General features: G+C 70.6%; 47 protein-coding genes and 1 pseudogene. 20 read left to right on the forward strand and 28 right to left on the reverse strand.

The features are described 5' to 3' along the window. Nucleotides 1-36 precede the first annotated feature (36 nt). From ACFC3F_RS03095 to ACFC3F_RS03120, 6 genes are all read right to left on the reverse strand, one after another. Nucleotides 37-393 (reverse strand): Fe-S protein, encoded by a 357-nt coding sequence (locus ACFC3F_RS03095; protein ID WP_376126531.1) that lies wholly within the window; start codon nt 391-393, stop codon nt 37-39. Nucleotides 394-508: 115 nt separating this feature from the next. After that, nucleotides 509-991, reverse strand: a complete 483-nt coding sequence (gene ribH, locus ACFC3F_RS03100) for a 6,7-dimethyl-8-ribityllumazine synthase (RefSeq protein WP_376126534.1) — start codon at nt 989-991, stop codon at nt 509-511. Further along, complete coding sequence (gene ribA / locus ACFC3F_RS03105; protein WP_376126537.1) at nt 988-2,265, reverse strand: GTP cyclohydrolase II; 1,278 nt, start codon at nt 2,263-2,265, stop codon at nt 988-990. Before ribA ends, ribH begins: the two co-directional genes overlap by 4 nt. Beyond that, nucleotides 2,262-2,972, reverse strand: a complete 711-nt coding sequence (locus ACFC3F_RS03110; RefSeq protein ID WP_376126540.1) for a riboflavin synthase — start codon at nt 2,970-2,972, stop codon at nt 2,262-2,264. Before ACFC3F_RS03110 ends, ribA begins: the two co-directional genes overlap by 4 nt. Continuing rightward, complete coding sequence (ribD, locus tag ACFC3F_RS03115) at nt 2,972-4,033, reverse strand: bifunctional diaminohydroxyphosphoribosylaminopyrimidine deaminase/5-amino-6-(5-phosphoribosylamino)uracil reductase RibD (protein ID WP_376126542.1); 1,062 nt, start codon at nt 4,031-4,033, stop codon at nt 2,972-2,974. Before ribD ends, ACFC3F_RS03110 begins: the two co-directional genes overlap by 1 nt. Before the next feature lie 295 nt (nt 4,034-4,328). Further along, on the reverse strand, nt 4,329-5,288 hold the full coding sequence (locus tag ACFC3F_RS03120; protein WP_376126544.1) for a sugar-binding transcriptional regulator: 960 nt from the start codon (nt 5,286-5,288) through the stop codon (nt 4,329-4,331). Between the two features lie 56 nt (nt 5,289-5,344). Here ACFC3F_RS03120 and ACFC3F_RS03125 point away from each other — a divergent pair, with 56 nt between their 5' ends. Together ACFC3F_RS03125 and glpK are read left to right on the forward strand one after the other, a co-directional pair. Continuing rightward, complete coding sequence (locus tag ACFC3F_RS03125) at nt 5,345-7,087, forward strand: glycerol-3-phosphate dehydrogenase/oxidase (protein ID WP_376126547.1); 1,743 nt, start codon at nt 5,345-5,347, stop codon at nt 7,085-7,087. Nucleotides 7,088-7,150: 63 nt separating this feature from the next. Continuing rightward, the gene (gene glpK, locus ACFC3F_RS03130; protein ID WP_376126550.1) at nt 7,151-8,683 is read left to right on the forward strand and encodes a glycerol kinase GlpK; all 1,533 of its coding nucleotides are present in this window, start codon (nt 7,151-7,153) and stop codon (nt 8,681-8,683) included. A 539-nt stretch (nt 8,684-9,222) separates the two neighbouring features. On the opposite strand, the gene ACFC3F_RS03135 is transcribed toward glpK, so the two are convergent. Beyond that, nucleotides 9,223-10,083 (reverse strand): Fpg/Nei family DNA glycosylase, encoded by an 861-nt coding sequence (locus tag ACFC3F_RS03135; RefSeq protein ID WP_376126553.1) that lies wholly within the window; start codon nt 10,081-10,083, stop codon nt 9,223-9,225. A gap of 12 nt (nt 10,084-10,095) precedes the next feature. Next, on the reverse strand, nt 10,096-10,674 hold the full coding sequence (locus ACFC3F_RS03140) for a GNAT family N-acetyltransferase (RefSeq protein ID WP_376126556.1): 579 nt from the start codon (nt 10,672-10,674) through the stop codon (nt 10,096-10,098). Nucleotides 10,675-11,078: 404 nt separating this feature from the next. Between ACFC3F_RS03140 and ACFC3F_RS03145 the strand changes: the two genes are divergently transcribed. Continuing rightward, the gene (locus ACFC3F_RS03145; protein ID WP_376126559.1) at nt 11,079-11,933 is read left to right on the forward strand and encodes a hypothetical protein; all 855 of its coding nucleotides are present in this window, start codon (nt 11,079-11,081) and stop codon (nt 11,931-11,933) included. Nucleotides 11,934-12,000: 67 nt separating this feature from the next. Here ACFC3F_RS03145 and trpS read toward each other — a convergent pair whose 3' ends face one another. Then, on the reverse strand, nt 12,001-13,005 hold the full coding sequence (gene trpS, locus ACFC3F_RS03150) for a tryptophan--tRNA ligase (RefSeq protein ID WP_376126561.1): 1,005 nt from the start codon (nt 13,003-13,005) through the stop codon (nt 12,001-12,003). A 574-nt stretch (nt 13,006-13,579) separates the two neighbouring features. Here trpS and ACFC3F_RS03155 point away from each other — a divergent pair. Beyond that, nucleotides 13,580-14,455: a pyruvate, water dikinase regulatory protein gene (locus tag ACFC3F_RS03155; RefSeq protein ID WP_376126563.1), complete on the forward strand. Its 876-nt coding sequence runs from the start codon at nt 13,580-13,582 to the stop codon at nt 14,453-14,455. Between the two features lie 21 nt (nt 14,456-14,476). Then, complete coding sequence (gene ppsA / locus ACFC3F_RS03160) at nt 14,477-16,858, forward strand: phosphoenolpyruvate synthase (RefSeq protein ID WP_376126566.1); 2,382 nt, start codon at nt 14,477-14,479, stop codon at nt 16,856-16,858. Here the strand turns inward: ppsA and ACFC3F_RS03165 are convergent. From ACFC3F_RS03165 to sdhC, 6 genes are all read right to left on the reverse strand, one after another. Then, nucleotides 16,840-17,691 carry an exodeoxyribonuclease III gene (locus ACFC3F_RS03165; protein ID WP_376126569.1) on the reverse strand — a complete coding sequence of 284 codons (852 nt, stop codon included), beginning with the start codon at nt 17,689-17,691 and terminating at the stop codon, nt 16,840-16,842. The genes ppsA and ACFC3F_RS03165 overlap by 19 nt on opposite strands. A gap of 35 nt (nt 17,692-17,726) precedes the next feature. Next, nucleotides 17,727-18,953: a YihY/virulence factor BrkB family protein gene (locus ACFC3F_RS03170; protein WP_376126571.1), complete on the reverse strand. Its 1,227-nt coding sequence runs from the start codon at nt 18,951-18,953 to the stop codon at nt 17,727-17,729. Nucleotides 18,954-19,022: 69 nt separating this feature from the next. Continuing rightward, nucleotides 19,023-19,769, reverse strand: a complete 747-nt coding sequence (locus tag ACFC3F_RS03175; protein WP_376126819.1) for a succinate dehydrogenase iron-sulfur subunit — start codon at nt 19,767-19,769, stop codon at nt 19,023-19,025. A 52-nt stretch (nt 19,770-19,821) separates the two neighbouring features. Then, entirely contained in the window at nt 19,822-21,627 is a 1,806-nt protein-coding gene (sdhA, locus tag ACFC3F_RS03180) for a succinate dehydrogenase flavoprotein subunit (RefSeq protein ID WP_376126573.1), read from the reverse strand. Between the two features lie 50 nt (nt 21,628-21,677). After that, on the reverse strand, nt 21,678-22,133 hold the full coding sequence (locus tag ACFC3F_RS03185) for a succinate dehydrogenase hydrophobic membrane anchor subunit (protein WP_376126576.1): 456 nt from the start codon (nt 22,131-22,133) through the stop codon (nt 21,678-21,680). Further along, on the reverse strand, nt 22,133-22,558 hold the full coding sequence (gene sdhC, locus ACFC3F_RS03190; protein ID WP_376126579.1) for a succinate dehydrogenase, cytochrome b556 subunit: 426 nt from the start codon (nt 22,556-22,558) through the stop codon (nt 22,133-22,135). Before sdhC ends, ACFC3F_RS03185 begins: the two co-directional genes overlap by 1 nt. Before the next feature lie 173 nt (nt 22,559-22,731). Here sdhC and ACFC3F_RS03195 point away from each other — a divergent pair, with 173 nt between their 5' ends. From ACFC3F_RS03195 to ACFC3F_RS03235, 9 genes are all read left to right on the forward strand, one after another. Then, a complete protein-coding gene (locus ACFC3F_RS03195) occupies nt 22,732-23,847 on the forward strand; it encodes a mannose-1-phosphate guanylyltransferase (RefSeq protein ID WP_376126582.1) in 1,116 nt (371 codons plus the stop codon). Nucleotides 23,848-23,975: 128 nt separating this feature from the next. Beyond that, nucleotides 23,976-25,100: a BMP family protein gene (locus tag ACFC3F_RS03200; protein ID WP_376126585.1), complete on the forward strand. Its 1,125-nt coding sequence runs from the start codon at nt 23,976-23,978 to the stop codon at nt 25,098-25,100. 109 nt (nt 25,101-25,209) lie between these two features. Next, nucleotides 25,210-26,724 (forward strand): ABC transporter ATP-binding protein, encoded by a 1,515-nt coding sequence (locus tag ACFC3F_RS03205; protein WP_376126588.1) that lies wholly within the window; start codon nt 25,210-25,212, stop codon nt 26,722-26,724. Beyond that, nucleotides 26,721-28,043, forward strand: coding sequence for an ABC transporter permease (locus ACFC3F_RS03210; RefSeq protein WP_376126591.1), 1,323 nt, complete (start codon nt 26,721-26,723; stop codon nt 28,041-28,043). The genes ACFC3F_RS03205 and ACFC3F_RS03210 overlap by 4 nt, the downstream gene beginning before the upstream one ends. Continuing rightward, on the forward strand, nt 28,040-29,323 hold the full coding sequence (locus ACFC3F_RS03215; protein WP_376126593.1) for an ABC transporter permease: 1,284 nt from the start codon (nt 28,040-28,042) through the stop codon (nt 29,321-29,323). The genes ACFC3F_RS03210 and ACFC3F_RS03215 overlap by 4 nt, the downstream gene beginning before the upstream one ends. A gap of 7 nt (nt 29,324-29,330) precedes the next feature. After that, nucleotides 29,331-29,732: a cytidine deaminase gene (locus ACFC3F_RS03220; protein ID WP_376126596.1), complete on the forward strand. Its 402-nt coding sequence runs from the start codon at nt 29,331-29,333 to the stop codon at nt 29,730-29,732. Then, nucleotides 29,729-31,105, forward strand: a complete 1,377-nt coding sequence (locus ACFC3F_RS03225) for a thymidine phosphorylase (RefSeq protein WP_376126598.1) — start codon at nt 29,729-29,731, stop codon at nt 31,103-31,105. Before ACFC3F_RS03220 ends, ACFC3F_RS03225 begins: the two co-directional genes overlap by 4 nt. A 56-nt stretch (nt 31,106-31,161) precedes the next feature. Then, a complete protein-coding gene (locus ACFC3F_RS03230; protein ID WP_376126600.1) occupies nt 31,162-32,277 on the forward strand; it encodes an adenosine deaminase in 1,116 nt (371 codons plus the stop codon). Nucleotides 32,278-32,389: 112 nt separating this feature from the next. Beyond that, on the forward strand, nt 32,390-33,175 hold the full coding sequence (locus ACFC3F_RS03235; protein ID WP_376126603.1) for a glucosamine-6-phosphate deaminase: 786 nt from the start codon (nt 32,390-32,392) through the stop codon (nt 33,173-33,175). A gap of 430 nt (nt 33,176-33,605) precedes the next feature. On the opposite strand, the gene ACFC3F_RS03240 is transcribed toward ACFC3F_RS03235, so the two are convergent. The 7 genes and pseudogenes from ACFC3F_RS03240 to ACFC3F_RS03270 all read right to left on the reverse strand — a co-directional run. Continuing rightward, nucleotides 33,606-34,340 carry a TSUP family transporter gene (locus tag ACFC3F_RS03240; protein ID WP_376126606.1) on the reverse strand — a complete coding sequence of 245 codons (735 nt, stop codon included), beginning with the start codon at nt 34,338-34,340 and terminating at the stop codon, nt 33,606-33,608. A gap of 472 nt (nt 34,341-34,812) precedes the next feature. Beyond that, entirely contained in the window at nt 34,813-35,964 is a 1,152-nt protein-coding gene (locus ACFC3F_RS03245; protein ID WP_376126821.1) for a mannitol-1-phosphate 5-dehydrogenase, read from the reverse strand. Further along, complete coding sequence (locus tag ACFC3F_RS03250; protein WP_376126608.1) at nt 35,964-36,401, reverse strand: PTS sugar transporter subunit IIA; 438 nt, start codon at nt 36,399-36,401, stop codon at nt 35,964-35,966. Before ACFC3F_RS03250 ends, ACFC3F_RS03245 begins: the two co-directional genes overlap by 1 nt. A gap of 93 nt (nt 36,402-36,494) precedes the next feature. Then, entirely contained in the window at nt 36,495-38,108 is a 1,614-nt protein-coding gene (locus ACFC3F_RS03255) for a PTS mannitol transporter subunit IICB (RefSeq protein WP_376126610.1), read from the reverse strand. After that, nucleotides 38,105-39,778: a phosphoenolpyruvate--protein phosphotransferase gene (gene ptsP / locus ACFC3F_RS03260; RefSeq protein ID WP_376126613.1), complete on the reverse strand. Its 1,674-nt coding sequence runs from the start codon at nt 39,776-39,778 to the stop codon at nt 38,105-38,107. Before ptsP ends, ACFC3F_RS03255 begins: the two co-directional genes overlap by 4 nt. 4 nt (nt 39,779-39,782) lie before the next feature. Then, on the reverse strand, nt 39,783-40,058 hold the full coding sequence (locus ACFC3F_RS03265; protein ID WP_376126824.1) for an HPr family phosphocarrier protein: 276 nt from the start codon (nt 40,056-40,058) through the stop codon (nt 39,783-39,785). 195 nt (nt 40,059-40,253) lie between these two features. Then, nucleotides 40,254-40,436: pseudogene (locus ACFC3F_RS03270) on the reverse strand (PTS sugar transporter subunit IIB); the annotation flags it as partial. Nucleotides 40,437-40,567: 131 nt separating this feature from the next. Here ACFC3F_RS03270 and ACFC3F_RS03275 point away from each other — a divergent pair. Then, complete coding sequence (locus ACFC3F_RS03275) at nt 40,568-42,484, forward strand: BglG family transcription antiterminator (RefSeq protein ID WP_376126616.1); 1,917 nt, start codon at nt 40,568-40,570, stop codon at nt 42,482-42,484. Between the two features lie 349 nt (nt 42,485-42,833). On the opposite strand, the gene ACFC3F_RS03280 is transcribed toward ACFC3F_RS03275, so the two are convergent. The 4 genes from ACFC3F_RS03280 to ACFC3F_RS03295 all read right to left on the reverse strand — a co-directional run bounded on the left by ACFC3F_RS03280 (nt 42,834) and on the right by ACFC3F_RS03295 (nt 48,323). After that, nucleotides 42,834-43,778: a hypothetical protein gene (locus ACFC3F_RS03280; RefSeq protein ID WP_376126618.1), complete on the reverse strand. Its 945-nt coding sequence runs from the start codon at nt 43,776-43,778 to the stop codon at nt 42,834-42,836. 170 nt (nt 43,779-43,948) lie between these two features. Beyond that, on the reverse strand, nt 43,949-45,310 hold the full coding sequence (locus tag ACFC3F_RS03285; protein WP_376126620.1) for an MFS transporter: 1,362 nt from the start codon (nt 45,308-45,310) through the stop codon (nt 43,949-43,951). Between the two features lie 446 nt (nt 45,311-45,756). Next, entirely contained in the window at nt 45,757-47,472 is a 1,716-nt protein-coding gene (locus tag ACFC3F_RS03290; protein WP_376126826.1) for a phospho-sugar mutase, read from the reverse strand. A 17-nt stretch (nt 47,473-47,489) separates the two neighbouring features. Continuing rightward, complete coding sequence (locus ACFC3F_RS03295) at nt 47,490-48,323, reverse strand: purine-nucleoside phosphorylase (RefSeq protein WP_376126623.1); 834 nt, start codon at nt 48,321-48,323, stop codon at nt 47,490-47,492. Between the two features lie 101 nt (nt 48,324-48,424). On the opposite strand from ACFC3F_RS03295, the gene ACFC3F_RS03300 reads away from it, so the two are divergent. Continuing rightward, a complete protein-coding gene (locus ACFC3F_RS03300; protein WP_376126626.1) occupies nt 48,425-49,873 on the forward strand; it encodes an NAD(P)H-quinone dehydrogenase in 1,449 nt (482 codons plus the stop codon). A 748-nt stretch (nt 49,874-50,621) separates the two neighbouring features. Here the strand turns inward: ACFC3F_RS03300 and ACFC3F_RS03305 are convergent. Then, the gene (locus tag ACFC3F_RS03305) at nt 50,622-52,400 is read right to left on the reverse strand and encodes a biotin carboxylase N-terminal domain-containing protein (RefSeq protein WP_376126629.1); all 1,779 of its coding nucleotides are present in this window, start codon (nt 52,398-52,400) and stop codon (nt 50,622-50,624) included. A gap of 75 nt (nt 52,401-52,475) precedes the next feature. Further along, nucleotides 52,476-53,144 (reverse strand): Maf family protein, encoded by a 669-nt coding sequence (locus ACFC3F_RS03310; RefSeq protein ID WP_376126631.1) that lies wholly within the window; start codon nt 53,142-53,144, stop codon nt 52,476-52,478. A 74-nt stretch (nt 53,145-53,218) separates the two neighbouring features. Here ACFC3F_RS03310 and ACFC3F_RS03315 point away from each other — a divergent pair, with 74 nt between their 5' ends. From ACFC3F_RS03315 to ACFC3F_RS03330, 4 genes are all read left to right on the forward strand, one after another. Next, nucleotides 53,219-54,529, forward strand: coding sequence for a class I SAM-dependent RNA methyltransferase (locus tag ACFC3F_RS03315; protein WP_376126634.1), 1,311 nt, complete (start codon nt 53,219-53,221; stop codon nt 54,527-54,529). Nucleotides 54,530-54,592: 63 nt separating this feature from the next. Beyond that, nucleotides 54,593-55,279: a response regulator gene (locus tag ACFC3F_RS03320; protein ID WP_376126637.1), complete on the forward strand. Its 687-nt coding sequence runs from the start codon at nt 54,593-54,595 to the stop codon at nt 55,277-55,279. Next, nucleotides 55,276-56,565 carry a sensor histidine kinase gene (locus ACFC3F_RS03325; RefSeq protein ID WP_376126639.1) on the forward strand — a complete coding sequence of 430 codons (1,290 nt, stop codon included), beginning with the start codon at nt 55,276-55,278 and terminating at the stop codon, nt 56,563-56,565. Before ACFC3F_RS03320 ends, ACFC3F_RS03325 begins: the two co-directional genes overlap by 4 nt. Beyond that, nucleotides 56,562-57,596, forward strand: a complete 1,035-nt coding sequence (locus tag ACFC3F_RS03330; protein ID WP_376126642.1) for a hypothetical protein — start codon at nt 56,562-56,564, stop codon at nt 57,594-57,596. Before ACFC3F_RS03325 ends, ACFC3F_RS03330 begins: the two co-directional genes overlap by 4 nt. The last annotated feature ends 75 nt before the right edge of the window (nt 57,597-57,671 follow it).

Here is a 57,671-nt window from a genome sequence, read left to right on the forward strand (position 1 = left end):
GGCTCGAGCCCGCGGCATCCGAAATCGTCCGGTGTGTCAGCGCCAGATGACGGCGATGGCGGCGTTCGCGAGAGTGAGGATGCCGATCGCCCAGAACAGGCCGGGCGCAACCGAGCCCTTGCCCTTGCGCGCCCGGGCGCCACCGATGCCCATGAGCGCTCCGACGACGAGGAGCACGACCAGCTTGATGCCGATCTTCGTGTAGTTCAGGTCGTACGAGAGGCCCCACGGGGCGGCGAGGGCGAGGCCCGCGAGGGCGGCCAGGATCAGACCGATGTTCATGACCCGGTTGATCTGGAAACGTCGCGAGAACGCTTCGACGGCCCACCCTCCGAAGATCAGGGCGAAGCCGGTGATGTGCAGGAACAAGACGATGAGGCGGAGGGTCTCCATGCCGACACGCTAGGGCTCCCGGGCGTGTCGCGCCAGCAAGGACGGCCTCACTTCGTGGCGGTCGCCGAGCCGCTTCCGGTCACTGCGTGGCTGTCGGTCGCCGTGCCGCTTCCGGTCACTGAGTCTGTCGAAGTGCGCGCAGCACGAGCGCCGTGCGCAGGGCCGCGTCGGCCGCTTCGTGGCCCTTGTCCTCTCGCGAGCCCTCGAGCCCCGCGCGATCCAGGCCCTGCTGCTCGTCGTCGAGGGTCAGCAGCCCGAACCCGACGGGCTTTCCCGTGTCCAGCGCGACGCGCGTCAGCCCGTCGGTCGCCGCAGCCGAGACGTACTCGAAGTGGGGCGTGCCCCCGCGGATGATCACACCGAGCGCGACGACGGCGTCGGCGCCGGCGTCCAGAGCGGCCTTCGCCGTGACGGGCAGTTCGAACGAGCCCGGCACCCGCACGAGTCGCCACGTCGCACCGGATGCCTCGAGCAGACGCTGCGCACCGGCGATGAGTCCCTCGCTGATGACCTCATGCCACGTTCCCGCGACGACGACGACCTCGAGCCCGCGCGCGTCGATCGGCTCGCTCGTCTGCGGGGCGCCCTCGCGGCTCATCGGTCGGACCCGTCGTGCAGGTCGGCGAGCGCCTCTCGCAGTTCGGTGTCGTCGATGATGTGACCCATGCGGTCTCGTTTCGTCTCGAGGTACTGGTGGTTGTTCGGTCCGACGCCGACGATGAGCGGCACCTGCTCGACGACGTCGAGGCCGAGCGCGCGCAGCTGCGCGGTCTTGTCGATGTTGTTCGTCAGCAGGCGGACCTTGTCGACCCCCAGGTCGGCCAGGATGCCGGCGGCCGCGGCGTAGTCGCGCGCATCGGCGGGCAGACCCAGGGCCAGATTGGCGTCGACGGTGTCCATGCCGCCCTCCTGCAGGCTGTAGGCGCGCAGCTTGTTGATGAGGCCGATGCCGCGACCCTCATGCCCGCGCATGTAGACGACGACGCCGCCGTCCTTCGCGATCATGCCGAGAGCGGCCGACAGCTGGGGGCCGCATTCGCACTTGAGCGAGCCGAACGCCTCACCGGTCAGGCATTCGGAGTGCACGCGCACGAGCGGTGCGGCTTCGGTCAGGTCGCCCGAGACGACCGCGATGTGGTCGGTGCCGGTCGTCCGGTCCTTGTATGCGAGGAAGCGCAGGTCGCCGTGCGAGGTCGGCACGTGCGACTCGGCACGCAGGCTGACCCGGCGGCGGTGGACGACCGGCGCCTCGGGATCGAGCGGTTCGTGCTCGTTCAGATAGTCGATGAGCTGCTCGATCGTGACGACCGGCACGTCGTCGCGCGCGCCGAGCTCGATGAGCTCCGGAAGGCGCATCATGCTGCCGTCTTCGGCGACGACCTCGCCGATCGCTCCGACCGGCTGCAGACCGGCGAGCCGCATGAGCTCGACGGCCGCTTCGGTGTGTCCCGCGCGCTCGCGGACTCCGCCGTCCACGGCGCGCAGCGGCAGGATGTGCCCCGGCCGGATGACGCTCGAGGGCTGAGACTCCGGATCGGCGAGCACATTGAGGGTGTGCGCGCGGTCGGTGGCGCTGATCCCGGTGGATACGCGATCGGCGGCGTCGACGCTCACGGTGTAGGCCGTGGAGCGCGAGTCCTCGTTCACGGCGACCATGGGCGGCAGGTCGAGCCGGTCGGCCCACTCGGTGGGCATCGGCGCGCAGATGAACCCGCTCGACCAGCGCACCGTCCAGGCGAGCCATTCGGGGGTGGCCAGTTCGGCCGACAGTACGATGTCGCCCTCGTTCTCGCGATTCTCATCGTCGGCGACGATGACGGGGCGGCCCTTCGCGAGAGCGGCGAGGGCGTCGGGGATCGTGGACAGGCTCACAGCGAGCCTCCTTCCGTCGGAGCGGCGCCGGGAGTCGGAGCGGCGAAAGCGAGTAGGCGCTGCACGTGGCGGGCCAGGATGTCGGTCTCGAGGTTGACGCGGTCGCCCGCGACGCGCTCGCCGAGCGTCGTCGCCGCGAGCGTCTCGGGAATGAGCGACACCTCGAACCAGTGCCCGGTCCCTGAGCCCGCACCGGTCCCTGAGCCCGCACCGGTCCCTGAGCCCGCACCGGTCCCTGAGCCTGCCGAAGGGTCGGACGCCCCGCTCACCGTGAGCGAGATGCCGTCGACCGCGATCGACCCCTTGTCGACGACGAGCGCAGCGAGATGGGCAGGCAGCCCGATCCGCACGACGCGCCACTGCTCGCCCGGCCGCACCTCGAGCACGTCGCCCGTGCCGTCGATGTGACCCTGCACGATGTGGCCGCCCAGTCGGCCGCCCGCGGCGGTCGCGCGCTCGAGGTTGACGGTCCTGCCCGGGGCGACGCCGTCGAGCGTGGACATGTCGAGCGTCTGCTTCATGACGTCCGCCGTGAACCAGTCCTCACCCTGGTCGATGACCGTGAGGCATACGCCGCTCACCGCGATCGAGTCGCCGTGCTCGGCATCCGACACGCTCTGGGGACCGCGGACCGTGAGGCGCACGCCGTCTCCCGAGGGCGTGACCGCCGTGACCTCGCCGATCTCTTCGACGATTCCCGTGAACATCAGCTGTCTCCTTCTTCGTGCTTTCCTGTCGGGGTGGGCCCCGGAACCTGCCGGAGGGCCGCGACGACGAGCAGATCGTCGCCGAGGGTCTCGACCGAGTGGACCGTGAGTCGTCGCGCGTCGGCGATCGTCGCAACGCCGATGTCGCCGAGCGCGAGTCGCCCGCCGCCCAGCAGCACCGGCGCGATGTAGGCGAGGATCTCGTCGGCCAGGCCCGCCCGCACGAAGGCGCTCGCGAGTGTGGGGCCGCCCTCGACGAAGACACGGTGCACGCCGAGTTCGCGCAGTTCGGCGAGCACGTCGCCGAGGTCGCGGCCGTCGCGCTGCAGGACCGGGAGCGGATGCCGGTGCACGGCCGCCTGCGCCGGGATGGCGCGCGTGCCGAGCACGACGGGACGCGGCTGGTGTTCGTAGAGGGAACCGTCACGCCGCCGGGCGGTGAGTGCGGGGTCGTCGGCGAGGGCCGTGCCGGTTCCGACGACGATCGCGTCGGCGTGGGACCGGCGCGCGTGCACGTCGGCGCGTGCGTCCGGGCCCGTGATCCACTGGCTCGTGCCGTCGTCGGCCGCCGCGCGGCCGTCGAGGCTCTGCGCCCACTTCACCGTCACGTGCGGGCGGCCGAGACGCTGCGTCGTCAGCCACGACTCGAGCAGCCGCGTCGCCTCGTCGGCGAGCAGCCCCGCGCCGACGTCGACGCCCGCCGCGCGCAGCCGTTCGGCGCCGCCCCCGGACATCTCGCCCGGATCGGCGACGGCGTAGACGACGCGTGAGACACCGGCGTCGATGAGGGCCTGCGCGCACGGTCCGGTGCGTCCGGTGTGATTGCACGGCTCGAGGGTCACGACGGCGGTCGCACCGCTCGCGGCACCGGGAGCGAGCGCGGCGAGCGCGTCGACTTCGGCGTGACGCGTACCGGCCCCGTCGTGGAATCCCTCCGAGAGCACATCGCCCACCGGCGACAGGATCACGGCCCCCACCTGCGGGTTGATCCCGCGGGGGCCGCGCAGCGCGAGCTCGAGGGCCCGCCTCATGGCCGCGCGCTCCGCGTCGTTCGCCGTCATCCGTCCCACCGCTCGTCAGGGTTTCTGATCGACGGGTCCCAGATAGACGGGTAGGCGAGGCGTACCGGATACCGGTTCACCTCACGTGCTGCCTCCCATCCGGACTAGCGGGTTTCCCCGCATCACCGTCGGTTCCGGATTTCCACCGGATCGGCCGTGGCGCGGCATCCTCACGGATGCGAGCCACGACTCGCGGACTGTCACCGCCGGTTCGGATTCTCACCGACCCCGGAGCACGTCGATGCTCACGAGTGTAGTCAACGCCACGGGCACCCATCCATTCCCGGTGCCTCCATCAGCCCGCGAGCGCCCGTGCCGTCGCCTCGTCGATCACGAGGTCCGTCACGAGGTGCGCGGCGAGCGCACCACGGATGCTGGCGAGCTTGGACTCGCCCGACGCGACGCACAGGCGCCGCTTGATGCGCCGCAGCACGTCGAGGGGCGGCCCCGTCGCCCGGTCGTTGAGCGCGATGCGGTCGCTCGAGCCGTCGGCACGGAAGAACACCGTGGCGACGTCGCCGGCCACCCGCTCCGTCTCGAGCTCGGTCAGATCGTCGGGCTCGAGATAGCCGCCCGAGTACACGTGACTCGGCACGCGCGAGTCGGCTGACCCGGTGCTGAAGACGATGAGGTCCATGGCGGCTTGGATCGCGAGGATGCGGCGGGTGCTGCGCTCTCGCCACATGGCGCGCTTCGTCGCGGCTTCGTCGAAGAACGCCGGCACGGGGAACTGCTGGGCGTTGCCGCCGTAGGCCGCCGCGAACCGGCTGAGGATCTCGCTCGCGTACAGCAGGCCGGTCGTGTGGGTGTTGCCCGACCCGTTCAGCTGGACGAACGTCGTGCCGTGCACGCCCTTGCGCACGAGCCGGCGGCTCATCGCCGCCGTCGTCGCACCCCACGCGACCCCGATCGTCATATCGGGCTGGACGAGCTCGCCGACCAGGTGCGCGCCGGCGACCGCGACCCGCTCGAGCCGCTCGACGTCGCTCGCGTCATCGGGAACCGGCACGACGTGGGCGACGATGCCGTAGCGCTCGGCGAGGTGCTCTTCGAGCAGCCTCGGCGCGGCGAAGGGGGAGCGGATGCGGATGTCGACGATGCCCGTCGCGCGCGCGTGCGAGAGCAGACGCGACACCGTGGAGCGCGAGGTCGCCAGCTCCGTGGCGATGGCCTCCATGGTGCGGTGCTGCACGTAGTAGAGGTGCGCGGCGGTGAGCGCGCGCTGCGCCGTACGAGAGTCGGCGGGATCGTCCATCCCCCGATTGTGCACGTGTGTGCAATCCGGATGCAACAACGCTCAGCGGTGGGAGGATGGAGGCCACACAGGGCACGGGAGGGATCATGCAGCAGCGCGGATTCGACGAGCTGGCCGAGCGGCCGTACGCCGACGTCCTCATCATCGGCGGCGGCGTGAACGGGATCGCGACGTTCCGAGACCTCGCGCTGCAGGGGGTCGATGTCGCCCTCGTCGACCGCGGCGATTTCGTCAGCGGCGCCTCCGCGGCCTCGTCGCACATGATCCACGGCGGCATCCGGTACCTCGAGAACGGCGAGTTCCGGCTCGTGCACGAAGCCGTCACCGAGCGCAACGCCCTCCTGCGCATTGCGCCGCACTACGTCCGACCGCTGCAGACCACGATCCCGATCTACTCGACGTTCTCCGGCATCCTGAGCGCGCCGCTGCGATTCCTGCGGCACGGCGCCGGCAAGGCGAGCGAGCGCGGAGCCGTGCTCATCAAGATCGGACTCGTCATCTACGACTCGTTCTCGCGCAGCGGCGGACGCGTCCCGCGTCACACCTTCCGGGGCCGGAAGCGCTCGCTGGCCGAACTGCCGCAGCTCAATCCCGACGTGCGCTACACGGCGACCTACTGGGACGCGTCGCTGCACGACCCCGAGCGGCTCGCCCTCGACCTGCTCCGCGACGGACGCGACGCCGGGGGCGACCGGGCCCGCTCCGCGAACTACACCGCGGCCGTCGGCGCCGACGGTGAGCGGGTCGTGTTGCGCGACGTCGAATCCGGCGACGAGGTCGCGTTCGCGGCATCCGTCATCGTGAACGCGTCCGGACCGTGGACCGACATCACCAACCTCGCGCTGGGCGACCCGACGACCTACATGGGCGGCACGAAGGGCTCGCACATCGTGATCGACGACCCGGAGCTGCTCGCCGCGACCGGTGGGCGCGAACTCTTCTTCGAGCACAGCGACGGCCGGATCGTGCTCATCTACCCCCTCAAGGGGCGCGTGCTCGTCGGCACGACCGACCTCGAGCACGACATGGCCGACCCGATCGTGTGCACGGAAGAGGAGGTCGACTACTTCTTCGACCTCATCGCACACGTGCTTCCGGGCGTCACCGTCGACCGGTCGGCCATTGTGTACCGGTTCTCGGGGGTGCGACCGCTGCCCGGGCACGGCGACCTCGCTCCCGGCTTCGTGTCGCGCGACTACCGCATCGAGTCGGCCCCGCTCGCGGGCGACGCCGGGCCGCGCGTCCTCAGCCTCGTCGGCGGAAAGTGGACGACGTTCCGCGCCTCGGCGGAGCACCTCGCCGACCGCGCGCTCGAACTGCTCGCGCACCCTCGCCGGCGCTCGACGAAGGGGCGGCCGATCGGCGGCGGACGCAACTTCCCGACGACCGAACGCGCGCGGCACCAGTGGATCGAGCTCAACGAATCGGGGCTCGGCACAGCCCGAGCCGCCGTGCTGCTCGACCGTTACGGCACGGTCGCCGCCGACGTCATCGAGGCGATCGTGTCCGACCCCGATGACCGGCCCCTCGAGACCGCCGCGGGCTACAGCACGGGCGAGCTGCGGCACCTCGTCCGCAGCGAGCAGGTCACGCACCTCGACGACGTGCTGCAGCGCCGCACGAGCCTCGCCTTCACGGGCGCGGTGACCGAGGCGTCAGCGACCGAGATCGCCGATGCCATCGCCCCTGTTCTCGGGTGGGATGCCGCGACCCGGCGTGGCGAGATCGACCGCGCGCTCGCGCGCGTGCACGCGGCCGATCCGACGTGGCATCCCTCTTCTTCCCCCGCGCGGACCTGATCGCGTGCCGCGATACCCTGAGCCGTGCGTCCGCGGGCGGACGCACGTGACGAGGAGGACGACGTGAGCCGCCACATCCTGGCGATCGATCAGGGCACGACCTCGACGCGTGCCATCGTGTTCGACGATGAGGGCCGCATCGTCTCGACCGCGCAGCGTGAGCACGAGCAGATCCTGCCGCGCGCGGGCCGCGTCGAGCACGACCCCGTGGAGATCTGGATCAACACGGAGTGGGTGGTCTCGGCCGCGCTCGCCGAAGCCGCGGTCGACGTCGCGGGGGTCGGGGTCACGAACCAGCGTGAGACGGCGATCGTGTGGGATCGGCGCACCGGCCGCCCCGTGCACAACGCGCTCGTCTGGCAGGACACCCGCACGCAGCCGCGCGTCGACGCTTTCGCCGCCGACGGCGGGATCGATCGGTTCTCCGATGTCACGGGACTGCCGCTGGCGACCTACTTCTCGGCGTCGAAGATCGCGTGGATCCTCGACAACGTCGCGGGAGCGCGCGAAGCAGCGGAAGCGGGGCATCTGCTCTTCGGCACCCCCGATACGTGGGTCATCTGGAACCTCACGGGCGGCAGCGACGGCGGTGCGATCCACGTGACCGACGTCACGAACGCGAGCCGCACGCTGCTCATGGACCTGCGCACCCTGGACTGGTCCGACGACATGCTCGCCGTGTGGGGGATTCCGCGGGCGATGATGCCCGAGATCCGCTCGTCGTCCGAGGTCGTCGGCGAGGTGCGGCTGCCCGGTGTGGCCCGCGGCATCCCGATTGCGGGGATCCTCGGCGACCAGCAGGCGGCGACGTTCGGGCAGACCGCGTTCGACGCGGGCGAGTCGAAGAACACGTACGGCACGGGGAACTTCCTGCTCGTCAGCACGGGCACCGACATCGTGCGTTCGCGCCATGGCCTGATCACGACGGTCGCCTACCGGTGCGGCGACGAGCCGGCGCGCTACGCACTCGAGGGATCGATCGCCGTGACCGGGTCGCTCGTGCAGTGGCTGCGCGACAACCTCGGGATCATCCGCCGCTCCGAAGAGATCGAGACGCTCGCGAGCACGGTCGACGACAACGGCGGTGCCTATTTCGTGCCGGCGTTCTCGGGGTTGTTCGCCCCGTACTGGCGGCCCGATGCGCGCGGGGCCCTCGTCGGTCTCACGCGCTACGTCGACAAGGCCCACATCGCCCGCGCGGCGCTCGAGTCGACGGCATTCCAGTCGCGCGACGTGATCGAGGCGGTCGTGGCCGATGCAGGACGACAGCTGACGGAGTTGCGCGTGGACGGCGGCATGACCCGAAACGACATGCTCATGCAGTTCCAGGCCGACATCCTCGGGATGCCGGTGGTCAGGCCCGAGGTCATCGAGACGACCGCGCTCGGCGCTGCCTACGCGGCAGGCCTCGCGACGGGCGTGTGGTCGTCGCGCGACGAGCTGCGCGCACACTGGCGCGAGGACGCCCGGTTCGAGCCGCGCATGGGCGAGGACGAACGCCGCCGTCGCTACCGCCAATGGAAGAAGGCCGTGACGAAGTCGCTCGAGTGGGTCGACGACGACGCGCGCGTGCTGATGGGCACGACCGCGGGCTGAGGCGCCGCCTTTCCCGGCCGTGGAGGAGCCGCGACGCGGCGTATCTCGAGGGGAGCGTCGTGGCTTTCCGGTCGTCGAGTAGCCGCGAAGCGGCGTATCGAGACGCGAGCGCCGTTCCCTTCCGGTCGTCGAGTAGCCGCGGAGCGGCGTATCGAGACGCGAGCGCCGTTCCCTTCCGGTCGTCGAGTAGCCGCGGAGCGGCGTATCGAGACGTGGTCGCCGCGTCGTTCCTTTCCGGTCGTCGAGTAGCCGCGGAGCGGCGTATCGAGACGTGGTCGCCGCGTCGTTCCTTTCCGGTCGTCGAGTAGCCGCGCAGCGGCGTATCGAGACGTGGTCGCCGCGCCGTTCCCGGTCGTCGAGGAATCGCTGAGCGGCGTATCGAGACGCGAGCGCCGTGCCGTTCCGTTCGTCGAGTAGCCGCGGAGCGGCGTATCGAGACGCGGGGCGGCTGAGGTCTCGATACGACCGCCTGCGGCGGTCTACTCGACCTAGACGCGACCCGCCTCAACGCTGCTGCGCAGCATTGACCCGGGTCGCGTCTACTTCAGCAAGCGGGAGAGCCGACGGTCGGCGAGGATCTTGCCGCCGGTCTGACACGTCGCGCAGTATTCGAGCGAGTTGTCGGCGAAGAAGACGCTGCGCACCTCGTCGCCGCAGACGGGGCAGCGCTCTCCGCGGCGGCCGTGCACGTGCATCCCGCGTCGCTTGGCGTCTTTCAGGTCGGCGGGCGGCTTGCCCGACGCTTCGGCCAGCGCGTCGGCGAGGGTTGACTGCATCGCGCCGAAAAGACGGTCGATGTCATCGGGTGTGAGGTTCGAGGCGAGAGCGTACGGCGACATGCGCGCCGCGTGCAGAATCTCGTCGGAGTACGCGTTGCCGACTCCGGCGATGACCGACTGGTCGCGCAGCAGGCCCTTGATCTGCGTGCGGCGCCCCTCGAGCAGTGCGCCGAACGTCGCGCGATCGAAGCCGGGATCGAGCGGGTCGGGGCCGAGCCGTGCGATGCCCGGCACGTCGGCCGGGTCGCGCACGACGTAAACGGCGAGGGACTTCTTCGTGCCCGCCTCGGTGAGGTCGAAGCCCGACCCGTCGTCGAACCCGACGCGCAGCGCGATGGGCGTCTTGCCCGGGCGGACGACGGTGCCCGGCAGTGCGTCGTACCAGCGCAGCCAGCCGGCCTTCGCGAGATGGAACACCAGGTGCGGGCCCGACGTCGACAGATCGATGAACTTGCCGTGACGTGCGGCATCCGTCACTTCGCCGGTGACGAGCGCCGTGATCGGCGGATCGTACGTTTTGAGCGCCGCGATGTTCGCGACGGTGGCCTTCGTGATCGTGCGTCCGGTCAGGCGGTCGCGCAGAAAGTCGACGAGCCCCTGCACCTCGGGCATCTCGGGCATGCCGACATCCTGTCACGCACCGCCGACACCGTCGAGGATCCGCCAGGGCTGCGGAGCGCGGTCGTCGTCGACGAGGAGCCCGGCCATCCACCCGTCGTCGCGGCCGAGGGAGTTGACCAGCGCGCGTCGGCGTAGGCCCTCGTAGCGGAAGCCGAGCGTGCGGGCCGCGCGTGCGGAGCCGATGTTGCCGACGGCGGCGTTCCATTCGATGCGCACGAGTCCGGCACCGCCGGGCGCGAATCCCCAGTCGATGACGGCGCGGGCGGCTTCGGTGAGGAGCCCCCGGCCGCGCGACCCTGGCGACACCCAGTAGCCGAGCTCACCGTTGCCCTTGCCGTCGAGGCGGTAGAGCCCGATCATGCCGGCGAGCGTCGCACCCTCGCGCATCGCCCAGGTGACGTGCGCGCCGCCGGCCCAGTCCGCGGCGACGCGCGGGACGAACTCCTCGGCGTGGCGGCGCTCGTACGGAGAGGGAACCGTGGTGTACCGCTGCGTGTCCAGGTCCTGGCAGGCCTCGTAGATGGCGTCGACGTCGTCGGGCGTCGGCAGCGACAGCTCGAGCCGCGCGGTGTGAAGGACGACGGGTTCCACCCGGTTACCTTACCCGCGCGGCCGCGTGCACAACTCCTCACGGCGGCGCCGGTCTGCCCGGTTTGACTGCCTGGTCGTCCGCTCAGGAGGAGTTGTGCACGTTCTTCCGACGCGCGCGGTCGCGTGCACGTTCTTCCTACGCGTGCGGCCGCGTGCACGTTCTTCCGACGCGCGCGGCCGCGTGCGCGCTGTTCCTACGCGCGCGGCCGCGTGCACGTTCTTCCTACGCGCGCGGCCGCGTGCACAACTCCTCACGGCGGCGTCGGCATGCTCGGTTTGACTGCCTGGTCGTTCGCTCAAGAGGAGTTGTGCACGCTTCCTCCTCAGGCCCGCTGCCGCTCGGGTTGTCCAGAGAATCCGGGTGCGGGCCTCGGGCGCGCCGCGGACGGACGACGGTGGTCGGCATGGATCCACAACAGCACACCTACGCCGAACTGCGCGCGTCGGGCATGACCCGACGCGGCATCGACCGCGCTGTGCGCGCCGGTGACCTGATCCGCGTCCGCAAGGGGCGCTACCTCGAGTCGCACGCCGCATCCGACGTCGTCCGCGCCGCACGCCTGGGCGGAAAGCCCGACTGCATCTCGCTCCTGGCCGATCTGGGTGTGTTCGTGCTCGAGCGTCCTGCGCTGCACATCGTCGTACCGGTGGGATCCAGTCGGCTCGGCACCGTGCCGAAAGGGGTTGTCCGGCACTGGCGGTCGCTCGACGACGATGTCGTCGCCAACCCGGTCGTCGTCGGGGCGCTCGCACAGGCCTGCCGGTGCCAGCCCATCCCCGCCGCTATCGCGACGCTCGACAGCGCGTGGCACCTCGGCCTCGTGGAGGAGGCGGAGATCGCCGACGTGCTCAGTCTTCTGCCCGCGCGGTATCGCGCGATCCGCCCGTTCCTTGACCCCCTGGCGGAGTCGGGGCCGGAGACACTCGTGCGGCTCATGCTGCGCCGGCTCGGCAGCTCGTGTGTCGCGCAGGTCGAGATCCACCGCGTCGATCTGCTCGTCGACGGATGGCTCATCGTCGAGTGCGACAGCAAAGCCTTCCACTCGAGCTGGAAGCAGCAGCGCGATGACCGCCGCCGCGACTTCGCGGCGGCTCAGGCCGGCTACGTCACGCTCCGACTCCTGGCCGAGGACATCATGTACCGGCCCGACGAGGTCATGTCCGCGCTTCGCGGCGCGCTCAGCGGACGCCCAACTGTGCACAACTCCTCACGGAAATCCGGTTCGGCCGCTTCAGGGGCCTCGCGGCACTTCCTATGAGGAGTTGTGCACGGCCCACCCCACGGTCAGACCCCGGCAGGCAGCGGCGGCCCAGCCCCGAACCCGCTCAGCGGCGGCGGAGCAGGCCCACGCGGTCGTACACGGTGTCGAGCGTCGCGTTCGCGACGGTCTCGGCCTTCGCGGCGTTGGCGGCGAGCACGCGGTCGAGTTCGGCGGGGTCGGCGAGCAGGTCGAGCGCACGCTGCCGCACGGGGCCGAACTCACCGACGACGACCTCGGCGAGGCCTTTCTTGAAGTCGCCGTAGCCGCGGCCGGCGTACTCGTCCTCGATCGCCGGGATCTGACGGCCCGTCAGCGCGGCGTAGATGACGAGCAGATTCGACACCCCCGGCTTGTTCTCGCGGTCGTAGCGGACCGACCCTTCGGAGTCAGTCACCGCCCGCATGATCTTCTTCGCGGATGCCGCCGGGTCATCCAGCAGCCACAGGACACCGGCATCCGACTCGGCCGACTTGGACATCTTCGCGGTCGGGTTCTGCAGGTCGTAAATCCGCGCGGTGTCGCGCTGGATGACCGGCACCGGCACGCGGAAGGTCTCGCCGAAGCGCGCGTTGAATCGCTCGGCGAGGTCGCGGGTGAGCTCGACGTGCTGCTTCTGGTCGTCGCCGACGGGCACGATGTCGGTCTGGTAGAGCAGGATGTCGGCGGCCATCAGCACGGGGTAGGTGAAGAGTCCGACCGAGGTCGCGTCCGAGCCGTAGCGTGAGGTCTTGTCCTTGAACTGCGTCATGCGCCCGGCCTCGCCGAACCCCGTGATCGTCGACAGCACCCACTGCAGCTCGGCGTGCGCCGGGACCTGCGACTGCACATACAGCGTCGACTTGGACGGCTCGATACCGGCGGCGATGTACTGGGCGGCCGTGCGCCGGGTCTTCTCGCGCAGCTCGGCCGGATCGTTGGGCTGCGTCAGGGCGTGCAGGTCGACGACCGAGAACACCGCGTCGTACGACTCCTGCAGGTCGCGCCATTGCATGAGGGCCCCGATGTAGTTGCCGATCTGCAGGGAGTCGGCGGAGGGCTGCATGCCGGAATACAGGCGCGGTTTGCTCATCCCTCGATCCTACGGCGAACGGATGCCGCGCCCCGGCCCCGCGGCGGTGCCCCCCGGGCGCCCGGCGCCGCCCCCTCCCCGGGGCCGCCCCCTCCCTGGTGCCGCCCCCTCCCTGGTGCCCCCCGTGCACGCTCGGCCCCCCGGCCCACTCGGCGCCCCCGGCCCCCGGCGGCACCCCCTGCACGCCCGGCGCCGCTCTCCCCGGTGCCGCCCTCTCCCTGGTGCCGACCCCCTGCACGCCCGGCGCCGCCCCCTCCCTGGTGCCGACCCCCTGCACCCCCGGTGCCGCCCCCTCCCTGGTGCCGCCCCCTCCTTGGCGCCGCCCCTCGTCGTGCTCTCGAAGGGTTTGGGGCGGATTTCCCTGGAGACACGCCGCACCCTTCGGCGCGTCGCCGTGGGAATCCGCCCCAAACGCCAGGGGTGGCGGGGTAGCGGCAGCGGTTCTTGAGGGTGAGGAAAGAAGCGAGGTTCTTGACGGAGCGGATGCCGGAAAGTCCGCCGAATCCGCTGGTCCGACCCCTACGCTGGGCCCGTCGGCGCCCGCGTCGGCCCTGTCCGCGCGCAGAGGAGCAGCGTGATCGACCCCGACATCATCGACCCGGCAGCGTCCATCGCGCCGACGACCGGCCCCGTGCCGCTCGCGCGGCGCGCCGTCTACTTCGTCTCGGACTCGACGGGCATCACGGCCGAGACGGTCGGCAGCGCCCTGCTCGCCAACTTCCCCGGCGTCGAGTTCGAGCGGCACACCATCCCGTTCGTCGACACCCTCGAGGGCGCCCGCGCCGTCGCCGCCGACATCGACGCCGCGGCCGAACGCGGCGCCTCGCCGCTGCTGTTCACGACGGTCAAGCAGGCGCCGCTGCGCGCCGTGCTCGCCGAGGCCCGGGCCGTCATGATCGACCTGCTCGCGGGGCATCTGACCGAGCTCGAGCGCGCCCTGGGAACGACGGCGTCCGAGCAGCTCGGCCAGTACCACGCGGTCGGCGACATGCACCGGTACTTCGCGCGCATGCGCGCCGTCGAATACGCGATCGAGCACGACGACGGGCAGTCGATGCGGGCGCTCGATCTGGCCGACGTCATCCTCATCGCGCCCAGCCGGTGCGGCAAGACCCCCACCACGATGTACCTCGCGCTGCAGTACGGCCTGCTCGTCGCGAACTACCCGATCACCGACGACGACTACCCGACCGAGGGCCTTCCGCGCACCGTCGCGCCCTACGCCGAGCGGTGCTTCGGGCTCACGACGACGCCGCTGCGGCTCAGCCAGGTGCGGCACGAGCGTCGTCCCGGCTCGCACTACGCGAGCCTCGAGCAGTGCACGCTCGAGCTGCGCCGCGCCGAAGACCTGTACCGACGCAATCGCGTCCCCTTCCTCAACTCCGCGACGAAGAGCGTCGAGGAGATGTCCGCCGTCATCATGCAGACCATGAGACTGCGTGGTGCCTGACAAACCCCGAGAGGTCATCGAATGAGCAGCATCCTCTGGTTCCAAGACATCGGCATGTCCGACCTGCCGCAGGTCGGCGGCAAGAACGCCTCGCTCGGCGAGATGGTGTCGCACCTGTCCGAGGCGGGCGTCAAGGTTCCCGGCGGGTTCGCGACGACCTCCGACGCGTATCGCGCCTTCCTCGCGCACGACGGTCTGGCCGACCGCATCCGCACCGCCGTCGAGGCGGTCGACGTCGACGATGTCGCGGGGCTCTCCCGCGTCGGATCCGAGGTGCGCAGCTGGATCGAGGCGCAGCCGTTCCCGGCCGACCTCGAGCGCGACATCCGTGCCGCCTACGACCAGCTGCTCGCGGGCGACCCCGAGCCCGACCGCGTCACGTGGGCGGTGCGCTCCAGTGCGACGGCCGAGGATCTTCCGGATGCCTCGTTCGCGGGCCAGCAGGAGACCTTCCTCAACATCGGGGGCATCGACAACGTGCTCACGGCCATCTCGCACGTGTTCGCGTCGCTGTACAACGACCGCGCGATCGCGTACCGCGTGCACCACGGCTTCGACCATCACGACGTGGCGCTGTCGGCCGGGGTGCAGCGCATGGTCCGCTCCGACGTCGCGGCGTCGGGCGTGATGTTCACGGTCGACACCGAGTCGGGCTTCGACCGTGCCGTCTTCGTCACGGGCGCCTACGGGCTCGGCGAGGCCGTGGTGCAGGGGGCCGTCAACCCCGACGAGTTCTACGTCTACAAGCCCGCCCTGCGGGCCGGGCGCCCCGCGATCCTCAAGCGACAGGTCGGCGAGAAGGCGATTGCGATGCGCTACACCTCGGGCACCGAGGTCGGCGGCACGACGGCTTTCGAGAACGTGCCCGAAGCCGACCGCCGGCGCCTGTGCCTCACCGACGCCGAGGTCGAAGAGCTCGGCCGCCAGGCCCTCACGATCGAAGAGCACTACGGCCGTCCGATGGACATCGAGTGGGCCAAGGACGGCATCACCGGTGAGCTGTTCATCGTGCAGGCGCGGCCTGAGACGGTCGTCTCACGCGCCGACGGCAACGTCATGCGCCGATTCGTGCTGCGCGAGCGCTCGGACGTGATCGTGACCGGTCGCGCGATCGGGCAGAAGATCGGCGCCGGCCCCGTGCGGGTGCTCCGCGACATCGCGCACATGGAGCAGTTCCAGGCCGGCGACGTGCTCGTGGCAGACATGACCGACCCGGACTGGGAGCCGATCATGAAGAAGGCCTCGGCGATCGTGACGGACCGGGGCGGACGCACGTGCCACGCCGCGATCATCGCGCGCGAGCTGGGGATCCCCGCCGTCGTCGGCGCGGGCGATGCGACACGGCGGCTCGCCGACGGTGCATCCGTCACGGTGTCGTGCGCCGAGGGCGACGACGGCTTCGTGTACGAGGGTGCTCTCGCGTTCGATGAGGAGGAGACCCACCTCGACGCGATGCCCGAGCTGCCCGTCAAGATCATGATGAACGTGGGCACGCCCGATCAGGCGTTCTCGTTCGCGAAGCTCCCGAACCGGGGCGTCGGGCTCGCCCGGCTCGAGTTCATCATCAACCGGCAGATCGGCATCCACCCGCGCGCGCTGCTCGAGTACGAGTCGCTTCCCGCCGACCTCAAGACCGAGATCGGCGACCGCATCGCGGCCTACCCCTCACCGAGGGACTTCTTCGTCGAGCGCGTCGCCGAGGGCGTCGCGATGATCGCGGCGGCGTTCGCTCCCGAACCGGTCATCGTGCGGATGAGCGACTTCAAGTCGAACGAGTACGCCAACCTCATCGGCGGGGAGCGCTTCGAGCCGCACGAGGAGAACCCGATGCTCGGGTGGCGCGGGGCGTCCCGCTACGTCTCGCCGGACTTCCGGGAGTGCTTCGACATGGAGTGCGAGGCGATGCGCTACGTGCGCGACGAGATGGGGCTGACGAACGTCAAGCTCATGATCCCGTTCGTGCGGACCGTCACCGAAGGGCAGGCGGTCGTCGACCTGCTCGCCGAGAACGGTCTCGTGCGGGGGCAGAACGGCCTCGAGGTCGTCATGATGTGCGAAGTTCCGTCGAACGCACTGCTGGCCGATGAGTTCCTCGACGTCTTCGACGGCTTCTCGATCGGCTCCAACGACATGACGCAGCTCACGCTGGGGCTCGACCGCGACTCGTCGCTCATCGCGAGCACGTTCGACGAGCGCGACCCGGCCGTGCGCAAGATGCTCGCGATGGCGATCGAGGCGTGCACGCGCCGCGGCAAGTACATCGGCATCTGCGGGCAGGGGCCGTCGGATCACCCCGACCTCGCGGAGTGGCTGCTCGACCAGGGGATCGAGTCGATGTCGCTCAATCCCGACACGGTCGTCGAGACCTGGATGCGCCTGGCGGGTCAGCGCCCCAGCGCGTAGTCGGCGACGACGGGGGCGTGGTCGCTCCAGCGCGTGTCCCAGGAGGGGGCGCGCACGACGTGATAGTCGCTGACGCGTTCGGCGAGGCCCGGCGTCGCGAGGTGGTAGTCGATGCGCCAGCCGGTGTCGTTGTCGAAGGCCTTGCCGCGGTTCGACCACCACGTGTACGGCCCGTCGACGTCGCCGGCGGCGCGCCGGCCGATGTCGACCCAGCCGAGCCCCGTGCCCGCCGACCCGTCCACGCCGGTCACATCGGCACCGACCTCGCCCAGGAAGCGGTCGAAGTACGCGCGCTCGCGCGGCAGGAAGCCGGACTTCTTGACGTTGCCGCGCCAGTTGCGGATGTCGAACTCGCGGTGGCCGACGTTCAGGTCGCCCATGATGAGCGCGAGCGGGGTCTCGGCGGCGAGACGGGGCAGCCGGCGTTCCATCGCGTCGAGGAACGCCCACTTGGCATCCTGCTTCGGGGTCTCGGCCTCACCCGTCGGCACATAGGCGCTCACGACGGCGAGGCGCTCGCCGTCGACGTCGAAGTCGACCTCGATCCAGCGGCCGGCCGAATCGAGCAAGGGGTCGTCGCCGAGCACGCGGCGCACATCGACCGCGTCGGTGCGGGATGCCACGGCGACGCCGGCGCGACCCTTCGCGAGCGCTTCGTCGTTGACGATGCGCCAGCCGGGCAAGGCCTTCACGAGCTCTTCGCGGGGCGCCCGGACCTCTTGCAGCGCCATGATGTCGACATCGGCCCGATCGAGCCATTCGAGCATCCCCTTGCGCGCCGCCGCGCGGATCCCGTTGACGTTGACAGAGGCGATGCGGATTCGGCGAGGCACGCCCGCCAGCCTATCCGCGGGCGCGGACACGCCCGTCACTCGAACAGCGAGCCCCGTCGCGGTGCCGGGGGAGGGGAGGCTTCGAGTTCCGCGAGCTTCGTCTTCGCCTCGCGCACGGCGCGGTCCGCGATCCAGGCGCGGTACCAGGGAGCTCCCGTCCGGGCCTCCCGCGCCGAGCGCAGCTGCACCCGCGCGGCGATGAGGAGGGCGCGGTGCTCCTCGACGAGGCGCTCCGCCTCGGTCTGGTGCAGCAGCGGCTCGTTCTCGTCCTTCGCCGAGACCGCCATCCAGGCCGACGCGACGAGGATGATCGCGCCGATGATGCGGAACCACAGCAGCAGACCCACGAAGATGGCGAAGGTCGCCAGCAGCGGGTTGCGCGGCGTATAGCTCAGCAGCAGTCCGGCGCCCACCTGGAGCAGCGTCACGGCGCCGCCGCCGAGCAGAGCGCCGGGCCAGATCTGCCGCCAGCGCAGCGACGTCCCCGTGAGGAACTTCACGAGTGCGGCGAGCGCGCCGGTGTAGAGCACGAACGAGACGACGATCGAGGCGAGCCGCACGCCGAGCTGGTACCAGATCGTGTGGGTGCCGACCCCGAACAGGTCGAAGACGAGGCTGAGCGCCCAGGTGCCGATCGACGTCGCCGCGGATCCGAGCAGGAGCGCCACCCCGAAGATGACCGCCGCGACCAGGTCGCGGGCCTTCAGCAGCGCGTAGTTCCGGCTGTCGGGGCGGATGCCGAAGATGTCGCGCACGGCGCGGCGGGCGAACGTGACGAAGCCGATCGCGGTCCAGATGAGGGCGCCGAGGGCGATGAGTCCGGTGACGCCGAGCACGCTCGCGCTCGTCCTGGCGATCTCGGTGACCTGAGCGGTCGTGAACAGGCCCCGGTCCGGGGTGTCCGAGATGAGACCGGGGATGTAGCCGTTGATGACGGCGATGAGGCCGTTGATGGCCGCTTCGCTCGCGCCGAGCCACAGTCCGGTGATCGCGAAGGCGACATAGATCGCGGCGAAGATCGCGAACAGCGCCTGATAGCTCACGCCCGCCGCGAGGACGAAGCCGTTGTGCTGCAGGAAGTGCCGCCACACCCGCACGGGGAACCAGCCGAGCGTGCGTCTCGTGATCGCCGTCGCCTTGTTGATCGGCGTGTCGAAGCGCTCGCGCAGATTCTCCTGCGTCGCCTCCCACCGCTCGCGCAGCGACTCCTCGGCGGCGCGCACGTCGTCGTCGGCGGACGGCTGCGGGTGACTCGAAGACACCCTCATCACCTTAGCGAGGGCATGCGCGGGCTACGGTTCGCTCTCGATGCGGTCGCACGCGGGATCTGCTCAGGAACCGCCGCGCAGGACGGCCTGCTTGACCTCGGCGATCGCCTTGGTGACCTCGATGCCGCGAGGGCACGCCTCGGTGCAGTTGAAGGTCGTGCGGCACCGCCACACGCCCTCCTTGTCGTTGAGGATGTCCAGGCGCACGTCGCCCGCGTCGTCGCGCGAGTCGAAGATGAAGCGGTGCGCGTTGACGATCGCAGCCGGCCCGAAGTACTGCCCGTCGGTCCAGAAGACGGGGCACGAGGACGTGCACGCGGCGCACAGGATGCACTTGGTGGTGTCGTCGAACACTTCACGGTCCACGATCGACTGGATGCGCTCCTTGCCGGGCTCGGCCTTCGTGCCCGGGATGAGGAACGGCTGCACTTCGCGGTACGACGCGAAGAACGGCTCCATGTCGACGATGAGGTCCTTCTCGAGCGGCAGGCCCTTGATCGCCTCGACATAGATCGGCTGCGAGATGTCGAGGTCCTTGATGAGGGTCTTGCACGCGAGCCGGTTGCGCCCGTTGATGCGCATCGCGTCGGACCCGCAGATCCCGTGCGCGCACGAGCGGCGGAAGGTCAGCGAACCGTCGACCTCCCACTTGATCTTGTGCAGGGCGTCGAGCACGCGGTCGGTCGAGTACAGCTCGACGTCGTAATCCACCCAGCGCGGCTCTTCGTCGACCTCGGGATCGAAGCGGCGGATGATGAAGGTCACCAGGAACGACTGGATGCCGGTGTCCTCGGCCGCGTTCTGCGCGATCTCCTGCGCGTCGGCATCGGTGCGTTCGATGACGTCAGTGGCGCTGGTCACGTCAGTACTTCCTCTCCATCGGCTGGTACCGGGTGATCACGACCGGCTTCCAATCCAACGTGATGTGGTCGTCGGCGTTCGACGAGTGCGGGTCGCCCGTCAGGTACGACATCGTGTGCTGCATGTAGTTCTCGTCGTCGCGCTTCGGGTAGTCGTCGCGCATGTGTCCGCCGCGGCTCTCCTTGCGGTTGCGCGCGGTCACGACGACGACCTCGGCGATGTCGAGGAGGAAGCCGAGCTCGACGGCCTCGAGCAGGTCGGTGTTGAACCGCTTGCCCTTGTCGTCGACGTGGATGTTCCGGTAGCGCTCGCGCAGCTCCTCGATCGTGCCGAGAACCTCGGTGAGGGACTCCTCGGTGCGGAAGACCTGGGCCTTGCGGTCCATCTCCTCCTGCAGCGTGCGGCGGAGCACCGCGATGCGCTCGGTTCCGGGGTTGTTGCGCAGGCCCTCGATCATCTCGCGGACCTCCTTCGCCGGGTCCTCGGGCATCGGCACGAATTCAGCGGACTTGACGTACTCGACGGCGTTGCGGCCGGCGCGCTTGCCGAAGACGTTGATGTCGAGCAGCGAGTTCGTCCCGAGACGGTTGGAGCCGTGCACCGAGACGCACGCGCACTCGCCCGCGGCATAGAGGCCGGGGACGACCGTCGTGTTGTCGCTGAGCACCTCGGCATCGACGTTCGTCGGGATGCCGCCCATCGCGTAGTGCGCCGTCGGCATGACGGGCACGGGCTCGACGACGGGATCGACGCCGAGGTAGGTGCGGGCGAACTCGGTGATGTCGGGAAGCTTCGTCTCGAGGACCTCGGCGCCCAGGTGCGTGCAGTCCAGCAGCACGTAATCCTTCTCGGGTCCTGCCCCGCGGCCTTCGGCGACCTCTTGCACCATGCAGCGGCTGACGATGTCGCGGGGGGCCAGGTCCTTGATGGTCGGGGCGTAGCGCTCCATGAACCGCTCGCCCGACGCGTTGCGCAGGATCGCGCCCTCGCCGCGCGCGCCCTCGGTGAGCAGGATGCCGAGACCGGCCAGGCCCGTCGGGTGGAACTGGAAGAACTCCATGTCCTCCAGCGGGAGGCCCTTGCGCCAGACGATCCCGACGCCGTCGCCCGTGAGGGTGTGGGCGTTGGAGGTCGTCTTGAAGATCTTGCCGAAGCCGCCCGTCGCGAAGATGACCGCCTTCGTGTGGAAGACGTGCAGTTCACCCGTAGCGAGGTCGTATGCTACGACACCGGCGATCTGCGTCGCGCCGGCGGCATCCTTCACCGTGATCAGGTCGAGGACGTAGAACTCGTTGAAGAAGTTGATGCCGAGCCTGACGCAGTTCTGGAAGAGCGTCTGCAGGATCATGTGGCCCGTGCGGTCGGCGGCGTAGCACGCGCGGCGCACGGGGGTCTTACCGTGGTCGGCCGTGTGACCGCCGAATCGGCGCTGGTCGATCTTGCCCTCGGGGGTGCGGTTGAACGGCAGGCCCATGTTCTCGAGGTCGATGACGGCGTCGATGGCCTCTTTCGCGAGGATCTCGGCGGCGTCCTGGTCGACGAGGTAGTCGCCGCCCTTGACGGTGTCGAATGTGTGCCACTCCCACGAGTCCTCTTCGACGTTCGCGAGCGCCGCGGCCATGCCGCCCTGCGCCGCGCCGGTGTGCGAACGCGTCGGGTACAGCTTCGTGATGACCGCCGTGCGGGCACCCGGGCCCGCTTCGATGGCGGCGCGCATGCCGGCGCCGCCCGCGCCCACGATCACGATGTCGAACTCGTGGTAGTGGACGCCGTCCTTGACGTAGCTGTCAGTGGTCTGGGTACTCACGTGATGGATGCCTCTGCTGTCTGGATGCGTGGAGAACGGGTGCAGCCGGCTCAGGGCTGGGTGCTGCAGAACTCTGCGAGCACGCTTCCGTCGCTCAGGTTGGGGATGCACGGGTCGAACGTGAACACGACGAGCGTGCCGAGGACGATGAGGAATCCCGCCGACAGCCACAGCGCCCACACGAGCACGCGACGGGTCGTCTGATGGGTCACGTAGTCGTTGACGATCGTGCGCATGCCGTTCGCGCCGTGGATGAGCGCGAGCCACAGCATCAGGACATCCCACCACTGCCAGAACGGCGTGGCGAACTTGCCCGCGATGAACGCGAAGTCGAGCCCGTGGATGCCCTCGCCGAGCATGAGGTTGACGAACAGGTGCCCGAAGATCAGGACGACGAGCAGCACGCCCGAGACGCGCATGTAGATCCAGCCGGCCTTCTCGAGGTTCGGCCCCTTGCGGCGGACGGCGGCGCGCGGTGCGCGAGGGTCGGCGATTGCGGTGGTCATCAGTGCCCCCCTCCGAACGCGAGCATGAGGTGTCGCGGTGTGAAGCCGAGCATCGTGACGAGCCAGAGCCCGAGGACGCCCCACCACAGCTGACGCTGGTGGCGCGTCGCCCACGACCAGAAGTCGACGAGGATGATGCGCAGGCCGTTGTAGGCGTGATAGGCGACGGCGCCGACGAGGGCGACCTCGCCGAGTGCCATGACCGGGTTCTTATAGGTGCCGATGACGGCGTCGTACGCGTCGGGCGACACGCGGATGAGCGCGGTGTCGAGCACGTGCACGAGCAGGAAGAAGAACAGTGCGATGCCGGTGATGCGGTGAAGCACCCAGGACCACATGCCCTCGTTGCCTCGGTAGAGCGTCCCCCGTGGGACGCGAGAAGTCGTCTCTGATATCGACGGTGTCTCGCGGGCTGGTGCCGACACGGCCGTCCTCCCTGGATCGATCTCGAGTGGGGGCGGAATCGATGCCCCGGATGATCCTTCGCTGCCGAACGGATCACCGGCGTCACGCGGGCGCTCCGACCATCCTATTGCCGCTCGAGAGGAGGTGGCGACGTAGGACACCCTTAGCCCGCGACCCGGATAGCCTGGAGCGCATGACGGAGCCCATCGCCGACTTCTACGCCGTGATCCCCGCCGGCGGCATCGGCAGCAGGCTGTGGCCGCTGTCTCGTGCCGAGGCGCCGAAGTTCCTGCACGACCTCACCGGCGCGGGGCACTCGCTGCTGCGGGCGACGTGGGACCGGCTCGAGCCGATCGCCGGCGCCGACCGGATCGCGGTCGTGACAGGACGCGCGCACCGCGCGGCCGTCGAGGCCGACCTTCCCGGCATCCCGGATCGAAACGTCTTCCTCGAATCCGAGCCGCGCGATTCCACCGCCGCGATCGGGCTGGCCGCCGCCGTGCTGGCCCGCCGTGAGCCCGATGTGCTGATCGGATCGTTCGCCGCCGATCACGTCATCCGAGTGCCGCACCTGTTCGACTGGGCGGTGCGCCAGGCGGTCGCGACGGCACGCGAGGGATACATCGCGACGATCGGCATCCAGCCCAGCGAGCCGTCGGTGGGCTTCGGCTATATAAAGAAGGGCGACGGGCTCATCATCGACGGCGCGCCCGAGGCTGCACTCGTGGACAGCTTCGTCGAGAAGCCCGATCTCGAGACGGCCAAGCAGTACTTCGCCGAGCGCTCGTACCTGTGGAACGCGGGCATGTTCATCACGCGCGCCGATGTCCTGCTGGCCGAGATCGAGGCGAACCGCCCGGCCCTGCACGCGGGACTTCTCGAACTCGCCGAGGCGTGGGACGACCGCGATGCGCGCGGCCCCGTCGTCGACCGCGTGTGGCCGACCCTCGAGAAGATCGCGATCGACTACGCCGTCGCCGAGCCCGCCGCCGCCAAGGGGCGGCTCGCCGTCATCCCCGGCCATTTCGACTGGGATGACGTGGGCGACTTCGCGAGCCTGTCCAAGCTCAACTCGGGCGGGCGCAAAGACAACCTCGCGATCCTCGGCGAGAACGCGCGGATCCTGTCGGACACCTCGAGCGGAATCGTCGTGAGCCAGACGCCCCGTGTCATCAGCGTGATCGGAGTGAAGGACATCGTCATCGTCGACACCGAAGACGCGCTCCTGGTCACCACGACCGAGCACGCGCAGCGCGTCAAGGGTGTCGTCGACGCCCTGAAACTGACCGGCCGCGGCGACGTCCTCTGACCTCGCCGGGTTGCGTCTTCATAACCTTTCGGCGTCAACCGTCTCGTGGGGTGTACGAGGGCGCTGTCGGCGTGGGTAATCTTTACCGTCCCCGCGAGAGACGCGGGGCTAAGGATGTGGAGGCTGAGTTGACCATCTCACGCACCAAGAAGCTGGGCGGCCTCGCTGCAGCAGCCGGCATCGCCCTCGTCCTCGCCGGTTGCGGCGCCGCGCCCGAAGCCGGGGGAGACGGCACGGAAGCCCCCGAGGCCACCGAGGGCTTCACGCCCTGCCTCATCTCCGACGAAGGCGGCTGGAACGACAAGTCGTTCAACCAGTCGGCCAAGGAGGGCATGGACCGCGCCGCGGCCGAACTCGGCGTCGAGGCGATCGAGGTCGAGTCCAACTCCGCCAACGACTACGCCCCGAACCTCGAGAACCTCGTCGCGGAAGGCTGCACCTTCATCGTGTCCGTGGGCTTCAAGCTGTCGGCCGACACGATCGCCTCGGCGACGGCGAACCCCGACCTCGAGTACGCCATCATCGACGACTGGGCCGACGCGGACGGCGACGGCACGACCGACGCCCCCAACATCAAGCCCCTCCTGTTCGACACGGTCCAGGCCGCGTACCTCGGCGGCTACGCCGCAGCGGCGTGGTCGAACGCCGCGGGCGTCGACAAGGTCGGCACGTTCGGCGGCATCCCGATCCCGCCCGTCACGATCTTCATGGACGGCTTCGTCGACGGCGTCGAGAAGTACAACGAGGACAAGAGCGTCGATGTCGCGACCTTCGGGTGGGACGTCGCAGCGCAGGACGGCGCGTTCACGGGCGGCTTCGCCGCGAACGACGGCGCGAAGCAGACCGCTCAGGGCATCCTCGACCAGGGCGTCGATGTGATCCTGCCGGTCGGCGGCCCCGTCTATCAGAGCGCGGCAGCGGCCATCAGCGACGGCGGCGGCGACGTCGTCATGCTCGGTGTCGACTCCGACCTCGCGGTCGCCGACCCGAGCGTCGCCGACATGGTGCTCGTGTCGATCCTCAAGCGCATCGACCAGTCGGTGTACGACGCCACGATCCAGGCGGCAGCCGGCGACTTCGACGCCACCCCCTACGTGGGAACGCTCGAGAACGAGGGCGTGGGCCTGTCCGGCTTCGGCTCGTTCGAGTCGCAGCTGCCCGACGGCCTGCTCGACGAGCTCGACGCGCTGCGCGAGCAGATCATCTCGGGTGAGCTCGAGGTGACCTCGCCCGCGTCGCCCATCGGCGGCTGAGCGCACGCCAGTACCGCACAGCGGCCGGGTGGATGCTTCGTCCACCCGGCCGCTGTTCTTTCCGGGCGCTTCTTCCAGGCCGGCGGGACGACTAGATAAGGTGCACAGTATGAAGCTCGAACTCCGCGGCATCACCAAGCGGTTCGGCAGCCTCGTCGCGAACGACCACATCGATCTCGTGGTCGAGCCCGGCGAGATCCACGCGCTCCTCGGTGAGAACGGGGCCGGCAAGTCCACCCTGATGAACGTGCTGTACGGCCTCTATCAGGCCGACGAGGGCGAGATCCTGCTCGATGACGTCGTGCAGCACTTCCGGGGACCGGGCGACGCGATGGCGGCCGGCATCGGCATGGTCCACCAGCACTTCATGCTCATCCCCGTCTTCACCGTCGCCGAGAACGTCATGCTCGGACACGAGAACACCAACAGGGTCGGCGCGCTCGATCTGAACAAGGCTCGTCAGCACGTGCGCGACGTCGCCGCGCGTTTCGGGTTCGACGTCGATCCCGATGCGCTCGTGGGCGACCTGCCGGTCGGCGTCCAGCAGCGTGTCGAGCTCATCAAAGCTCTCTCGCGCGACGCGCGCGTACTCGTGTTCGACGAGCCCACGGCCGTGCTCACGCCGCAGGAGACCGACGAGCTCATGGCGATCATGCGGCAGCTGCGCGACGAGGGCACGTCGATCGTGTTCATCACCCACAAGCTGCGCGAAGTGCGCGCCGTCGCGGATCGCATCACCGTCATCCGCCTCGGCAAGGTCGTCGGCGAAGCGTCGCCGACGGCGACCAACGCCGAGCTCGCCTCGCTCATGGTCGGCCGCGCCGTCGAGCTCACGGTCCAGAAGGATCCGCCCCGGATCGGCGACGGCGGCCTGAACGTGCGGGATCTGCGGGTCGTGACGCCAGACGGCACCGTCGTCGTCGACGATGTGAGCTTCCACGCGCGGCCCGGCGAGATCCTCGCGATCGCCGGTGTGCAGGGCAACGGCCAGACCGAGCTGATCGAGGCCCTCGTGGGCCTGGCTCCCGGCGTGACCGGTTCGATCACCCTGAACGGCACGGAACTGGCGGGCAAGAGCGTGCGCGGCATCCTGGATCAGGGTGTGGGCTTCGTGCCCGAGGATCGCACGGAAGACGGCCTCGTCGGCACGTTCTCGGTCGCCGAGAACCTCATCCTCGACCGGTCGAGCGATCCCGAGTTCGTCTCGGCAGGCACGATCCGCCGGGGGGTGCTCGACGACTTCGCCCGCGCGCGCATCACCGAGTACGACATCCGCACCCAGGGCACCCACACTCCCGCCGGAACGCTCTCGGGCGGCAACCAGCAGAAGGTCGTCATCGCGCGCGAGATGAGCCGCGAGCTGTCGCTGCTGATCGCGGCACAGCCCACGCGCGGCGTCGACGTCGGCTCGATCGAGTTCATCCACCGGCGCATCGTCGAGACGAGGGATGCCGGGATCCCGGTCGTCGTCGTCTCGACCGAGCTCGACGAGGTCGCAGCCCTCGCCGACCGCATCGCGGTGATGTACCGCGGGCGCATCATCGGCATCGTGCCCGGTGACACACCGCGCGACGTGCTGGGGCTCATGATGGCGGGCGAGATGCCCGAGGGGGTGGCGGCATGACCGGTCAGACCCCGGGATCGGGCCCCGAGCAGCTCAAGGGGATGCCGGCGGAGCAGTTGCCCGCGGCATCCGGTCCTCTCACGGGAACCCCCGAGATCGAGCCGCCGCCGAGGCAGAACGTCTTCATCAAAGAGCTGCTGCGCGGCAGCGCCGTCACCACGATCCTCGCGATCGTCGTCGCGATGATCGTCGGCGGCATCCTCATGGCGGTCACGAACCGCGAGGTGCAGGCCACGGCCGGCTACTTCTTCGCCCGCCCCGGTGACATGCTCGCCGCGGTGTGGAACTCCGTGTACGGCGGGTACGAGGCGCTCTTCCGCGGATCGATCTACAACGCGCGCGCCGACGACTTCCTGACCGCGATCCGGCCGCTCACGAACACCCTCGGGTTCGCCGCGCCGCTCATCGCGGCGGGGCTCGGGGTCGCCCTGGCGTTCCGGGTCGGCCTGTTCAACATCGGCGGCCGCGGTCAGATCCTCATCGGTGCGGCGACGGCGGCGCTGCTGACCTTCCACCTCGACCTGCCGGCGGCCGTGCACATCCCGCTGACGCTCGCGGCGGGTATCGCCGGTGGCGCGATCTGGGGTGGCATCGTCGGCATCCTGAAGGCCAAGACGGGCGCGCACGAGGTCATCCTCACGATCATGCTCAACTACGTCGCGTTCTATCTCGTGACGTGGATGGTCCGCACGCCGGGCGTGCTGCAGCGCGCGGCCGGAGATCAGCCGATCTCGGACCCGACGCCGGTCACGGCCCAGTTCCCCGAACTGCTCGGGCCGCGGTTCCCGCTGCTGGACTGGGGCTTCGTCATCGTGATCGCCGCGACGGCGTTCGTGTGGTGGCTCGTCGAGCGGTCATCGCTCGGCTTCCGCCTGCGCGCCGTCGGCGAGAACCCGCACGCGGCGCTCGCATCGGGCATCTCGGTGCAGCGCATGTACATCTACGCGATGCTCTTCGCGGGCGGTCTCGCGGGCCTTGCCGGCATGAACCAGATCCAGGGGGCCGTGACGAGCGGCTTCGACGGTCTGATCGACGCGGGCATCGGCTTCGACGCCATCACGGTCGCCCTCCTCGGCCGCAGCCGTGCGTGGGGGGTCTTCGCCGCCGGCATCCTGTTCGGAGCGCTGAAGGCGGGCAGCTTCACGATGCAGGCCTCGCAGGGCATCCCCGTCGACATCGTGCTGGTCGTGCAGTCGCTCATCGTGCTGTTCATCGCGGCCCCGCCGCTGATCCGCACGATCTTCTTCCTCCCCAAGACCGACGCCGAAAAGGCCGCGAAGGCGAGAGCCAAGGCGGCCAAGAAGGCGGTGACGGCATGACCGCGACGACGCCGGATCTCGCCGGCGGCACGATCGAGCTCACCAGCGTGCGCGTGCGGCACCGGAAGTTCGCCATCACACTCGTGACCGTCACGGTGCTGCTCGGTCTGCTGTTCCTCCTCGTTCCCCGTGACGGGACGAGCACCTTCCGCCTCGGCGACCCGGGCTCGTCGATCGCGCTGCCCAACGTGGGCGTGCCGACGGCGGCGACGTGCTGGGGCGTGTTCGTCGTGCTCGTGCTGCTGACGCTCTGGTCGATCTGGGACGCCTACGGCTACCGGCGCTCGAGCGTGTGGCTGGCCATCGCCTACGGCGTGCTCGCCGTGTTCGCCTTCCTGACCTGGGCGTCGGCGGGCGGGCTCGTGCCCGTGACCGGGCTGCTGTTCGGCGCCGTGTCGCTCTCGGTGCCGCTCGTCTTCGGCGCCCTCGGCGGCGTCATCGGAGAGCGCGTCGGCGTCGTCAACGTCGCGATCGAGGCACAGCTGCTGCTCGGCGCGTTCAGCGCGGCTCTGCTGTCGAGCATGACCGGCAACCCCTTCGTGGGCCTGATCGGCGCGATGATCGGCGGCATGCTCGTCGCGGCCGTGCTCGGCGCCTTCGCCATCAAGTACCTCGTCGAGCAGGTCATCGTCGGCGTCGTGCTGAACGTGCTCGTGACGGGACTGACCGGGTTCCTGTACGGCGTCCTGCTCGTGCCGAACACCGCCGCGCTCAACACGCCGATCCGGTTCACACGCATCGAGATCCCGCTCCTCAGCGAGATCCCCATCATCGGACCGGTCCTGTTCAACCAGACGTTCATCGTCTACCTCATGTACGTCGTCGTCGCCCTCGTCGCGTGGGCCATGTACCGCACGCGGTGGGGACTGCGCCTGCGCGCGGTCGGCGAGCACCCGCAGGCGGCCGACACGGTCGGCATCAAGGTCAACCCGTCGCGGTTCTGGAACCTCACGCTCGCGGGCGCGATCGCCGGCATCGGCGGCGCGTACTTCACGCTCGTCTCGGTGCCGCAGTTCGGCAAGGAGATGACGGCGGGCCTGGGCTTCATCGCCCTCGCGGCCGTCATCTTCGGACGGTGGGATCCGATCCGCGCGACGCTCGCCGCGCTGCTGTTCGGATTCGCGACGAACCTGCAGAACCTGCTGACCGTGCTGAAGACCCCGATCCCGAGCGAGTTCATGCTCATGCTGCCCTACCTCGTGACGATCCTCGCGGTCGCCGGGTTCGCGGGACAGATCCGAGGCCCCGCCGCGGCGGGCAAACCGTACATCAAGGGATGAGACACACGTGACCGATATCGACTGGGACGAACTGCGCGCCGTCGCGACCGAGGCGATGCAGCGGGCCTACGCGCCCTACTCCCGCTACAAGGTGGGGGCGGCGGCGCTCGTGTCGGACGGCCGCATCGTGCAGGGATGCAACGTCGAGAACGCGTCGTACGGCGTGGGCCTGTGCGCCGAGTGCGGACTCGTGAGCGACTTGCAGATGTCCGGCGGCGGCCAGCTCGTCGCCTTCGTGTGCGTCAACGGCGAGGGCGAGACGATCATGCCGTGCGGACGCTGCCGGCAGCTGCTGTACGAATTCGCCCTTCCCGGGATGCTGCTGGAGACGGTGTCCGGCATCCGCACGATCGACGAAGTGCTGCCCGACGCGTTCGGCCCCCGCGACCTCGAGGCGGTGGCCCGATGACCCCCACCCCCGCGGTCCCTGAGGCTGTCGCCTCGGTCCCTGAGCCTGCCGCCTCGGTCCCTGAGCCTGTCGAAGGGTCGCGCCCCGCAGTCGAGGCGCACGACGCGGTCGACGTCATCCGGGCCAAGCGCGACGGCGGCGCTGTGCCCGAAGACGCGCTGCGCTGGATGGTCGACGCGTACACGCGCGGCTACGTCGCCGATGCGCAGATGGCGTCGTTCGCGATGGCGATCCTGCTCAACGGCATGACGCGCGACGAGATCCGCGTGCTCACCGACGCCATGATCGACTCCGGTGAGCGCATGAGCTTCGCGGGCCTCGGAAAGCCCACGGTCGACAAGCACTCGACGGGCGGTGTCGGCGACAAGATCACGCTGCCGCTCGCTCCGCTCGTGGCGTCGTTCGGCGTCGCCGTCCCGCAGCTGTCCGGCCGCGGCCTCGGCCACACGGGCGGCACGCTCGACAAGCTCGAGTCCATTCCGGGATGGCGTGCGGCGCTCTCGAACGAAGAGATGCTCGCGCAGCTCGCCGACGTCGGCGCCGTCATCTGCGCCGCCGGGTCGGGTCTCGCCCCCGCCGACAAGAAGCTCTACGCGCTCCGCGATGTCACCGGCACGGTCGAGGCGATCCCGCTCATCGCGTCGAGCATCATGTCGAAGAAGATCGCCGAGGGCACCGATTCGCTCGTGCTCGACGTCAAGTTCGGCTCGGGCGCGTTCATGCGCGACGTCGATCGGGCGCGCGAGCTCGCCCGCACGATGGTCGCGCTCGGCACCGACTCGGGCGTTGCGACGACGGCGCTGCTGACCGACATGAACACGCCCCTCGGCCTCGCGATCGGCAACGCCAACGAAGTGCGCGAATCGGTCGAGGTGCTCGCCGGCGGCGGTCCCGCCGATGTCGTCGAGCTCACGGTGGCGCTCGCGCGCGAGATGCTCGCCCTCGCCGGACAGCCCGACGCCGACGTCGAGCGGGCGCTGCAGGACGGCCGTGCGATGGACACGTGGCGCGCCATGATCCGCGCACAGGACGGCGATCCGGATGCCGCGCTGCCGCAGCCGAACGAGACGCACACCGTCACCGCTCCCGAGGCCGGCTTCGTCGCGCGCATCGAGGCGCTGCCGTTCGGGATCGCCGCGTGGCGGCTCGGCGCCGGTCGCGCGCGCGCCGAGGACCCCGTGCTGCACGCGGCGGGCATCGACCTGCACGTCAAGCCCGGCGATGAGGTCGCCGCCGGCCAGCCCCTCTTCACGCTGCTGGGCCACGACGCGTCGCGCTTCGACCGCGCGCTCGAAGCCGTCGACGGAGCCTGGCAGATCGCGCTCGAACCCCCCGCGCGCACGCCGCTCGTCTTCGAGCGCATCACGGCGTGAGCCACCGGCATCCCGATCCGAACCGAACCCGCCGCACGACCCGAGGAGTCCACGCCATGCCCATCGACCAGAACGGCGACGCCGTCGTCCAGGGCGTCTCGATCCGCCGCCTGCCGAAGGTGTCGCTGCACGACCACCTCGACGGGGGCGTCCGGGCCGCGACGATCGTCGACCTCGCCGATGAGCACGGGATCGACGTGCCCGAGACCGACGCCGGCGATCTCGCGGAGTGGTTCGCCGCGCGCAGTGAGGCCGGTTCGCTCGTGGAGTACCTCAAGATGTTCGAGGTGACGACCGCGGTCATGCAGACGCGCGAAGGGCTGACCCGCGTCGCGCGGGAGTTCGTCGAGGACCTCGCCTCGGACGGCGTCGTGTACGGCGAGATGCGCTGGGCGCCCGAGCAGCACCTCGCCCGTGGGCTCACGCCCGACGAGGCCGTGTCTGCCGTGCAGGAGGGCATCGAAGAGGGTGAGGATGCCGCCGAGGGCCGCGGTCACGACATCCGCGTCGGCCAGCTGCTCAGCGCGATGCGCCAGAACGACCGTTCGCTCGAGACCGCCGAACTCGCGGTGCGCTGGCGCGAGCGCGGAGTCGTCGGCTTCGACATGGCCGGCCCCGAAGACGGCTACCCGGCATCGGGCCACCGCGCCGCGTTCGACTATCTCGCGGGGGAGTTCTTCCCTGTCACGGTGCACGCGGGCGAAGCGGCAGGTCTCGACTCGATCCGCGGTGCGCTGCTCGACGGACGGGCGCTGCGGCTCGGCCACGGCGTGCGGATCGCCGAAGACCTCGAGCTCGTCTCGAGCGAGGGCGACGAGGTGTTCGTGCGCTTCGGCGACCTCGCGCGCTGGGTGCGCGATCGCGAGATCCCGCTCGAACTGTCCCCGTCGTCGAACCTGCAGACGGGGGCGAGCGCGGCGTGGGGCCGCAGCCTCGAGGACCACCCGTTCGATCTGCTCTACCAGCTCGGCTTCGCCGTGACGGTCAACGTCGACAACCGCACGATGAGCGGCACGTCGCTCACGCGCGAGCTCGCGCACCTCGTAGAGACCTTCGAGTACTCCCTCGAAGACGTCGAGGCTTTCCAGCTGAACGCCGCCGCGGCGGCCTTCCTCGCCGTCGAAGAGCGCGAGGAGCTCATCGAGATCATCGGCGAGGGCTTCAGCCGCTGACCGGCCCGCGGCATCCGCTCTTCGGGTTTCGAGGCGGTCTGTCGCGGATGGTGCGGGCTTCGGCCCGAGAGGACGACCGGGCGTGTGGCGCGCCCTCACATGGAGATTTGACATGGCTGAGGTACTCATCGTCCCGTCGCAGCAGCACGCGGGCGAGATCGTCGCGCGCGCGATCGCGGACCTGATCGCGTCGAAGCCCGACGCCGTGCTGGGGCTCGCGACGGGCTCCACGCCGCTGGCCGTCTACGGGGCGCTGGCACGGATCATCGCCGAGGAGGGCATCGACGTCACCCGGGTGCGCGGTTTCGCGCTGGACGAGTACGTCGGATTGCCGCCAGGGCATCCCGAGAGCTACCGCGCCGTCATCACGCGCGAGGTCGTCGGGCCGCTCGGCCTGACTCCCGAGCTCGTCGTCGTGCCGGGGGACGGTGCGTCCAGCACCCAGGCGGCGGGGCACGAGTACGACGCCGCGATCGCGGCGGCCGGGGGCGTCGACGTGCAGATCCTCGGCATCGGGCGCACGGGGCACATCGGCTTCAACGAGCCGGGCAGCTCGCTGGCATCCCGCACCCGCATCAAGACGCTGACAGCGGCGACGCGCGCCGACAATGCGCGCTTCTTCGACTCGCCCGACGACGTGCCCCTTCATTGCATCACGCAGGGCATCGGCACGATCCTCGATGCGCGGCACCTGTTCCTGCTCGCGTTCGGCGAGGCGAAGGCCGAGGCGGTCGCCGGTGCCGTCGAGGGCCCCGTGTCGGCGAGCAACCCCGCCTCTGCCGTGCAGGTGCACGGTCACACGACGATCATCGTCGACGAGGCCGCCGCGGCCGGGTTGCGCTTCGCCGAGTACTACCGCTCCGCGTGGGCGAACAAGCCCGCCTGGCAGGGCCTCTGACGGGGCTCGGTCGTCGCGTCGGGCTCGTCGGGCTCGTCCGTCCGCCCGCGCTTATCCGTCCGCCCGTGCTCTCGCCGCGCTTGCCGTCCGCCCGTGCTCTCGCCGCGCTCGCCGTCCGCCCGTTGACTTGCGCCCTGTGCGCGGGACACGCCTGGCGCGTCGCGCATTGGGCGCAAGTCGCGCGAGGAGGCCGCGCTCTCGCCGCGCTCGCCGCGCTCGCCGCGCTCGCCGCGCTCGCCGCTCTCGCTCTCGCCGCTCTCGCCGCTCTCGCTCTCGCCGCTCTCGCTCTCGCCGCTCTCGCTCTCGCCGCTCTCGCTCTCGCCGCTCTCGCCGCGCTCGTCCGTCCTCCTGTTGACTTGCGCCCTGTGCGCGCGACACGCCTGGCGCGTCGCGCATTGGGCGCAAGTCGCGCGAGGAAGGGTGGGTGCTGTCAGCCGGGCATCCCGCTCATGAGCGACAGCACCCCGCGAACCAGTACGACCGTCGCGCCCGCCCAGGCGATCGCGAGCATCGCGATCCGCGCGGGGCGCGGCGGCACGAAGCGCGTGAGCACGGTGCCCGCCAGGATGCCGGCGACCGTCGCCACGACGAGCAGCCCGACCTCGGAAAGAGGAGAGACCGGGATGCCGCGGAGCATGACGGAAACAGCGCTGAACGCGACGAAGACGACCTGCACGCTCGCCGAGAAGCTGCGCTGGGGCCATTTGTCGCCGACGGCGTAGGCGGCCAGGGCGGGACCGGACAGCCCGCTCGCGACGTGCATGAAACCGCCCGCGGCTCCTGCGACGGCGGCGCCGCTGCGGCCGCGCAGCGATGCCGACAGCGCGGGGATCCATCCCGCGATGAGGGCGAAGTACGCCATCGCCGCGATGAGCAGGAGCAGAGCCGGCTCAGGGAGCGCCAGGACGAGGAAGGCCCCGAGCGGAGCCATGAGAAGGCCCGGCCAGATGAGCCACCACGTGCGTCGCCACTGCACCTGCCGCCACACGATCGGCACGGCGCTGAGGGATGCCACGAGCGCGAGCAGCACGCCGATCGTGACGCCTTCGACCGGGCCGTAGACGAGCACGATGGGACCGATGAGCACGAGGACGAACCCCAGCCCCGTGATGCGTTGGATGACGGCGGCGACGAATGCCGCGGCGCACGCGAGGACGAAGGTCACGGCGGAGAAGTCTACGTTCCGCGGGTGACCGCTTCGCGCCGCTCCGCGCCCGTCCCTCGGCCGTCGTCCCGCCGGTACCTCGGCCCTCCTCCCGCCGGTGCCTCGGCCCTCCTCCCGCCGACTTGCGCCTTGTGCGCGAAACGCCCGGCGTGTCGCGTGCACAGGCCGCAAGTGGCGCCCTGTGGGGTGCGCCGAGGTGGTAGCGCCCTGTGGCGTCCGCCGTTGTCGCTAGCGCCTTGTGGCGTGCGCGGTGGTGGCGTGCGTCTTCCCGCCGACTTGCGCCTTGTGCGCGAAGCGCGCGGCGTGCCGCGCGCAGAGGGCGCAAGTCAACGGGAAACGTCAACGGGAAAAGTCAACGGGAAAAGTCAACGGGAAACGTCAACGGGAAACGGAAACGGGAAACGGAAGCGGGGGAGGGCGCGCGACAGCGCGCGCGGGGGGACCGTGCGGGCCCGCGCGAGGAGAGAGCGGGTCAGGTGAGGTCGGCCTGGCGCGCCGCGACGACCTCCTGCACGCGCGCGAAGAGCGGATGCTGCGGCTCGAGGCCCGTGACCGACGCGGTGACGGTCGCGGCATCCTGCTCGCGCAGCCGGCGCTGCAGATCGACCGACTGCGCGTCTTCGGCATCGTCGAACTCGAGCGCCGCCCCCATCGCGGCGACCAGCGCGTCGACGGCGAGACCGCGCTCGGCGGCCTCGGCCGCCGGTCCCACGAACCGCTCGTGCCGGGACAGCTTGCGCAGCGGCTGGCGGCCGACGCGCCACACGGTGTCGGGCAGGGCGGGGTTGCGGAACCGCCCGAGGATCGTCGCACGGTACTGGGCCTGCACCGCCGGATCGAGGCCGTGCTTGTCGACCAGGAGCGCCGACGTCTCTTCGAGCGCCGCTTCGACCTTCGCGGCGATCCCGGGGTCGGCCAGGGCGTCCGAGATCTTCTCGACCCCGGCCTGCGCGCCGAAGTACGCCGTCGTGGCGTGCCCGGTGTTGACCGTGAACAGCTTGCGCTCGATGTACGGCGTGAGGTCGTCGACGAAATGCGCCCCCGGGATGTCCGGCACGGCGTCACCGAACGGCGGACGCTCGATCGCCCACTCGAAGAACGGCTCGACCGTCACGTTGACGCCGGTGCCCGCGGCCTGTCCGGGGACGATGCGGTCGACCGCCGTGTTGGCGAACACGGCGCGGCCGGAGATGGCATCCCACGCGTCGCCCGCCTGCTCGCGGATCTCGTCGCGCAGGATGTCGGTCGCGTTGATCGCGTTCTCGCACGCCATGATCTGCAGCGGCGGCGACGACGGATCGCGCAGCGCGAGTCCGGACAGCACGAGCGGCGCGACGAATTTCAGCACGTTCGGCCCGACGGCCGTCGTGACGATGTTCGCACCGGCGATCTCCTCGATGACCTCGTCGGCGTGCTCCGCGCTGTTGACCGCACGGAACCCCGTCACGACGGTGTCCCGCCCGCCGTCGCCGGCCTCGTGCACGGTGTACTCCGAGACGGCGTTGATCGCGTCGACGAGCGGCGCGGCGACGTCGGAGAACACCAGCTCGTACCCCGCCTCGTGCATCAGCAGGCCGATGAAGCCGCGCCCGATGTTGCCCGCTCCGAAGTGGACGGCCTTCATCACACGCCCGCCGCCGACACGAGGGCGTAGAGCTCCTCGGGTGTCTGCGCGGCCCGGAGCTTGGCGACGTCGTCCTCTTCGGAGAACAGGATCGCGATCTGCGACAGGATCTCGAGGTGCTCGTCGCCCTTGCCGGCGATGCCCACGACGAACGTCACGGGCTCGCCGCCCCAGTCGACGCCACCGTCGTAGCGCACGACCGACAGGGCCGAATCGAGGATCTCGTCCTTCGTCTCGTTCGTGCCGTGCGGGATCGCGAGCTCGTTGCCCATGTAGGTCGACACCGTCTGCTCGCGCTGCTGCATCGCGTCGAAGTAGGCGCCGGTGACGGCACCCGCCGACTCGAGGATGTCGGCGGCTTCCTTCATCGCCTCTTCGCGCGTCGCGCTGCCGGTGTGGATCCTGACCTGGCCGAGGCTCAGTACGTCACGTGCCATTTCGCTTGCCCTTCTTCGATTGACGGATGCCGCGCGCCGAGGCTGCAGGACCGGGGGCATCGCGCCGGCCCGATCCTGCAGCGGTCTCAGCGGTTACTCCCCATCCTGATGCTGGTCGCGCACCAGGTCCACGACTTCGTCGTACTTGGGGGAGTTCATGAAGTTGTCGACCGACACGTGCATCGCGTCCGGCACCTGCTTGCGCGCACGCTCGGTCAGCTGGTTCTGCGTGATGACGAGGTCGGCGCTGTCGTCGAGGTTCGCGATCGCCTTGTTGACGACGGTGATGCCCTCGACCCCGGCCTTCTTCATCTTGTTGCGCAGTACGCTCGCGCCCATCGCCGACGAGCCCATGCCCGCGTCGCATGCGAAGACGATGCTCGTGACCGGCTTCGTCGCGACGACGCCGCCATCGAGCTGTCCGCCCGTCTCGGCCTCGGTCTCGAGCTTGTCCACGGCTTCCTGCGCGTCGCGGATCGTCTCGGGGTCCTTGCCGTCCGATGCGCGCAGGGCATCGAGTGCGGCGGAGGACTTGCCCTTGTTCGCCGCCGTCTTGGACACCGCCGTCGAGAACTGGTCCGCCTCGGCGAGCAGGTCCCGCTTGCGCGACGCCCGCAGGATGACGGATGCCACGAGGAAGGTGACCGTCGCTGCCAGCAGCACGGACAGCAGCACGACGAGCAGGTTCGGCACGCCCGCACCGACGGCGGCCGCGCTGACGGCGAAGATGCTGCCCGGTGCGGCTGGGAAGACCAACCCGCCGCCGAGGAGCATGTTCGTCGTGACACCCGTGGCACCGCCGGCGATGAGCGCCAGGATGAGGGTCGGCTTCATCAGGGCGTACGGGAAGTACACCTCGTGGATGCCACCGGCGAACTGGATGATCGCCGCACCGGGCGCCGAGGCACGAGCCGCGCCCAGGCCGAAGAACGCGAAGGCCAGCAGCAGTCCGAGTCCCGGACCGGGATTGGCCTCGAGCAGGAACAGGATCGACTTGCCGTCGGCTTCGGACTCGGTGATGCCGAGCGGGGTGAGCACGCCGTGGTTGATGGCGTTGTTGAGGAACAGCACCTTCGCCGGTTCGATCAGGATGCTCGTGAGCGGCAGCAGGTTCAGTTCGACGAGCCAGTTGACCGCATTGCTCAGCACCGTCATGAGGCCGTTGACCATCCACGCGATCGGGTAGAACCCGACGATGGCCATGACGAAGCCCCAGATGCCCGCGGAGAACATGTTGACGAGCATCTCGAAGCCCGAGCGGATCTTGCCGTCCCACAGGCTGTCCAGCCAGCGCATCGTGAAGGCGGCGAGCGGCCCCATGATCATCGCGCCGATGAACATGTGCACCTGGCCGAGCTGGTTGTCGGCGGGAAGGTCGGCGTTGATCTGGGCGATCAGCAGGTCGGAGCCGGCGATCGCACCCATCGTCGCAATGATGCCGACGACGCCGCCGCGCTGCTTGTAGACGATGTAGCCGCCCGTGTAGCCGATGACCAGCGGCAGCAGGTAGTGGATGAACGGCCCGACGATCGTCGCCAGGTCGGCATTGGGGGTGAATCCCTTCTCGATGAAGAACATCGTGAAGATGCCCCACGCGATCAGGGCCGGGATGTTCGGCATGATCATGCCGGACAGGAACGTGCCGAAGCGCTGCACGCCTACGCGTGCGCCCCCGGCAGCCTTTGCAGGCGTCGACGCCGTTGTCATGACTGTGTCTCCTTCTTCCGGGTCGCGGCCGTCTGGGCCGCGGTTCGTGCGGATGCCGCGTCGCTTGCGGCGAGGGCGGATTCGGCGATGTCGCGGGCATCGTCCGACGTGTACTGCAGCAGCGCCGCGCGCACATCCGCGAGCGCGGTCGGAGCCATCGACAGCGATGTCGCGCCGAGACCGACGAGCACGACGGCCAGCAGCGGGTCGGCGGCGGCCTCGCCGCAGATCCCGACGGGCTTGCCGGTCATCCGGCCGGCGTCGCCGACCTCGCGGATGAGCCGCAGCACAGCCGGATGCCACGGGTCCTGGAACGCCGCGACCGAGCCGAGCAGGCGGTCGGCCGCCAGGGTGTACTGCGTCAGGTCGTTCGTGCCGATCGAGGCGAAGTCGGCGTGGGCGAGCACCCGGTCGGCCAGCAGCGCCGACGACGGCACCTCGACCATGACGCCCGCCGTCTTGATGCCGTAGTCGCGGGCGACGTCGACGAAGTACCGCGTCTCCTCGACGGTCGCGATCATGGGCGCCATGACCCACAGGTCGGCGTCGGTGGCGGCATCCGCTTCGGCCAGGGCGGTCAGCTGCTCGCGCAGGATGTCCTCGCTCGCGCGGAGCGCGCGGATGCCGCGCAGGCCGAGGGCGGGGTTGTCTTCGTGCGCGTCGTTGAGGAACGCGAGCGGCTTGTCGGCGCCCGCGTCGAGCACGCGGACGACGACCTTCTTGCCCGGGAAGCCCGCCAGGAGCTTCGTGTACGCCTCGCGCTGCTGCCCGACCGTCGGCGCCTGGTTCGAGCTCAGGAACAGGAACTCGGTGCGGAAGAGTCCCACGCCCTCGGCGCCGAGCGCGACGGCCTCGGCCGCGCCCTCGGGGTTGCCGAGGTTCGCGAGGAGTGGGATCGCGGTGCCGTCGGCGAGGGCTCCGTCGGTGATGGGGGCGGATGCCGCCGCGGCACGCGCGTCAGCTCGATGCTGCGCCCGCACGAGCTCGTCGCCGGTCGGATCCGTCGTGACGACGCCGGCGGCGGCATCCACGATCACCGTCTCGCCGTCGGCGAGGTCCTTCGCGCCCACGGCGCCGACGATCGCGACGATCGACTTCTCGCGGGCGAGGATCGCGGTGTGCGAGGTCGGTCCGCCCTCGGTCGTGATGAGGGCGAGCACCTTGTCGAGGTCGAGCAGGGCCGTGTCGGCCGGCGCGAGGTCTTTCGCCACGAGCACGAACGGATGCCCCGGGTCGGGCACACCCGGCGCGGGCACGCCGCGCAGCCGCGCGATGACGCGCTGCGCGACGTCGTCGAGGTCGGCGGCACGCTCGCCGAGGTAGCCGCCCATCGCGACGAGCTGGTCGCGGAACGACGCGAACGCGTCGTGCACGGCGAATTCGCTCGTCTTGCCGTCGGCGATCCGCGCGTCGATCTCGGACTCGAGCGTCGGGTCCTCCGCCATCATCGCCTGCGCCTCGAGCACGTCCTGCGCCGCGCCGCCCGCCTGCGCGCCGCGTGCCTCGAGCTCGCGCGCGACGGCCGCGACGGCTTCTCGTACGCGTGTCGTCTCTTCTTCGGTGCTGCGCTCGCTGGGGGCGTCGCTCGGCGCGGGTGACGGCTCCGCCATGCGCGCGACGATCCCCTGGGCGACGCCCAGCCCGATTCCCACTCCGCGAAGTTCTGCCATGGTCCTACTCCGCGTCGTGGTCGGTCGCGAGCAGCTCGGCGAGCCGATCGAGGGTGGATTCGGCGTTGTCGCCGTCGGCGGTGAGGGTGATGTAGTCGCCCTGTTCGATGCCCAGGGCGATGACGCCGAGGATGCTCGCGGCGTTGACCGGGCCCCCGGCATCCTTCGCGATCGTGATGGGGATCCCCGCGTCCTTCGCCGCTTGCGCGAACATCTTCGCCGGACGAGCGTGAAGTCCGTGCGACGACCCGATTCGGACCGTCCTGGTGATGGATGGCATGGTCTGTCTCTCTTCTCTCTCGTGCGGTGCGATGGGTGCGGGCAGCTGCCCGCGGTCGGAGACGTTCCCCCCGGAGTCTCCGACCGCGGCACGGACGATCTGCAGCGTGCGTGTGCCGTCGAGATCGGTGAAGATGTCCGACGGCAGCAGCACGACGGTGGTTCCGCGGTAGGCGGCATCCATCTCGATGCGATCGAGGTCGTGCTCGAGGTGCGGGCCCACGAGCACGACGTCGGCGGCGTCGAGATCGATCGGCAGCGATTGCTCGGTGCCCGCGAAGGCGGTGAAATCGAAGCCGCGGTCGTGTGCGGCGTGCCTCAGCCGTTGCGCGACGAAGGTGCTCGACGCACCCGCACCGCAGACCACGAGGATCCTCATCGACCCGCCCTCCCTGACGCCATTCTTGTGAAAACGCTGGGAAGCGACAACCACTCGTTCTTCCGCGGGGGCGGAAACGAGCCACGGGGCGCGTGGTTGACTGGGCGCGGACCGCCCATCGAAGGAGCACCGTGACCAGAGCGCGACAGGATCGCCTGCTCGGTCTGCTCGCGCGCGACGGCGAGTGGGCGACCGCCGCGAGCCTCGCCGATGCGCTCGGGGTCACCCCGCGCAGCATCCGTTCGTACGTCACGGCGCTCAACGCGCGCGTGCCCGTGGGCGCCGCCGTCGAATCGGGGCCGCACGGGTATCGCGCGGGACCGGATGCCGCAACCGCACTGCGCGCGACGGGTGGCGTCGACGCGCCCCGCGACCGGCTGCACACGCTCGTGCGGGCGCTGCTGGATTCATCGGACGGGATCGAGGTCTTCGCGACCGCCGACGCGCTGCACGTGAGCCCCGCGACCCTCGATGCCGACCTCGCGCGCGTGCGCGGACTGCTCGGCGGCACCGAGCTGACGCTCGAGCGCTCGGCGTCGCAGGCGCGACTGCGGGGCACCGAGATGGCGCAGCGGCGCCTGCTGTCGCGGCTCGCGCACGATGAGATGGAGGCGGGGTCGTTCGACCTCGAAGCCCTGCGGCGCACCCTCGGCGAGGGCTCCGTCGGCGCGCGCGCGTTCGGCCCGTTCAAGACCGAGCTCGTCACGCGGCTCGGCGCGCTGGGCTACTTCGTCAACGAGTTCGGCATCGCCGACGTCGTCATGCACATCGCGATCGCCGCCGACCGCGTCTCGCGCGACCGCGGACTCGAGGGCGGGGTGGGGGAGCGCCCCGCGCAGCAGGAGGTCGCGGACATCCTGGCGGCGCTGTCCGAACAGCACCTCGGCGTGACGCTCGGCGCGGGCGACGTGCAGCACCTCGCGACCCTCGTGCTCACGCGCGTCGTCGCGCCCGGTGCGGGTGAGCCGGGTGCGGAGGCGCGCTCGCGCCTCGAGCCCGAGGTCGAGGAAGCCGTGCGGGCGGTGGTCGAGGCTGCGGCATCCGAATTCCTCGTCGACATCGCGCACGAGGACTTCATCCTGCGGCTCGCGCTGCACGTGCAGAACCTGCGACACCGCGCGCGCGAGCAGGCGTGGTCGCGCAATCCGCTCACGCGGTCGCTGAAGTCGACGTATCCGATGATCTTCGAGGTCGCCGTCTACATCGCGTCGGGGCTGCACGAGCGCCTGGACATCCCGCTGCTCGACGACGAGATCGCCTACATCGCGATGCACGTCGGCGGGCGCCTCGAGCGCAGCCGCCGTGCCGATCAGCTGCTGACGGCGACGATCGTGTGCCCCGGCTATTACGAGCTGCACGAACTGCTGCGCTCGTCGGTGGACCGCTCCCTGGGGCAGGCGATCGAGGTCGTCGGCGTCGAGACGCGCGTCGACCCGGATTGGGCCTCGATCGACACCGACCTCGTGCTCACGACGATCGACTCGCCGGCCCTGGGGGACCGCGTCGTACGGATCCAGCCCTTCCTCACGGGCGCCGACGTCGAGCGCGTGCAGGCGGCCGCGGGGCGGATCCGGCGGGGGCGCCGGCTCGCCCGGCTGCGGGAGGAGCTGTCGCGGTACTTCTCGCCCGAGGCGTTCGTGCACGGGCTCGAGGGCGGGTCCTCGGACTCGGTGATCCGGCGGCTGGGGTCACTGCTCGTGCACCAGGGCGTCATCGACGACGACTACGTCGAGCGGGCGATCCAGCGCGAGGAGCTCTCGTCGACGGCGTTCACCGACGCACTCGCGGTACCCCACGCGCTGGGGATGACCGCGACGCGCACGGCGATCGCGATCGGCATCGCCGACCCGTCGATCCCGTGGGGCGAAGGCCGCGTGCAGGTCGTCGCCCTCGTGGCGTTCTCCGAGACCGACCGCGAGGCGTTCCAGACGGTGTTCGAGCAGTTCGTCGAGGTGTTCAGCGAGCGCGAGTCGGTGCAGCGCATCGTGCGCCGCAGCACCGACTTCGCCGCGTTCCTCGACGAGCTGGTCGCCGTCGTCGACGGGTGAGGGTGGGTTCGTCGGGTTGCTCGCGGTCGTGGGTGGGTGACCCTTCCTCGACGAGCCGGTCGCCGTCGTGGGTGGGTGGCCCTTCTTCGACGAGCTGGTCGCCGTCGTGTGCGGGTGACCCGCGCGTGCTTCGGGCTGTGAGGGCCCGCGCCCGCTCCTTTGCGTGGCCACTTCGGGTTTGGGGCGGGTTGTGGTGACGACACGCCGGGGTGTCCGGCGTGTCGCGGTGGGAATGCGCCCCAAACCCGCGCCCGGCGGCGCGCCCGGCGGCGCGGGCAGCCGAGGCCTCGCCTGCTCGCGTCCGCCGCGCTGTCCCCGACAGCGCGCCGACGGATGCCGCGACTCGAGCTCAGCGCGGAGGATGAACGCCGAACGAAGCGAGCCGCGACCCGAGCTTCGGGGCCGAGCCGATGTGTGGCCAGCCCCAGCGCACGAAGGGACACTGCCGGATGCCGCGGATCCAGTCCTCGCGTTGCTTCTCCTCTTCGAGGACCTCGGCGGGGTTCCGGCCGAGAGTGAAACGCCCATCGACATACTTGATCCGCCCGTCGAACTCTCCGAGGGCATTCACATCATCGAGACCGAAGTCGACGTAGTAGGTGCTGTCGCTGTGCGGTCCAGGTATCGCCACCTGCAGATCGGGAACGGCGAATCCGAGTTCGACGAGTCGAATGCGGCTGACGCTCTCGCCGGGGCGCTGAGCGCGCGGATCAGCGAAGCGCAGAACGCGTTCGGCGCGCGATTGCCCGTGCGCGCTGCGGCGGAACGTTTCGCGGATGAGCGTGCGGGCCTCGGCTTCAGCGAGTGGGTCCTCGGCGACCGCCAGTCGCAGCGCGGCGTCCGTGACGGTCACCGCGGCTTCGAACGATGCGGTGCGTGCCACGTCCGCCACGGTCCGCACCAGCGAAGTACATCGCAACTCTCCGACCTCGACGATCTCGTCGTCGCGCAGATCACCGCGATGGCGCACGACATCGCGGGCCGCACCCGGTCGCTCGGACGGCGCGATCACGTGCACGCGCGTTGCATCCGGTGAGTACAGCGGAAGACCGTGCATCGCCGCAGCCGTCTCATGCGAAAAGACGGGCGGACGCTTCGAGGTCAGCGCGAGAGCACGGGCTCGCATCAGGATCCGTTGCTCGGGCCACGCGGCATCCCATTGCTCAGTAAAAGTGAAGACCCCGCTGCGCACGCGCATGATGATGTCGTCCTGCAGCAGGTCTCGGCGCCGCGCGGGCCCGAATCCTTGGGCTGCGAGTTCGTCGGATCGCATCAGTGCGATGTCTTCGTCCACCGCATCAGCATGCGCGAACTCGCGTCCGTCTCTGATCCCCTGTGGATAACCGGATGCCGCACCGCGGCGGCGCTCCCCGGTTTGGGGCGCATCCCGGTCGTGACGCGCCGCCGTCGTCGGCATGTCGCGGAGAGAATCCGCCCCGAACCCCGGGGTGGAACGGGACGAGCTCAGCCCTCGTCGTCGTGCATGGCGGCGTCGACAGCGGCGGCCCCCGCGGCGGGAGAGCCGGCGCCGGCCGCTTGGCGTGCGGCCTGGATGGCCCGCTGCCCCGCGGGCAGGCCGATCGCGAGCCCGATCACGATGAAGGTCAGTACGCCCGCGACGACGAGCAGCGTCTCGATCGGCATGATGTCGGCCAGGGGGCCGAACACGACCATGCCGAGCGGCATCGCCACGGCCATGACGATGCCGACGAACCCGAATACGCGGCCTTGACGCTCCGGCTCGACGGTCTCTTGCAGCAGCGTCATGGACGGGGTCGAGAAGAACGGCACGGCGAGTCCGACGAGGAACATGAAGCCGAAGAACAGCCAGATGTTGAACGACAGGCCGAGTCCGATCGACAGCGCCCCGAAGACGAGCGACGAGACGACGATCATCCCGATCCGACTGCGGTGGGCGAAGAACGAGGCGACGACGATGCCGCCCAGCACCATCCCCACGCTGAACGACACTTCGAGGATCGCGAGGTTGACGACGTCCTGCGCTTCGCCCGCGGGGAACGAGCGCACGAGCATGAGCGGCGTGAGGTTGGAGGGAGCGACGGTGAGCAGGAAGATGATCGCGAAGACGATGAGCAGCCAGCGCACGAAGGCGTGATGCGCGATGTAGCGCACGCCGTCGGCGAGATCGGCGAAGTATCCGGTGTTCGCGTCGGCGGCGCGGCGCACGGCCTTCACCGGGATGAACGCGAGCAGCCCGATGCCGAGGGCGGCCGTCACGACGTCGATGAAGAAGATCGGGATGAGCGATGCCGCCGTGCCTCCGTAGACGACCGACGCCCACGCGTACAGCGCGCCGCCGACCGCCGGGGCGAGCAGCGCCATCGCCGACTGGATCGACCCGTTGATGCCGTTCACCCGCATCAGGTTGCGCATCGGCACGATCTGGGGGATCAGCGCCGACACGGCCGGCGTCTGGATGCCGGCGCCCGCCGAACGGATCGCCATCGTGAGGAAGATCAGCCACACCGCGTCGTAGCCGCTCAACATGATGAGGGCGAGCGCGAGCGTCGACAGGGCGATGGCGCCGTCGGCGCCCATGATGAGGAACTTGCGGTTGTGACGGTCGGCCCAGACGCCGCCGAAGATCGACACGACCGCCTGCGGCAGAAAGCCGAACACCGCCGCGAGGGTCATGATGAGCCCGGACTGGTATGTGATCGTCAGGTACCAGAAGACGGTGTACTGCACGAGCATCGAGCCGAACAGGCTGAAGGTCTGCCCGCCGAGGAACAGGATGACGTTGCGCAGCCAGCGTGGATGATCGGATGCCGCGGGCGCGTCCGACGTCGTCATGTCGTCGCTCATCCGGTGCCTCCTCGTCGCAGCCTCGCGTGCAGACCGGGTGGCACGATAACACGCACTCCGGACACGCAGCATCCGCTTTTGGCCGCGAGACTGCACCCGACCGCCGAGACTGCGGTTGAACCCCACAGTCTCGGCGCGCCGTTGCGGTCTCGCGGTCAAAGTGGGCCGCGCGGGGTGGGCCGTGCCGGCATCCGCTCTTCGCCCATCCAAGGTCGTCGCGGCCCGAGCCCCTCCGTTGACTTGCGGCGTTTGTCGCTCGCGCCCGGCGTGTCGTCGGCATTGGGCGCAAGTCGACGAAGGGGGAGTGCGCCGACGGGCGCCCAGAAGCCCGCGCGAACGCCGACGGGCGCGCCGGAGTCCGCGCTGACGCCGACGGGCGCGCAGGCGCCCGCGCTGACGCCGGCGGGCGCGCGGCGCGCGGCGCGCAGCGCCCAGAACCCGCGCGATCAGTCGAGGGCGTCGAGCAGGGTGCGCGCGCCCGCGGCGAGGGCCGCGATGCGGGCCCGCGCGTCGTCGGGCGAATCGCCGCGCACGTCGAGGTAGAGCTTGAGCTTGGGCTCGGTGCCGCTCGGGCGCACGAGCACGCGCGAGCCGTCGGTCAGCCACAGGCGCAGCACGTCGCCCGGGGGCAGTCCGTCCACGCCCGCGAGCAGGTCGTCGATGCGCTCCACGGCGACGTCGCCGATCGCGGCCGGATGCTCCGTCCGCAGCGCGCCCATGATGCGCGCGATCGTGGACACGTCGTCCACGCGCACGGCGATCTGGTCGCTCGCGAACGACCCGAAGGTCGCGTCGAACTCGTCGAGCAGGTCGACCAGCGAGCGACCCTCCTCGCGCGCGTCGGTCGCGAGCCCCAGGATCGCGACGGCGGCCGAGATGCCGTCCTTGTCGCGCACCGTCTCGGGGTTGACGAGGTACCCGAGCGCCTCCTCGAACCCGAAGACCATGCCCGGCGCGCGCGAGATCCACTTGAACCCCGTCAGGGTCGCGTGAAAGTCGAGCCCGTAGTGCTCGGCGACCGCCGCGAGCCCGGGCGACGACACGAGCGAGCAGGCGAGGGATGCACCGTCGGTGCCCGCCGCGAGCCGCGCGGCGCGCCACCCCAGCAGCAGTCCGACCTGGTTCCCGCTCAAGCGCCGCCAGCCGCCTTCGGCCGCAGCATCCGGGATCGCGACCGCGAGTCGGTCGGCGTCGGGGTCGTTCGCGACCACGAGCTCGGCACCCGCAGCGCGGGCGGTCTCGAACGCGAGGTCCATCGCGCCGGGCTCTTCGGGGTTGGGGAACGACACGGTCGGGAACGCGCCGTCGGGCTCGGTCTGGGCCTCGACGAGCGTCGGCAGGGGGTATCCGGCATCGCCGAGGACGCGCGCGAAGGTCTGCCATCCGACGCCGTGCATCGCGGTGTACACCCACGAGAACCCGTCGGCGCCCGGCCCCGCGGGGGCGACCGCCGCCGTCGCGGCGACGTACTCGTCGATGACCGCCTCGGGCGCCGTCGCGTAGGCGAGCGAGCGGGGGATCGCGGCGAGATCGCCCTCGTCGGCGACGCGCTGGATGTGCGCGGCGATCTCGGCGTCGGCGGGCGCGACGATCTGCGACCCGCCGTCAGCACCGCCGAGGTACACCTTGTAGCCGTTGTCATCGGGCGGGTTGTGGGATGCCGTCACCATGACGCCCGCCGCCGCGTCGAAGTACCGCACGGCGAACGCCAGCACGGGGGTCGGCAGCAGCCGGGGCAGCAGGATGACCCGCAGACCGGCGCCGGCGAAGATCTCGGCGGAATCGCGCGCGAACACATCGGAATTGCGCCGCCCGTCGTAGCCGATGACGACCGTCGGCGTGTCGTCGGCGCCGGCCTTCTCGCGCAGGTACGCCGCGAACCCGGCGGCCGCCTGCCCCACGAGCACGCGGTTCATGCGGTTGCTGCCCGCGCCCAGCCGGCCGCGCAGACCCGCCGTGCCGAAGGCCAGGCGCGTCGAGAACCGGTCCGTGAGCGACGCCGCGGCGGCCGGGTCACCCTCGTCCGCGGCGGCCAGGAGCGCCCGCAGCTCGCCGCGGGTCTCGCCGTCGGGATCCTGCGCGAGCCAGGAGGCGGCACGCGCGCGGAGCGCGTCGTCGAGGCCGGGTGCGGCATCCGTCCCCGCCGCCTGTGAGGCGACCAGGTCGGGTTCCGCGCCGCTCACAGCGCCCCGACGATACGGGCCAGCAGCGACGAGATGACGGGTTCGGCCGCACGGCCGGCCTCGATGACCTCCTGATGGCTGAGCGGGGTGGTCTGGATGCCGGCCGCCATGTTCGTGATGAGCGAGAGGCCGAGGATCTCCATGCCCGCCTGCCGCGCCGCGATCGCCTCGAGCGCCGTCGACATGCCGACGATGTGTCCGCCGATCGTCTTGGCCATGCGCACTTCGGCGGGTGTCTCGTACTGCGGCCCGCCGAACTGGCAGTACACGCCCTCGTCGAGCGCCGGGTCGACCGAGAGCGCGAGGTCGCGCAGGCGCATCGAATACAGGTCGGTCAGGTCGATGAAGGTCGCCCCCTCGAGCGGCGAGGCGCCCGTGAGGTTGATGTGGTCGCTGATGAGCACGGGCTGGCCCGGGGTCCACGTGTGGCGGATGCCGCCCGCGCCGTTGGTGAGCACCATCGTGTGCGCGCCCGTCGCCGCCGCCGTGCGCACGCTGTGCACGACGCGGCGCACGCCGTGTCCCTCGTAGAAATGGGTGCGCGCGCCGATCACGAGCACGTTGCGGCCCTTCGCGGTGCGGACGCTGCGGAGGGTGCCCACGTGCCCCTCGAGTGCCGGCCTGCTGAAGCCCGTCACCTCGGTCGCGGGGAAGGTGGCCGTCGTCTCGCCGATGAGTTCGGCGGCCTTGCCCCAGCCGCTTCCGAGCGTCAGGGCGATGTCGTGCCGCTCGACGCCGGTGATCCGGGCGATGTCTGCGGCTGCCTCGGCGGCGACGGCGAACGGGTCGGCCGTCGGGTCGTCGAGGGGATTGGCGGTGGTCTCTGACATGCCCCCACTCTAGGAACGCGAGCGCGTGGTCGCCATACACGAATGCGGCCGGAGTGTCGCCCCGGTCGTGGGGGCGGCATCCGTCGGGAAGAATGGATGCCATGTCCTTGAGCTTCGAGCGCACCCAGTCCGTCGCGATCATCGGCGGCGGCCCCGGGGGATATGAGGCGGCGCTCGCCGCGGCGCAGCTCGGCGCCCAGGTGACCCTCGTCGAACGCGCGGGCATCGGCGGGTCGGCCGTCATCACCGACGTCGTGCCGTCGAAGTCGCTCATCGCGACCGCCGACGCCGCCGTCGCGATCGCCGGAGCGAGCGACCTCGGGGTGCAGCTGTTCGCCAAAGGCGGCGACGGCAGACCGCTCAAGCCCGAGATCGCGATCAACATGCGCGCCGTCAACAAGCGGTTGCTGTCGCTCGCACGGCAACAGTCCGACGACATGCGCGCCGCGCTCGTCGAAGCGGGCGTGCGCCTCATCTCGGGGCACGGCCGCCTCGAGGGCGAGAACGCCGTGATCGTGTCGACCGATCGCGACGGCACCGACTTCGACCGCATCGAGGCCGACACGCTCGTCGTCTCGGTGGGAGCGTCGCCGCGCGAGCTGCCGAACGCCAAGCCCGATGGCGAGCGGATCCTGACGTGGACGCAGCTGTACGACATGAAGGCGCTGCCCGAGCACCTCATCGTCGTCGGCTCGGGGGTCACCGGCGCCGAGTTCGCCGGTGCGTACATGAACCTCGGGGCCGAGGTCACGCTCGTCTCGAGTCGCGACCAGGTTCTTCCCGGTGAGGACACGGATGCCGCGGCGGTGCTCGAGCGCGTGTTCAAGCGGGGCGGAATGACGCTGCTGTCGAAGTCCCGCGCCGACCGGGTCGAGAACCTCGGCGACCGCGTCGTCGTGACCCTCAGCGACGGACGCACCGTCGAGGGCAGCCACTGCCTCATGGCGGTCGGGTCGGTGCCCAACACCGCGGGCATCGGACTCGAGCAGGCCGGCGTGCAGATGACCGATTCGGGGCACATCCAGGTCAACCGCGTCGCGCGCACCTCGGTGCCGAACATCTACGCCGCGGGGGACTGCACGACGTTCGTGCCGCTCGCCTCGGTCGCCTCGATGCAGGGCCGGACGGCGGTCTTCCACGCCCTCGGCGACGTCGTGATCCCGTTGGAGCGTCGCCGGATCGCCTCGAACATCTTCACCGCGCCCGAGATCGCGACGGTCGGGTGGCAGGAGAAGGACATCATCGACGGACGCATCGCCGCCGTCGTGCACAAGCTGCCGCTCGCCGCGAACCCGCGGGCGAAGATGATGGGCATCAAGGACGGCTTCGTCAAGCTCATCGCACGCCAGGGGTCGGGCAGCGTGGTGGGCGGCGTGATCGTCGGACCCCGGGCATCCGAGCTCATCTACCCGATCGCGATCGCCGTCGAGCGCCGCCTGACGATCGACCAGGTCTCGCGCGTGTTCACGGTGTACCCGTCGCTGTCGGGCAGCATCACGGATGCCGCGCGCGCGATGCACGTCGTCGACCACACCGTGTACGGGGTCTGACCTCCCGGCATCCGCTCTTCGCCGCTCCGTGGTTTCGTCGGGCCGTGGTTTCGCCGGGCCCGGGTTTCGTCGGGGCCCGACCCCGTTCGTTGACTTGCGGCCTTTGTCGCTCGCGCGCGGCGTGTCGCCGGCATTGGGCGCAAGTCGACGAAGGAACGGAGCGACGGGCGCGCGGCCCGTGGAGCGAGGGAAGGCCGATGGACCCGCAGCGCGCGGGGCGGCGGTCACGCGCGAGGTTGGATGCCGGGGGCCGACCCCGTTCGTTGACTTGCGGCCTTTGTCGCTCGCGCTCGGCGTGTCGCCGGCATTGGGCGCAAGTCGACGAAGAACGGCGCGGCGGGCGCGCGGCTCGTGGAGCGGGGGAAGGCCGATGGGCGCGCAGCGCGCGGGGCGGCGGTCACGCGCGAGGCGGATGCACGGGGCCCGACCCTGTTCGTTGACTTGCGGCCTTTGTCGCTCGCCCTCGGCGTGTCGCCGGCATTGGGCGCAAGTCGACGAGAGGAACGGCGCAACGCACGTGGGCAGCGGCAGCGGCACCGCGCGCGCAGCGCGCGGGGTGGCGGTCACGCGCGAGGCGGGATGCCAGGGGCCGACCCCGTTCGTTGACTTGCGGCCTTTGTCGCTCGCGCGCGGCGTGTCGCCGGCATAGGGCGCAAGTCAACGAAAGGAACGGCGCAACGCACGGGCACGCCGCGCGCCGCAACGCGCGGCGGCACACCCGGCACCACGCCGGGGGACGGCCGCGCCGTCAGCTGATCGTCAGGAGCTGGTGGCCGGCGGAGACGGTCGTGCCGGCGGCGGCGCTGATCGAGCCGATGACGCCGTCCTTGTGCGCCTGGATCGGCTGCTCCATCTTCATCGCCTCGAGCACGATGACGAGGTCGCCCTTGACGACGTGCTGCCCGTCTTCGACTGCGACCTTGACGATCGTGGCCTGCATCGGAGCCTTGACGGCGTCGCCGGACGCGCCGGCCGTGACGGTCGTCGCGTGCGAACGGCGCGACGGGGGAGCGGCGGCGGGGCGTCCGGTGCCGGGCGTCGCGGTGATGCGGTCGGGCAGGCGCACCTCGAGGCGCTTGCCGCTCACCTCGACGACGACGGTATGCCGCGGCTCGGGGGCGGCGGGGGCTTCGAGCTCGCCGTCCCACGGGGCGATCTCGCCCGCGAACTCGGTCTCGATCCAGCGCGTGAAGACGCCGAAGCGGCCGTCCTCGGCGGTGAAGGCCGGATCGCGCACGACCTCGCGGTGGAACGGCAGCACGGTCGGCAGCCCGGTGATCTCGAACTCGTCGAGCGCGCGGCGTGCGCGCTGCAGCGCCTCGGCGCGGTCGCGCCCGGTCACGATGATCTTCGCCAGCAGCGAGTCGAACGCGCCCGAGACGCTGTCGCCCGCCGTCACACCCGAATCGAGACGGATGCCGGGGCCCCCGAACGTCTTGAAGACGTGAATGGGTCCGGGCTGGGGCAGGAAACCGCGCCCGGGGTCTTCACCGTTGATGCGGAACTCGATCGAGTGGCCCTCGGCGACGGGGTCGTCGTAGCCGATCTCCTGGCCCTCGGCGAGGCGGAACTGCTCGCGCACGAGGTCGATGCCGGTGACTTCTTCGGACACCGGGTGCTCGACCTGCAGGCGCGTGTTGACCTCGAGGAACGAGATCGTGCCGTCGGCGCCGATGAGGAACTCGCACGTGCCCGCGCCGACGTAGCCGACCTCGCGCAGGATCGCCTTCGACGATTCGTAGAGGATCCGGTTCTGCTCGTCGGTCAGGAACGGTGCCGGTGCCTCTTCGACGAGCTTCTGGTGGCGGCGCTGCAGCGAGCAGTCCCGCGTCGAGATGACGACGACGTTGCCGGCGGCATCCGCGAGGCACTGCGTCTCGACGTGCCGGGGCTTGTCGAGGTACTTCTCGACGAAGCACTCGCCGCGACCGAACGCGGTGACGGCCTCGCGGGTGGCCGATTCGAACTGCTCGGCGATCTCGTCGGTCGTGCGGGCGACCTTCAGGCCGCGTCCGCCGCCGCCGTACGCGGCCTTGATCGCGATGGGCAGACCGAACTCGTCGGCGAAGGCGATGACCTCGTCGGCGCCCGCGACGGGGCCGGGAGTGCCGGGTGCGAGCGGTGCGCCCACCTTCTCGGCGACGTGGCGGGCGGTGACCTTGTCGCCGAGCGCTTCGATCGCCTCGGGCGAGGGGCCGATCCAGATGAGCCCCGCGCCGGCGACGGCGCGGGCGAAGTCGGCGTTCTCGGCGAGGAACCCGTAGCCGGGGTGCACGGCGTCGGCGCCGGAGCGGCGCGCGACGGAGAGGATCTTGTCGATCGAGAGGTAGGTCTCGGCGCTCGTGGACCCGTCGAGCGCGTACGCCTCGTCGGCGAGTCGCACGTGCAGGGCATCGCGATCCTGATCGGCGTACACCGCGACCGACGAGATACCGGCGTCACGTGCGGCACGGATGATGCGGACGGCGATCTCGCCGCGATTGGCAATGAGGACCTTGCTGATCTTCGCCGGGGCGGTCTGAGGCATGGATGCCAGCCTAGCGAGGGTTGTGCGAGCCCTTTTGAGCACTCCCTACAAGAACCGACGAAAAACGTGGGAGTCCTACGACAACGTCGGACCGTCGTCGACCGAATTCCACAACGAGGTCCACTCGACTCCGAGCTCGCGCACGAGGCGGCGGATCGTCGAGAGCGACATGCCCACGACGGTCGACGGGTCGCCCTCGACGCGCTCGATGAAGGCGCCCCCGAGCGAGTCGACCGTGAAGGCGCCGGCCACGTGCAGGGGCTCTCCCGTCGCGACGTAGGCCGCGATCTCGGCATCCGTGACGTCTTCGGCGAACGTGACGGATGCCGCGGCCACAGCGTGCACCTCGCGCGGCGAGCGTCCGGGTTCGACGCGCACGACGGCGTGGCCCGAGTGCAGCACGCCCGTGCGGCCGCGCATCGCACGCCACCGTGCGACGGCGTTCTCGGGCGTGTGCGGCTTTCCGAGCACGTCGCCGTCGAGTTCGAACATCGAATCGCCGCCGATGACGATGCCGTCGAAGTCGGGGATGTCGTCGACCAGCCGGGCCGCGACGTCGGCGGCTTTGCGTCGCGCGAGCAGCAGTACGTGCTCGTCGGGATCGAGCGTGCGCTCCTCGGCCGTCTCGACGGCGGCGACGACGGCTTCCTCGTCGACGTCGGGCGGGAGCGTGTGGGGGGTGATGCCGGCTTGCCGCAGCAGCATGAGACGGGCCGGCGACGTCGAGGCGAGGCATACGCGCATCCCCCCAGGGTAGGGGCCGTCGGCGCGCGGTCCCCGCGCCGCGACCCGAACCGCGCGTGGGGGAGAATCGGGGAATGGACTCCGGTGATCTGCTCGACCTCGACATCACGGGCGTCGCCCACGGCGGCGTCTTCGTCGCCCGACACGAGGGCCGCGTCGTCTTCGTGCCCGACGCCATCCCCGGCGAACGCGTGCGCGCCCGGCTGACGGACACGTCGAAGAGCTCGTTCTGGCGCGCCGAGACGATCGAGGTGCGGGATGCCTCACCGCACCGTCGTGCGCACGTGTGGCGTCAGGCCGACGTGGACACTCCGCCCGAGCTGCGTCCCGGCGGCGCCGACTTCGGCCACATCGACCTCGCCCACCAGCGCGAGCTCAAGCTCGACGTGCTCTCCGACGCCCTGCGCCGGTTCGCCGGCCTCGAGCTGCCGGTGGCGATCCGCGCGGCCGGGGCCGACGGCGCCGACCCCGAGACCGACGACGGCACGGGCTGGCGCACCCGGGTCAGCCTGCACGTCGACGACGACGGCAGGGTCGGCCCGTACGCCGCCCGCAGCCACCGCGTCATCCCCGTCGACGAGTTGCCGCTCGCGACCGCCGCCGTCGCGCAGGCGGCACGGCAGCTCGCGCAGGGCGCGGCCGGACGCATCGACCTCGTGCAGCCCGCGGACGGTCGCGTGCGGGTCGTCCCGCGTCCCGAGACGGTGCGCGCCGGATCCCGCCGGCGGGGCCGCACACCGGCACCGGGCGCCCCGGTCCGCAACGATCCTGCGCGCGAAGTCGTCGTCGAGACCGTCGCGGGTCGCGATTTCCACGTGGATGCGGGTGGGTTCTGGCAGGTGCACCGGCTCGCCGCCGCGTCGCTCACGGACCTCGTCGCGCGCACTCTCGAGGACGCCGTCGACCCTGACGCGTGGCACCTCGACCTGTACGGCGGGGTCGGCCTGTTCGCGGCGACCCTCGCGAGCCTGGGCGGCCCGTCGACCCGCGTCACCTCGGTCGAGTCCGACACGCGCGCGACCGACCACGCGGGCGAGAACCTCGCGGAGTGGATCGGCGCCCGGGCCGAGACCGCCCGGGTCGACCGCTGGATCACGCAGCTCGGGGGCGCAGCATCCGCCGTCGAGCGCGAGCGGCTCGCGCGGGGCGTCGTGCTGCTCGATCCGCCCCGCGCGGGAGCCGGACGCGCCGTCGTGGAGGGGATCGCCGCTCTGGCGCCCGCGACCGTCGTCTACGTCGCGTGCGACCCCGTCGCTCTCGCGCGGGATCTCGGCACGTTCCGGGCGGTGGGGTACGAGACGCGCAGCGTCGAGGCGCTCGACCTGTTCCCGAACTCGCACCACGTCGAAGCGGTCGCCACGCTCACTCGCGTCGAGAGCCCTTAGAGCCCTCGAGCCGTAAAGCGCAAGGCCGCCTGGTGGTCGCGGGTCTGCCCTAAAGTAAGGGGAATGACGCGCGTCGCCCTTATCGACGACCACGAGTCCGTCCGCCTGGGACTCGAGGCGGCTTGCGTGCGCGCTCAGACGAAGGACGTCGTCTTCTCGGGGTCGACGGTCACCGAGTACATCAACTGGCGAACGTTCAGCCAGTCCGCCCCGGCCGATGTCGTCGTGCTCGACCTCACGCTCGGCGACGGCACGACCGTGACCGAGAACGTCACGACGCTGATCCGCGACGGTTCGAGCGTCATCATCCACTCCGTCGCCGACCGTCCGGCGGCCGTGCGCGAAGCGCTCGCCGCGGGGGCCGCGGGCGTCATCAGCAAGTCGTCGCGCATCGACGACGTGCTCGCCGCGATCCACACCGTCGCCCGCGGAGAACCCCTCAACAACGTCGAGTGGGCCAGCGCCGTCGAGGGCGATCGTGAGTTCGCCGACGCGCAGCTGTCGGCCCGCGAACGCGACGTGCTGCGGTTGTATGCGGCGGGGCTGCCGCTCAAGGTCGTCGCCGACCGGCTGGGCGTGGCGTACTCGACGGCGAAAGAGAACATCACGCGCGTGCGCGTCAAGTACGTCGAGGTGGGGCGTCCGGCTCCCACGAAGGTCGACCTGCTGCGTCGCGCGATGGAAGACGGCATCCTGGCCGACTCCGCGGGCGCGGCGCCGCCCGCCGCTCCACCGGGGCGCGCACGGTGACTCAAGAGGGCCCCTCGTCGCTCGATGACGCCTGGGGCCACATCCCGCGTTCGCGTGAGGCGACGGCGGGGATCGGCGCTTTCACGCGCCAGCGCGTCGAGCGCATCATCTCGGTGTCGTCGGGTGTCGGCTCGCTCATCCTCGGCGCCCAGGCGGCGGTGACGGCGCTCGGCCAGCGCGCCGAGCTCGGCAGCTGGCAGGTGCCGCTGCTGATCGTCGTGTTCGCTCCGCTGCTGTTCATGATCGTCGCGTGCCTCGTCGGTCGCGGCGTGCGCGTCTCGGCCGGCGTCTTCGCGATCGTGTACGTCGCCATGCTCGCGGTGTGGCCGCTCGCGACGACGGACTCGACCCTCGCCCCCACCGAAGCGCCGTGGATCTGGTACCTCGTCAACATCGCGACGCTCGCCGCCGTCCTGGCGTTCTCGCTTCCGCTGCAGCTGGTGTGGACGGCTCTCGCGCCGCTGCTGTTCGGATTCGTGCGCCTCGTGCAGGGGGAGTTCCGTCCCGACGTGTGGGCCGCCGTCGCGATCGACGTGTCGTTCGCCCTCATCCTCGGGGGAGTGCTGCTGAGCCTCGGGTGGGTGCTGCGCTCGATCGCCGTCGGAGTCGACGACGCGCGCGGCAAGGCCGTCGAGTCGTACGCGCGCGCGGCGGCGGCCAATGCCGCGGAGCAGGAGCGCGTCGCCGTCGCCGCCCTCATGCACGACAGCGTGCTGGCCGCCCTGATCGCGGCCGAGCGCGCTGACGGTCCCCGCGCGCGCACGCTCGCCGCGGCGATGGCGCGCGAAGCGCTGACCCGCCTCGCCAACGCCGAGCAGGACGCCCGTGAGGGCAGCGACGCACCGCAGGACTCGGCGTCGCTGGCCGACGACATCGAAGTCGCCGCGCGCGAGGTCGGTGTGCAGTTCGCGGTCCAGCGCAGCGTCGTCGCCGACGCGCCCTCCGTGCCGGGACGCGTCGCGCGCGCGCTCGTGCTCGCCACGACGCAGGCGATCGCCAACGCCGTGCAGCACGCCGGCGGCGTGGGCCTGACCGTGACGGTCGACGGCACGCCCGAGCGGATCCGCATCGTCGTGCGCGATGCGGGCGAGGGCTTCGACATGGCCGGCGTCCCCGACGACCGGCTCGGCATCCGCGGGTCGATCATCGCGCGCGTGGCCGCGGTGGGCGGTACGGCGCAGCTGGAATCCAGTCGGGCCGGCACGGTGGTCGTGCTCGATTGGCCCGCCCCGCTGCCGCAGGGCGTGACCGAGGCGGACCTCGCCGCGGGGGAGGTCGACGGATGAGAGTCCGCAACATCCTGTCCGCCCTGGCGGTCGCATTCACGGCCTACATCGCGGCGCGAGCGCTGGCCCTCACCGAACCCGTGCCCTTTCCCCTCGTGCTCGTCACGGTCGTCGCGCTCTATCTGGTCACGACCTGGCTGTGCATCTACTGGTACCCCGTCCGATCGCGCACCGCGACGACGGATGCCGCGGGTCGCGGCGGAACGGCGCGCCTGCCCGTCTGGGCCGCTGTCCTGGCCCTGGCGACGACGGCGATCGTGCCGACGGCGATCGCGATCGGCGTCGGCGACGGCAATCGCACGGCGACGTTCGCGACGTGGTATCTCGGCGGTCTCGGCGCGCTCATGGTCATCGTGATGGTGCGCCGCCGACCCTGGGTGGCCTGGTCGGGCATCGCGATCCTCGGGATCGGGTCGGTCGCCTGGATGGGCGCGGGCCCGGCCCTCGCACTCGGCCTGGTCGGCTCGGTCGTGTGGGTCATCGTGGCCCACCTCGTCCGGTTCTCGCTCGACCGCGCCGCCCACGACACGACGCAGCTCGCCCAGCTGCAGCGTGCCGCCTCGGCGTGGCAGGCATCGCAGGTCGTGCGTCAGCGTGAACGACGCGTGCAGGTGCAGCGGGCGCTCGCCGTCGCCGGTCCCGTGCTGACCCGCGTCGTCTCGACGCGCGGCCGGCTCGACGAAGACGATCGGCTCGAGGCCCGGCTGGCCGAGGGGCGTCTGCGGGACGAACTTCGCGGACCTCGCCTGCTCGACGACGACGTGCGCGCCGAGCTCGAGCGCGCCCGTCGCCGGGGCGCCGTCGTCACGGTGCTCGACGAGGGAGGCCTAGACGGGCTCGACGAAGAGGCGCTGGGGGTCATCCGCGCTCAGCTCGCCGAGACATTGCGCAGCGCGGCATCCGATCGCCTCTACATCCGCACGTCGCCGCACGAGAGCATCGCCGTGACGGTCGTGGGACGCTCGACCTCGGAGCACGGCCTCAGCGACGAAGACGGCGTCGACCTGTGGAGTGAGATCCCGCACTCCTGACCGACTCGCGTGCCGTCGCCGTCTCCTCGGCATCCGTTCGTTTGCCTCGGAACGCGCGCGAAGAACCGGGGCCCG

The sequence above is a fragment of the Microbacterium sp. NPDC055910 genome (assembly GCF_042271185.1).
Taxonomy (GTDB): domain Bacteria; phylum Actinomycetota; class Actinomycetes; order Actinomycetales; family Microbacteriaceae; genus Microbacterium.

Coding starts and splice junctions, on each gene's coding strand:
- ACFC3F_RS03330 (WP_376126642.1), top strand. CDS start 56,562: ATGAGAGTCCGCAACATCCTGTCCGCCCTGGCGGTCGCATTCACGGCC.
- ACFC3F_RS03185 (WP_376126576.1), bottom strand. CDS start 22,133: ATGACCACCGCAATCGCCGACCCTCGCGCACCGCGCGCCGCCGTCCGC.
- ACFC3F_RS03145 (WP_376126559.1), top strand. CDS start 11,079: ATGGATCCACAACAGCACACCTACGCCGAACTGCGCGCGTCGGGCATG.
- ACFC3F_RS03300 (WP_376126626.1), top strand. CDS start 48,425: ATGTCCTTGAGCTTCGAGCGCACCCAGTCCGTCGCGATCATCGGCGGC.
- ACFC3F_RS03210 (WP_376126591.1), top strand. CDS start 26,721: ATGACCGGTCAGACCCCGGGATCGGGCCCCGAGCAGCTCAAGGGGATG.
- ACFC3F_RS03265 (WP_376126824.1), bottom strand. CDS start 40,058: ATGCCATCCATCACCAGGACGGTCCGAATCGGGTCGTCGCACGGACTT.
- ribD (WP_376126542.1), bottom strand. CDS start 4,033: ATGACGGCGAACGACGCGGAGCGCGCGGCCATGAGGCGGGCCCTCGAG.
- ACFC3F_RS03225 (WP_376126598.1), top strand. CDS start 29,729: ATGACCCCCACCCCCGCGGTCCCTGAGGCTGTCGCCTCGGTCCCTGAG.
- ACFC3F_RS03305 (WP_376126629.1), bottom strand. CDS start 52,400: ATGCCTCAGACCGCCCCGGCGAAGATCAGCAAGGTCCTCATTGCCAAT.
- ACFC3F_RS03315 (WP_376126634.1), top strand. CDS start 53,219: ATGGACTCCGGTGATCTGCTCGACCTCGACATCACGGGCGTCGCCCAC.
- ACFC3F_RS03310 (WP_376126631.1), bottom strand. CDS start 53,144: ATGCGCGTATGCCTCGCCTCGACGTCGCCGGCCCGTCTCATGCTGCTG.
- ACFC3F_RS03235 (WP_376126603.1), top strand. CDS start 32,390: ATGGCTGAGGTACTCATCGTCCCGTCGCAGCAGCACGCGGGCGAGATC.
- ribH (WP_376126534.1), bottom strand. CDS start 991: ATGAGCCGCGAGGGCGCCCCGCAGACGAGCGAGCCGATCGACGCGCGC.
- ACFC3F_RS03205 (WP_376126588.1), top strand. CDS start 25,210: ATGAAGCTCGAACTCCGCGGCATCACCAAGCGGTTCGGCAGCCTCGTC.
- ACFC3F_RS03245 (WP_376126821.1), bottom strand. CDS start 35,964: ATGAAGGCCGTCCACTTCGGAGCGGGCAACATCGGGCGCGGCTTCATC.
- ACFC3F_RS03120 (WP_376126544.1), bottom strand. CDS start 5,288: ATGGACGATCCCGCCGACTCTCGTACGGCGCAGCGCGCGCTCACCGCC.
- ptsP (WP_376126613.1), bottom strand. CDS start 39,778: ATGGCAGAACTTCGCGGAGTGGGAATCGGGCTGGGCGTCGCCCAGGGG.
- trpS (WP_376126561.1), bottom strand. CDS start 13,005: ATGAGCAAACCGCGCCTGTATTCCGGCATGCAGCCCTCCGCCGACTCC.
- ACFC3F_RS03285 (WP_376126620.1), bottom strand. CDS start 45,310: ATGAGCGACGACATGACGACGTCGGACGCGCCCGCGGCATCCGATCAT.
- ACFC3F_RS03230 (WP_376126600.1), top strand. CDS start 31,162: ATGCCCATCGACCAGAACGGCGACGCCGTCGTCCAGGGCGTCTCGATC.
- ACFC3F_RS03110 (WP_376126540.1), bottom strand. CDS start 2,972: ATGTTCACGGGAATCGTCGAAGAGATCGGCGAGGTCACGGCGGTCACG.
- ACFC3F_RS03320 (WP_376126637.1), top strand. CDS start 54,593: ATGACGCGCGTCGCCCTTATCGACGACCACGAGTCCGTCCGCCTGGGA.
- ACFC3F_RS03095 (WP_376126531.1), bottom strand. CDS start 393: ATGGAGACCCTCCGCCTCATCGTCTTGTTCCTGCACATCACCGGCTTC.
- ACFC3F_RS03250 (WP_376126608.1), bottom strand. CDS start 36,401: ATGGCACGTGACGTACTGAGCCTCGGCCAGGTCAGGATCCACACCGGC.
- ACFC3F_RS03295 (WP_376126623.1), bottom strand. CDS start 48,323: ATGTCAGAGACCACCGCCAATCCCCTCGACGACCCGACGGCCGACCCG.
- ACFC3F_RS03255 (WP_376126610.1), bottom strand. CDS start 38,108: ATGACAACGGCGTCGACGCCTGCAAAGGCTGCCGGGGGCGCACGCGTA.
- ppsA (WP_376126566.1), top strand. CDS start 14,477: ATGAGCAGCATCCTCTGGTTCCAAGACATCGGCATGTCCGACCTGCCG.
- ACFC3F_RS03125 (WP_376126547.1), top strand. CDS start 5,345: ATGGAGGCCACACAGGGCACGGGAGGGATCATGCAGCAGCGCGGATTC.
- ACFC3F_RS03195 (WP_376126582.1), top strand. CDS start 22,732: ATGACGGAGCCCATCGCCGACTTCTACGCCGTGATCCCCGCCGGCGGC.
- ACFC3F_RS03215 (WP_376126593.1), top strand. CDS start 28,040: ATGACCGCGACGACGCCGGATCTCGCCGGCGGCACGATCGAGCTCACC.
- ACFC3F_RS03135 (WP_376126553.1), bottom strand. CDS start 10,083: ATGCCCGAGATGCCCGAGGTGCAGGGGCTCGTCGACTTTCTGCGCGAC.